The 56,917-nt window shown below is 65.5% G+C and carries 50 protein-coding genes and 3 tRNA genes (1 of these 53 cut by a window edge); 22 read left to right on the top strand and 31 right to left on the bottom strand.

Annotated elements, in window-relative coordinates; genetic code table 11:
- The 10 genes from ahcY to LC062_RS15980 form a co-directional block, all read left to right on the top strand.
- A protein-coding gene (gene ahcY, locus LC062_RS16025; RefSeq protein ID WP_224912040.1) for an adenosylhomocysteinase crosses the window boundary here: on the top strand, positions 1-848 show its 3' portion. 550 nt of this gene lie to the left of the window's left edge; 848 of the gene's 1,398 nt are visible here — the last part of the coding sequence; its start codon lies off the left edge, out of view; the stop codon is at positions 846-848.
- Between the two features lie 324 nt (positions 849-1,172).
- Positions 1,173-3,632, top strand: a complete 2,460-nt coding sequence (locus LC062_RS16020; protein ID WP_224912039.1) for a sensor histidine kinase — start codon at positions 1,173-1,175, stop codon at positions 3,630-3,632.
- Between the two features lie 9 nt (positions 3,633-3,641).
- Entirely contained in the window at positions 3,642-5,234 is a 1,593-nt protein-coding gene (tsaE, locus tag LC062_RS16015; protein WP_224912038.1) for a tRNA (adenosine(37)-N6)-threonylcarbamoyltransferase complex ATPase subunit type 1 TsaE, read from the top strand.
- A 43-nt stretch (positions 5,235-5,277) separates the two neighbouring features.
- Positions 5,278-6,024 carry a nucleotidyltransferase family protein gene (locus tag LC062_RS16010; protein ID WP_224912037.1) on the top strand — a complete coding sequence of 249 codons (747 nt, stop codon included), beginning with the start codon at positions 5,278-5,280 and terminating at the stop codon, positions 6,022-6,024.
- A gap of 83 nt (positions 6,025-6,107) precedes the next feature.
- Positions 6,108-9,275 (top strand): double-strand break repair protein AddB, encoded by a 3,168-nt coding sequence (addB, locus tag LC062_RS16005; RefSeq protein WP_224912036.1) that lies wholly within the window; start codon positions 6,108-6,110, stop codon positions 9,273-9,275.
- Positions 9,272-12,790 carry a double-strand break repair helicase AddA gene (gene addA, locus LC062_RS16000; RefSeq protein WP_224912035.1) on the top strand — a complete coding sequence of 1,173 codons (3,519 nt, stop codon included), beginning with the start codon at positions 9,272-9,274 and terminating at the stop codon, positions 12,788-12,790. Before addB ends, addA begins: the two co-directional genes overlap by 4 nt.
- A 74-nt stretch (positions 12,791-12,864) precedes the next feature.
- On the top strand, positions 12,865-13,185 hold the full coding sequence (gene trxA / locus LC062_RS15995; protein ID WP_181761644.1) for a thioredoxin: 321 nt from the start codon (positions 12,865-12,867) through the stop codon (positions 13,183-13,185).
- Positions 13,186-13,338: 153 nt separating this feature from the next.
- Positions 13,339-13,977 (top strand): nucleotide exchange factor GrpE, encoded by a 639-nt coding sequence (gene grpE / locus LC062_RS15990; RefSeq protein ID WP_224912034.1) that lies wholly within the window; start codon positions 13,339-13,341, stop codon positions 13,975-13,977.
- A gap of 451 nt (positions 13,978-14,428) precedes the next feature.
- On the top strand, positions 14,429-15,061 hold the full coding sequence (locus LC062_RS15985) for a trimeric intracellular cation channel family protein (RefSeq protein WP_224912033.1): 633 nt from the start codon (positions 14,429-14,431) through the stop codon (positions 15,059-15,061).
- Between the two features lie 48 nt (positions 15,062-15,109).
- Positions 15,110-15,499 carry a VOC family protein gene (locus LC062_RS15980; RefSeq protein ID WP_224912032.1) on the top strand — a complete coding sequence of 130 codons (390 nt, stop codon included), beginning with the start codon at positions 15,110-15,112 and terminating at the stop codon, positions 15,497-15,499.
- Positions 15,500-15,573: 74 nt separating this feature from the next.
- Here the strand turns inward: LC062_RS15980 and LC062_RS15975 are convergent, their stop codons facing one another.
- The 3 genes from LC062_RS15975 to sppA form a co-directional block, all read right to left on the bottom strand.
- Positions 15,574-15,921 carry a lipopolysaccharide assembly protein LapA domain-containing protein gene (locus LC062_RS15975; protein WP_224912031.1) on the bottom strand — a complete coding sequence of 116 codons (348 nt, stop codon included), beginning with the start codon at positions 15,919-15,921 and terminating at the stop codon, positions 15,574-15,576.
- 242 nt (positions 15,922-16,163) lie between these two features.
- On the bottom strand, positions 16,164-16,460 hold the full coding sequence (locus LC062_RS15970; RefSeq protein WP_224912030.1) for an integration host factor subunit beta: 297 nt from the start codon (positions 16,458-16,460) through the stop codon (positions 16,164-16,166).
- Positions 16,460-17,461, bottom strand: a complete 1,002-nt coding sequence (gene sppA, locus LC062_RS15965; RefSeq protein WP_224912029.1) for a signal peptide peptidase SppA — start codon at positions 17,459-17,461, stop codon at positions 16,460-16,462. Before sppA ends, LC062_RS15970 begins: the two co-directional genes overlap by 1 nt.
- A 200-nt stretch (positions 17,462-17,661) precedes the next feature.
- Here sppA and panB point away from each other — a divergent pair, with 200 nt between their 5' ends.
- Entirely contained in the window at positions 17,662-18,471 is an 810-nt protein-coding gene (gene panB / locus LC062_RS15960; protein WP_224912028.1) for a 3-methyl-2-oxobutanoate hydroxymethyltransferase, read from the top strand.
- Between the two features lie 155 nt (positions 18,472-18,626).
- On the opposite strand, the gene rpsA is transcribed toward panB, so the two are convergent.
- From rpsA to aroA, 3 genes are all read right to left on the bottom strand, one after another.
- Positions 18,627-20,336, bottom strand: a complete 1,710-nt coding sequence (rpsA, locus tag LC062_RS15955) for a 30S ribosomal protein S1 (protein ID WP_224912117.1) — start codon at positions 20,334-20,336, stop codon at positions 18,627-18,629.
- 270 nt (positions 20,337-20,606) lie between these two features.
- Positions 20,607-21,233: a (d)CMP kinase gene (gene cmk, locus LC062_RS15950; RefSeq protein WP_224912027.1), complete on the bottom strand. Its 627-nt coding sequence runs from the start codon at positions 21,231-21,233 to the stop codon at positions 20,607-20,609.
- Entirely contained in the window at positions 21,230-22,585 is a 1,356-nt protein-coding gene (gene aroA, locus LC062_RS15945; RefSeq protein ID WP_224912026.1) for a 3-phosphoshikimate 1-carboxyvinyltransferase, read from the bottom strand. The genes cmk and aroA overlap by 4 nt, the downstream gene beginning before the upstream one ends.
- A gap of 220 nt (positions 22,586-22,805) precedes the next feature.
- Here aroA and LC062_RS15940 point away from each other — a divergent pair, with 220 nt between their 5' ends.
- Positions 22,806-23,195 (top strand): TIGR02300 family protein, encoded by a 390-nt coding sequence (locus tag LC062_RS15940; RefSeq protein WP_224912025.1) that lies wholly within the window; start codon positions 22,806-22,808, stop codon positions 23,193-23,195.
- Between the two features lie 248 nt (positions 23,196-23,443).
- A tRNA-Ala gene (locus LC062_RS15935) sits at positions 23,444-23,519 on the top strand.
- A 172-nt stretch (positions 23,520-23,691) separates the two neighbouring features.
- On the opposite strand, the gene LC062_RS15930 is transcribed toward LC062_RS15935, so the two are convergent.
- Positions 23,692-24,372, bottom strand: a complete 681-nt coding sequence (locus LC062_RS15930) for a hypothetical protein (RefSeq protein WP_224912024.1) — start codon at positions 24,370-24,372, stop codon at positions 23,692-23,694.
- 346 nt (positions 24,373-24,718) lie between these two features.
- Between LC062_RS15930 and LC062_RS15925 the strand changes: the two genes are divergently transcribed.
- Together LC062_RS15925 and LC062_RS15920 are read left to right on the top strand one after the other, a co-directional pair.
- Positions 24,719-25,147, top strand: a complete 429-nt coding sequence (locus LC062_RS15925; RefSeq protein ID WP_224912023.1) for an Hsp20 family protein — start codon at positions 24,719-24,721, stop codon at positions 25,145-25,147.
- Between the two features lie 167 nt (positions 25,148-25,314).
- Positions 25,315-25,575: a BQ00720 family protein gene (locus tag LC062_RS15920; RefSeq protein ID WP_224912022.1), complete on the top strand. Its 261-nt coding sequence runs from the start codon at positions 25,315-25,317 to the stop codon at positions 25,573-25,575.
- 134 nt (positions 25,576-25,709) lie between these two features.
- Here the strand turns inward: LC062_RS15920 and ptsN are convergent, their stop codons facing one another.
- The 8 genes from ptsN to LC062_RS15880 all read right to left on the bottom strand — a co-directional run bounded on the left by ptsN (position 25,710) and on the right by LC062_RS15880 (position 32,067).
- On the bottom strand, positions 25,710-26,174 hold the full coding sequence (gene ptsN, locus LC062_RS15915; protein ID WP_224912021.1) for a PTS IIA-like nitrogen regulatory protein PtsN: 465 nt from the start codon (positions 26,172-26,174) through the stop codon (positions 25,710-25,712).
- Between the two features lie 72 nt (positions 26,175-26,246).
- On the bottom strand, positions 26,247-26,822 hold the full coding sequence (gene hpf, locus LC062_RS15910; protein ID WP_224912020.1) for a ribosome hibernation-promoting factor, HPF/YfiA family: 576 nt from the start codon (positions 26,820-26,822) through the stop codon (positions 26,247-26,249).
- Positions 26,823-27,171: 349 nt separating this feature from the next.
- Positions 27,172-28,773: an RNA polymerase factor sigma-54 gene (rpoN, locus tag LC062_RS15905; protein WP_224912019.1), complete on the bottom strand. Its 1,602-nt coding sequence runs from the start codon at positions 28,771-28,773 to the stop codon at positions 27,172-27,174.
- Positions 28,774-28,869: 96 nt separating this feature from the next.
- Complete coding sequence (gene lptB, locus LC062_RS15900; protein WP_318246109.1) at positions 28,870-29,685, bottom strand: LPS export ABC transporter ATP-binding protein; 816 nt, start codon at positions 29,683-29,685, stop codon at positions 28,870-28,872.
- Positions 29,686-29,770: 85 nt separating this feature from the next.
- Positions 29,771-30,331 carry a lipopolysaccharide transport periplasmic protein LptA gene (lptA, locus tag LC062_RS15895; RefSeq protein WP_224912018.1) on the bottom strand — a complete coding sequence of 187 codons (561 nt, stop codon included), beginning with the start codon at positions 30,329-30,331 and terminating at the stop codon, positions 29,771-29,773.
- Positions 30,328-31,014, bottom strand: coding sequence for an LPS export ABC transporter periplasmic protein LptC (lptC, locus tag LC062_RS15890; RefSeq protein ID WP_224912115.1), 687 nt, complete (start codon positions 31,012-31,014; stop codon positions 30,328-30,330). The genes lptA and lptC overlap by 4 nt, the downstream gene beginning before the upstream one ends.
- A 132-nt stretch (positions 31,015-31,146) precedes the next feature.
- Complete coding sequence (locus tag LC062_RS15885; protein ID WP_224912017.1) at positions 31,147-31,767, bottom strand: ribonuclease D; 621 nt, start codon at positions 31,765-31,767, stop codon at positions 31,147-31,149.
- Positions 31,768-31,980: 213 nt separating this feature from the next.
- Positions 31,981-32,067, bottom strand: a tRNA-Leu gene (locus tag LC062_RS15880).
- Positions 32,068-32,242: 175 nt separating this feature from the next.
- Here LC062_RS15880 and LC062_RS15875 point away from each other — a divergent pair.
- Entirely contained in the window at positions 32,243-33,214 is a 972-nt protein-coding gene (locus tag LC062_RS15875; RefSeq protein WP_224912016.1) for a complex I NDUFA9 subunit family protein, read from the top strand.
- Between the two features lie 89 nt (positions 33,215-33,303).
- Here LC062_RS15875 and LC062_RS15870 read toward each other — a convergent pair whose 3' ends face one another.
- Complete coding sequence (locus LC062_RS15870) at positions 33,304-33,579, bottom strand: DUF1127 domain-containing protein (RefSeq protein ID WP_224912015.1); 276 nt, start codon at positions 33,577-33,579, stop codon at positions 33,304-33,306.
- 183 nt (positions 33,580-33,762) lie between these two features.
- On the opposite strand from LC062_RS15870, the gene LC062_RS15865 reads away from it, so the two are divergent.
- Positions 33,763-34,764 (top strand): helix-turn-helix transcriptional regulator, encoded by a 1,002-nt coding sequence (locus LC062_RS15865; RefSeq protein WP_224912014.1) that lies wholly within the window; start codon positions 33,763-33,765, stop codon positions 34,762-34,764.
- A 34-nt stretch (positions 34,765-34,798) separates the two neighbouring features.
- On the opposite strand, the gene LC062_RS15860 is transcribed toward LC062_RS15865, so the two are convergent.
- Positions 34,799-35,605, bottom strand: a complete 807-nt coding sequence (locus LC062_RS15860; protein ID WP_224912013.1) for an undecaprenyl-diphosphate phosphatase — start codon at positions 35,603-35,605, stop codon at positions 34,799-34,801.
- A 173-nt stretch (positions 35,606-35,778) separates the two neighbouring features.
- Here LC062_RS15860 and LC062_RS15855 point away from each other — a divergent pair, with 173 nt between their 5' ends.
- Together LC062_RS15855 and queG are read left to right on the top strand one after the other, a co-directional pair.
- Positions 35,779-36,471, top strand: a complete 693-nt coding sequence (locus LC062_RS15855) for a glutathione S-transferase family protein (RefSeq protein ID WP_224912012.1) — start codon at positions 35,779-35,781, stop codon at positions 36,469-36,471.
- Positions 36,472-36,476: 5 nt separating this feature from the next.
- The gene (gene queG, locus LC062_RS15850) at positions 36,477-37,631 is read left to right on the top strand and encodes a tRNA epoxyqueuosine(34) reductase QueG (RefSeq protein WP_224912011.1); all 1,155 of its coding nucleotides are present in this window, start codon (positions 36,477-36,479) and stop codon (positions 37,629-37,631) included.
- On the opposite strand, the gene LC062_RS15845 is transcribed toward queG, so the two are convergent.
- The 13 genes from LC062_RS15845 to LC062_RS15785 all read right to left on the bottom strand — a co-directional run bounded on the left by LC062_RS15845 (position 37,621) and on the right by LC062_RS15785 (position 50,478).
- Entirely contained in the window at positions 37,621-38,130 is a 510-nt protein-coding gene (locus LC062_RS15845; RefSeq protein ID WP_224912010.1) for an RNA pyrophosphohydrolase, read from the bottom strand. The two genes, queG and LC062_RS15845, sit on opposite strands and share 11 nt — an antisense overlap.
- A 61-nt stretch (positions 38,131-38,191) precedes the next feature.
- Positions 38,192-39,370 (bottom strand): divergent polysaccharide deacetylase family protein, encoded by a 1,179-nt coding sequence (locus tag LC062_RS15840; protein ID WP_224912009.1) that lies wholly within the window; start codon positions 39,368-39,370, stop codon positions 38,192-38,194.
- A 121-nt stretch (positions 39,371-39,491) separates the two neighbouring features.
- Complete coding sequence (locus LC062_RS15835; protein WP_224912008.1) at positions 39,492-40,829, bottom strand: S41 family peptidase; 1,338 nt, start codon at positions 40,827-40,829, stop codon at positions 39,492-39,494.
- Positions 40,826-42,172 (bottom strand): murein hydrolase activator EnvC family protein, encoded by a 1,347-nt coding sequence (locus LC062_RS15830; protein WP_224912007.1) that lies wholly within the window; start codon positions 42,170-42,172, stop codon positions 40,826-40,828. The genes LC062_RS15835 and LC062_RS15830 overlap by 4 nt, the downstream gene beginning before the upstream one ends.
- A gap of 601 nt (positions 42,173-42,773) precedes the next feature.
- Positions 42,774-43,256 (bottom strand): 23S rRNA (pseudouridine(1915)-N(3))-methyltransferase RlmH, encoded by a 483-nt coding sequence (rlmH, locus tag LC062_RS15825; protein WP_224912006.1) that lies wholly within the window; start codon positions 43,254-43,256, stop codon positions 42,774-42,776.
- A 203-nt stretch (positions 43,257-43,459) separates the two neighbouring features.
- Positions 43,460-43,834 carry a ribosome silencing factor gene (rsfS, locus tag LC062_RS15820; protein ID WP_224912005.1) on the bottom strand — a complete coding sequence of 125 codons (375 nt, stop codon included), beginning with the start codon at positions 43,832-43,834 and terminating at the stop codon, positions 43,460-43,462.
- 453 nt (positions 43,835-44,287) lie between these two features.
- Positions 44,288-44,950 carry a nicotinate-nucleotide adenylyltransferase gene (locus LC062_RS15815; protein WP_224912004.1) on the bottom strand — a complete coding sequence of 221 codons (663 nt, stop codon included), beginning with the start codon at positions 44,948-44,950 and terminating at the stop codon, positions 44,288-44,290.
- Positions 44,951-44,996: 46 nt separating this feature from the next.
- Positions 44,997-46,283, bottom strand: coding sequence for a glutamate-5-semialdehyde dehydrogenase (locus tag LC062_RS15810; protein ID WP_224912003.1), 1,287 nt, complete (start codon positions 46,281-46,283; stop codon positions 44,997-44,999).
- Positions 46,284-46,322: 39 nt separating this feature from the next.
- On the bottom strand, positions 46,323-47,525 hold the full coding sequence (proB, locus tag LC062_RS15805; protein WP_224912002.1) for a glutamate 5-kinase: 1,203 nt from the start codon (positions 47,523-47,525) through the stop codon (positions 46,323-46,325).
- Positions 47,526-47,535: 10 nt separating this feature from the next.
- A complete protein-coding gene (gene obgE / locus LC062_RS15800) occupies positions 47,536-48,579 on the bottom strand; it encodes a GTPase ObgE (protein ID WP_224912001.1) in 1,044 nt (347 codons plus the stop codon).
- Between the two features lie 221 nt (positions 48,580-48,800).
- Positions 48,801-49,454 (bottom strand): GNAT family N-acetyltransferase, encoded by a 654-nt coding sequence (locus tag LC062_RS15795; protein ID WP_224912000.1) that lies wholly within the window; start codon positions 49,452-49,454, stop codon positions 48,801-48,803.
- 86 nt (positions 49,455-49,540) lie between these two features.
- The gene (rpmA, locus tag LC062_RS15790) at positions 49,541-49,810 is read right to left on the bottom strand and encodes a 50S ribosomal protein L27 (protein WP_224911999.1); all 270 of its coding nucleotides are present in this window, start codon (positions 49,808-49,810) and stop codon (positions 49,541-49,543) included.
- Positions 49,811-49,860: 50 nt separating this feature from the next.
- Positions 49,861-50,478: a 50S ribosomal protein L21 gene (locus tag LC062_RS15785; RefSeq protein ID WP_224911998.1), complete on the bottom strand. Its 618-nt coding sequence runs from the start codon at positions 50,476-50,478 to the stop codon at positions 49,861-49,863.
- Positions 50,479-50,941: 463 nt separating this feature from the next.
- On the opposite strand from LC062_RS15785, the gene LC062_RS15780 reads away from it, so the two are divergent.
- A tRNA-Ser gene (locus LC062_RS15780) sits at positions 50,942-51,031 on the top strand.
- Positions 51,032-51,338: 307 nt separating this feature from the next.
- Here LC062_RS15780 and LC062_RS15775 read toward each other — a convergent pair.
- Positions 51,339-53,114 (bottom strand): GmrSD restriction endonuclease domain-containing protein, encoded by a 1,776-nt coding sequence (locus tag LC062_RS15775; protein ID WP_224911997.1) that lies wholly within the window; start codon positions 53,112-53,114, stop codon positions 51,339-51,341.
- Between the two features lie 574 nt (positions 53,115-53,688).
- Here LC062_RS15775 and LC062_RS15770 point away from each other — a divergent pair.
- Together LC062_RS15770 and LC062_RS15765 are read left to right on the top strand one after the other, a co-directional pair.
- A complete protein-coding gene (locus LC062_RS15770; RefSeq protein ID WP_224911996.1) occupies positions 53,689-54,672 on the top strand; it encodes a hypothetical protein in 984 nt (327 codons plus the stop codon).
- A gap of 27 nt (positions 54,673-54,699) precedes the next feature.
- Complete coding sequence (locus LC062_RS15765) at positions 54,700-56,487, top strand: VWA domain-containing protein (protein WP_224911995.1); 1,788 nt, start codon at positions 54,700-54,702, stop codon at positions 56,485-56,487.
- Positions 56,488-56,917 lie beyond the last annotated feature (430 nt).

Here is a 56,917-nt window from a genome sequence, read left to right as displayed (position 1 = left end):
AGATCCGTGGCGTCTCGGAAGAGACCACCACCGGCGTCAACCGTCTGTATCAGCTCAAGGCCAAGGGCCTGCTGCCGTTCCCGGCGATCAACGTCAACGACAGCGTCACCAAGTCGAAGTTCGACAACAAGTACGGCTGCAAGGAAAGCCTCGTCGACGGCATTCGTCGCGGTACCGATGTGATGATGGCTGGCAAGACCGCCGTCGTCTGCGGCTATGGCGATGTGGGCAAGGGGTCTGCCGCTTCGCTGCGCGGTGCCGGTGCCCGGGTCAAGGTGACGGAAGTCGATCCGATCTGCGCCCTGCAGGCGGCCATGGACGGCTTCGAGGTCGTCACGCTGGAAACCGCCGCGCCGACTGCCGATATCGTCATCACCACCACCGGCAACAAGGATGTGATCACCCTCGATCACATGCGTGCGCTGAAGGATATGGCGATCATCGGCAACATCGGCCACTTCGACAACGAGATTCAGGTCGAGGCGCTGCGCAATTACAAGTGGACCAACATCAAGCCGCAGGTCGACATGATCGAGTTCCCGGATGGGCGCCGCATGATCCTGCTGTCGGAAGGCCGTCTGCTGAACCTTGGCAACGCCACCGGCCATCCGAGCTTTGTCATGTCTGCCAGCTTCACCAACCAGGTGCTGGCGCAGATCGAGCTGTGGACCCGTCCGGATGCCTATGAGAAGGACGTCTACGTTCTGCCGAAGCATCTCGACGAGCGGGTTGCCCGCCTGCATCTGGGCAAGCTCGGGGTCGAGCTGACCGAGCTGACCGACGAGCAGGCCGCCTATATCGGCGTTGAGACCACCGGCCCGTACAAGCCGGAGCATTACCGCTACTGATCGTTAACCGATCGCGGTGAACATGGGCGGGCGCTTCGGCGCCCGTCCGCATTTGATCCCCGATATCGGCGGATCGCAGCTCTCCGCTCAGCGGCCCGGGAGGGCTGTGGATGACGCGCGTTCCGTTTACTTTTCGTCAACAGACTCTTCTGCGCGATTCTCAACTGAGTTATGGTCTTTGCGAATCGGTCAGTTCGTGAGGCAGAACTGAACCGGCGGGCTCCCTCGGGCTCGATGCGGCGGTAGAGGATCGAACGGATGCCGGGGAACGGCTTGGAACATGGACGCGGCGGCGTCACATGGCGGGGCGCGAGTCTCAAGACCATGGCCCGCACCGGCGCAAGCTGTCTGGCACTTTTGTCCGCATCGGGAATGGGGCTGGCCGAGGAGGCCGGCGCGGCGCTGGCGCCCGTCCCCGCCGCTCATGTCGATCCGCTGATGGTTGTCTGGATTGCTGCTGTCGGCGGGACGGTCGCCTTCGCGGTCACCGCGGCCGTTGCCTCCATACGCGGCAATCGCGCCGCCAGCGGGGCCCTGGCCCGGGCGCGGGAAAAGGCCGCCGCCCTTACCGCTCGTCTTGATCGTCTCGAAAGCCTGATCGATTCCGATGATCAGCGGCTTGTCGTCTGGCATGGCGGCGAGGAGCAGCCGATGGTCACCGGCATGCTTGATGAAGCCTCTGGCGTGCCGCGCTCGCCGGTCAGGTTGCTGGCCTTCGGAACATGGCTGGACCCGGAACAGGCGAGTGCGCTGGAGCACGCGGTCGATGCGCTGCGCAGCAAGGGCGAGGCCTTTCATCTGACCTTGCCGACCCTTGGCGGCGGCCGGGTCGAGGCGCGCGGGCGCATTGCCGCCAGTGCCGCCGTTCTGCGGCTGCGCGATCTCACCGGCGAACGCCGCGCGCATGCGCTGCTGTCGGAGCGGCATGAAACACTCACCGCAGAGCTTGACGCCCTGCGCGGATTGCTCAACGCGGTGCCCGCTCCGGCCTGGCTGCGCGATGAGGCCGGAAAGCTGACCTGGACCAATGCGGCCTATGATGCGGCCGTGGAGGCCAATGGTGGCGGGGCGCCGAGCGAGACCGGTGCCGAATTCCTTGATGCCAAGGGGCGGCGGCTGATCGCGCGCGACGCGGAAAACCAGGGCGGGGTGGGGCAGATGCGCCTGCCGGCGGTCTCCGCAGGGGCGCGGCGGATCTTCGATGTCACTCAGGTATCGCTCCCGCAGGGCAGTGCCGGCATTGCCATCGACGTCAACGAGTTGGAAAACATTCGCCAGGAGCTGGGGCGGACCATCGACTTTCACGCCCGTACCCTCGATCAGCTGGCGACGGCTGTGGCGATCTTCGGCGCCGATCAGCGGCTGCAGTTCTACAACGCCGCCTTCCGTGGCTTGTGGGATCTCGACACGACTTTCCTCGAAAGCCAGCCCACCGATGGAGCGCTGCTCGATACACTGCGCGCCGCGCGCAAGCTGCCCGAGCAGGCGGACTATCGCGGCTGGCGCAACAAGCTGCTGGAAACCTACACCTCCCTCGATGCCCGCGAGTTCTGGTGGTATCTGCCGGACGGCCGGACCTTGCGGGTGATCGCCAACCCGCATCCGCAGGGCGGCGTGACCTACATCTACGAGAACGTGACCGAGCGGCTGGATCTGGAAAGCCGCTACAATTCGCTGATCCGGGTGCAGGGCGAAACCCTCGACAATCTGTCCGAGGCGGTCGCGGTGTTCGGCTCCAACGGCCGGTTGCGGCTGTGGAACACGGCGTTCGAGACCATGTGGTCGCTGTCCGGGGATCGGCTCGGCGACAGCCCGCACATCACCGATGTGGTCGACAACGAGGGGCTTGAGCCGGGCGAGCGGGCCACCTGGCGGCAACTGGTGACGGTGGTCACCAGCCTTGCCGACAACCGCGAGCCGGTGTCCGGCAGGCTTGAACGCGCCATCGGCGAGGCGATCGATTTCGCCACCGTGCCGCTGCCCGATGGCGGCACCCTGGTGACCTTCGTCAATGTCACCGATACGGTGAATGTGGAACGGGCGCTTCTGGACAAGAACGAGGCGCTGGAGCAGGCGGATCAGCTCAAGAACGCCTTCATCCAGCACGTCTCCTACGAGCTGCGCTCGCCGCTGACCAACATCATCGGCTTCGCCCAGTTGCTGTCCGATCCGAAATTCGGTCCGTTGACGGCCAAGCAGGGCGAGTATGTGGACTACATCCTGTCCTCTTCCTCCGCCTTGCTGGCGATCATCAACGACATTCTCGATCTGGCGACCATCGATGCCGGCATCATGGAGCTGGATATCTCGGCGGTCGATGTCGCCCGCACCGTGCAGGCGGCGGTCGAGGGGCTGAAGGACCGGCTTGCCGACAGCGGCGTTTCGCTCAAGCTCGACATGTCCGAGGACGTCGGCATGATCGAGGCGGACGAGCGCCGGCTGCGCCAGGTGCTGTTCAACCTGATTTCCAATGCCTTGCGCTTCTCCGATGTGGGCGGGGTGATCGACGTCTCCTGCCAGCGAACCCGCGACTCGATCGAATTCCATGTGCGCGATCACGGCTGCGGTATCCCGCAGGACATGCTCGACCAGGTGTTTGCCCGCTTCGTCGGCCGCGATGCCGGTGTGCGCCGGCGCGGGGCCGGCCTCGGCCTGTCGATCGTCAAGAGCTTCGTCGAGTTGCACGGCGGCACGGTGTCCATCGAATCCGAGGAGGGGGTCGGCACGCATGTCGTCTGCCGATTTCCCTTCTCGCCCGATGCCATCAAGCACGCTGCCGAGTAGTGTCGCCTCATGACCCGCACGCCGACTTCCGGGGCGCCGGCCGGCACCACGCCTGAGCTGCTTCTCGATCTGGCCCTGAAGGACGAGGCCGCGACCCGGCGTCTGGCCGAAGATATCGCCATGATCCTGCATCCGGGCGATTGCGTGCTGTTGTCCGGCGATCTCGGGGCCGGCAAGTCGGCCTTCGCCCGCGCGGTGCTGCGCGCCCTCGCCGACGATCCGGAGTTTGAGGTGCCGAGCCCGACCTTCACCCTTGTTCAGACCTATGAGCTTGCGCGCTTTCCCGTCTCGCACCTCGACCTTTACCGCTTGGAGGACGAGGAGGAACTGGCCGAGCTCGCGCTTGACGATCTGCTGGAGGATGGCGCGGCGCTGATCGAGTGGCCGGAACGGGCCGGCGGTTTGCTGCCGGCCAACTGGCTGGGCCTGACCATCGAGCCAGGTGCCAACCCGGACGCCCGGCGGGTTCGGGTCTCCGCCAAGGGGGGCGATTGGTCCGAACGGCTCGCCCGCACCCGGATGGTTCGGGCGTTTCTGGAGCAGCATGGCAAGGGAACGGCGGCCCGGCGCTACCTGCAGGGCGATGCCTCGCCGCGCGGCTTCGAAACGATCCGCGACGCTGACGGCTGCCTGATCCTGATGAACGTGCCACCGGTGCCCGGCGGGCCGGTGATCCGCGATGGCCTGAGCTATCGCGAAATCGTCCATCTGGCCGATGGGGTCCGGGCGGTGGTGGCCATCGGCGAGGAGCTGCGCCGGCGCGGCTTCCATGCGCCCGCCTTGCACGCGGTCGATCTGGAGGCCGGGCTGGTGCTGCAGGAGGATCTCGGCGCCGATCCGGTGGTGCGTGACGCTGCGCCGATTGCCGAGCGCTACCGGGCCGCCGTCGACTTGCTGGCCGATCTGCACAGCACCCCGCCACCGCGCAGTTTTGCTCTTCCCGATGGCACGACCTACGACCTTCCGCCCTATGATCCGCGAGCGCTGCTGGTGGAGGCGGAGCTGTTTCCCGACTGGTTCCTGCCGCGTGTCGGGGCGCCGGTTGACGATGAAGGCCGAGCCTCGTTCACCCGGGAGTTGACCCGCCTGTTCGAGCTTGCCTGGCAACAGCCGCCGACCTGGGTGCTGCGCGATTTTCATTCGCCCAACCTGATCTGGCGCGAGGGCGCCAGCGGACATGAGCGCATCGGTCTGATCGACTATCAGGATGCCATGTATGGCCCTGCCGGCTATGACCTTGCGTCGCTGGCCATGGATGCCCGGGTGTCCGTTCTGCCCGCGCTGGAAGCGGAGCTGGTGGCGCGCTACATCGCTCGCCGTACCATGCACGATGCTGGCTTCGACGAGGCGGTGTTCCGGCGCGATTATACGATTCTCGCCGCGCAGCGGGCCACCAAGATCCTCGGGATCTTCACCCGGCTGGCGATACGTGATGGCAAGCCGGACTATCTGGCGCATCTGCCGCGCGTCCATGCCTATCTGCACCGTACGTTGGCCCATCCGGTTCTCGCCGGCATGAAACAGTGGTTCGAGACCTATGGCGCGCTCGAAGAAGGAATCGGCGGTGCGCGTGATGTCGCCTGGCCCGATGAAACCGCCTGAACGTCGTGTGATGAGATAAGGCCCGGGAAACGGGTATGAGGACATGAACAAGGCAATGATGAACGGCAACGGCAACACGCCCCGCAACGCGATGATCCTGGCCGCCGGCATGGGCAAGCGGATGCGGCCGGTCACGGCAACGACGCCCAAGCCCTTGATCCATGTGGGCGGCAAGGCGCTGATCGACCGGGCGATGGACAAGCTGGAAGCGGTGGGCGTGGAGAGCTGCGTCGTCAACGTGCACTATCTGGCCGATCTGGTGGAGGTGCATGTCTCGCGCCGTGCCCGGCCGCCGGTGAAGATTTCCGATGAGCGCGATCAGTTGCTCGAAACCGGCGGCGGCATTGCCCGGGCTCTGCCGTTGCTGGGCGAAGAGCCGTTCTTTCTCTTGAATTCCGACAGCACCTGGATTGAGGGCGTCACCCCCAATCTGGAGCTGATGGCGCGCAGCTGGGATCCGGAGCGGATGGATGCGCTGCTGCTGATTTCCGAATATGTCGACAGTGTCGGCTATGACGGGCGCGGCGATTTCCGGATGGATGTCGATGGCCGGCTGGAGCGGCGGGCCGAACGCACCGTCGCCCCCTTCGCCTATGCGGGCGCGGCGATCCTGCATCCACGCTTGTTCGAGGCAGCGCCTGAGGGGGCGTTTTCCCTGAACGTGCTGTTCGACGTGGCGATCGAACGGGGCAGCCTTTACGGCGTGCGGATGGAGGGGCTTTGGCTCCATGTCGGAACGCCTCCCGCGATCGAGGCGGCGGAAAAGGCGATTCGCGACAGCGTCGATTAAGCCCCAGCCGCAAGCGAATCGCTGGCGCCGGGCGACGCATCCATGAAATGCTGCTCCGATCAGGGGGCCAGGAAGGGGCAGGTATGAGCGAACGCCGCCGCAAGGCCGTCTACACGATCCCGCCGGCAACGCCGTTTCTGCCGGCGTTGGTCGATGCGTTGATCAGCGGCGATCTGATTGCCGATCACGACCTGTCCGCCGATCCGCTGGCCCTTGCCGGCGTCACCCTCTACCTGCCGACCCGCCGCGCCGCCCGGGTGCTGCCGGCGCTGTTTCAGGCTCGGCTCGGCACGCGCGCCAGCCTGTTGCCGGTGATCCGTCCGCTCGGCGATGTGGACGAGGATGAGCATCTGCTCAATGCGAGCGCACCGGTGGACGGTTTGCCGCCCGCCTTGCCGGACATGCAGCGGCGCATGGCGATGACCCGGCTGGTGCATTTGTGGGAAGGGGCGCTGCGGCGCGAGGTGCTGGAGCTGGCGCCCGATGCGCCGCTGCACGCGCCGGCCTCCGCCGCCGATGCCGCCTGGCTTGCCGGCGATCTGATCGCCCTGATGGACGAGATCGAAACCGAGGAGGTCGGCTGGGCCGGCCTTGCCGATCTGGTGCCGGAGGATCACGCCCGCTACTGGCAGATCACCCTCGATTTCCTGAAGATCGCCATGGCGCAATGGCCGGCCTATCTGGCCGAGGTTGGCGCGGTCGACCCGAAGGCGCGCCGCTCGGCGCTGATCCGCCGCGAGGCGGCGCGACTGCGCGCGAACCCGCCCAAGGGGCCGGTGATCGTCGCCGGTGCCACCGGCTCCGTGCCCGCCACCGCCGACCTGCTGGCCGCCGTTGCCGATCTGCCGCGCGGCTGCATCGTGCTCCCCGGCTTCGACGGCAGCCTCGATCAGCGCAGCTGGCAGGCCCTGATCGGCGCCGGGGAAGGGCACAGGGAGGGGCACAGGGAGGGGCAGGGCGCTCCCAGCCACCCGCAGTATGGCATGGCCCGGTTGGTCCGGTATCTGGGGCTGGAGCGCGGTGAGGTGCGCCAGCTTGCCCCCGCCGCCGATCCGGCGCGGAGTTTGCGCGACCGGCTGGTCGGCGAGGCTCTGCGACCGGCGGAGACCACAGATGCCTGGCCTCGGACCATGGCCGGCGTTCCGGTGCCCGAGCGGCAGGCGGCGTTTGCCGACGTCGATCTGCTCACCGCCCGCAATGAGGCGGAAGAGGCGCTGGCCGTGGCGCTGGTGCTGCGCCGGGCGGTGGCGGAAGGGCGGAGCGCGGCGCTGATTTCGCCGGATCGGACGCTGGGGCGGCGGGTCGCCGTGGAGCTGACCCGTTGGGGGCTGCAGGTCGATGACAGTGCCGGCCGGCCGCTCGATCAGACCCCGCCGGGGGTGCTGGCGCGGCTCGCCGCCGGGCTTGCCCTTGGCGGGCTGGAGCCGGTCGCGCTGCTGGCGCTTCTCAAGCATCCGCTGGTGCGTCTGGGGCTGCCGGCGCGCGAGATCCGCGCCGCCGCGCGCGCCCTTGAACGCGGCCTGCTGCGCGGTCCGCGCCCCCGTGCCGGCAGCGCCGGGCTGTTGGCGGCGATAACAGTGGCCCGCGCTCTGGCCGAGGAGCCCGGCGCCACCCGGCGCATGCCGCGCTGGAAAAAGCTGCATCCGGCCGACTGGGATGCGATGGAGGATCTGGCGCGGCGGCTCGCCGAGGCGCTGGCCCCGCTGGAACGGCTTGTCACCGCTGAGGGCGAGGGCGAAGAGGCGTGCGATGCCGCCGATCTCGTTGCCGCCCATGAGGCGGTGCTGGTGGCGCTGGTGCGCGACGAGACCGGCGCGAGCGATGAGCTTTACGCCGGTGAGGCGGGCGAGGGGCTGGCGGCAACCTTCGCCGATATGCTGGCGGCGCGCTCGGTCGGGCTGGAGGTGGCTGCACGCGACTGGCCCGACGTCTTCGCCGCGCTGATTTCCGGCATCAACGTCCGCCGGCGCCTGCCGGGCGATCCGCGCATCGCCATCTTCGGCCCGATGGAGGCCCGGCTGCAGCATTTCGACGTGGTGGTGCTCGGCGCTCTCAACGAGGGCACCTGGCCGCAGCGCACCCGCAACGACCCCTGGCTCAACCGGCCGATGAAACAGGGCATCGGCCTCGACCCGCCCGAACGGCGGATCGGCGCGGCCGCCCATGATTTCGTGCAAGGGCTTGGCGCTGCGAAGGTGGTGCTGTCGCGCTCGGAGCGGTCGGGCGGCGCGCCGGCCGTTGCCTCGCGCTGGCTGTTGCGGCTGGTAACCTTGCTCGGCAAGGAGACCTCCGAGGCGATGCGCGCGCGCGGGCAGGAGATCCTGGCGATTGCCGCGCGCATGGACCAGACCGACGGGTCGCCCCGGCCCGCGCCGCGACCGGAGCCGGCTCCGCCGGTCGCCGCCCGGCCCGACCGCCTGTCGGTGACCGCCGTCGAAACCCTGATCCGCGATCCTTACGCCATCTACGCGCAGAAGATCCTCGGCCTCGATCCGGTCGAGCCGATCGGTGGCGACCCGGGGGCGGCGGAAAAGGGCACGCTCATCCACGATTGCCTGGCGGTGTTTCTGGAAAGCTGGGCCGGCGATTTCGGCCCGGCGGCACTGGAGCGCCTGCTGGAAATCGGCCGCGAGCGGTTTGCGCCGCTCGATGCGTTCCCAGCGGTCCGCGCGCTGTGGTGGCTGCGGTTTGAGCGCATCGCCGAGGCTTTCATCGGCTATGAGGCGACCCGGGCGCCGGATGTCGACCGCCGCTTCCTGGAGGTGGATGGCCGGCTGGAGCTCGACCTTGTTCCCGGACGCAAGGTGGCCTTGACCGCCCGCGCCGACCGGCTCGACCTTGGCCGCGACGGAACGCTGGCGATCATCGACTACAAGACCGGCCAGGCTCCGAGCGCCAAGGAAGTGGCCGCGTTGCTGGCGCCGCAATTGCCGCTGGAGGCGGCGTTGGTCGCCGCTGGCGGCTTTGCCGATGTCGATCCGGGCGCCGTGGTGACCGATCTGCTCTACCTGCGTCTGTCCGGCGGCCGCACGGCTCTGGAGGTGCTGCCCCGCGCGCCTAAGGACCGGGAAGTTGCGGATCTTGCCGAGGAGGCCTTGCAGCGCACGAAGGCGCTGTTTGCCGGCTATGAAAATCCTGCGAAAGGCTATCTGTCGCGGGCTCGGGTGATGAAGGAACGGGCGCGCGGCGGGCCTTACGACCATCTGGCCCGGGTGCCGGAATGGTCGCTGGGCGGGGATGAGGACACATGACCGCATTGCAGATACCCGCCGCCACCCGTGAGCGCCAGGCGCTCGCCGCCGATCCGCTGCGCTCCGCCTGGGTCAGTGCCAATGCCGGTTCGGGCAAGACCTTCGTTCTCGCCCGGCGGGTGATCCGCCTGTTGCTGGCCGGAACGCCGCCCTCGCGCATCCTTTGCCTGACCTTTACCAAGGCGGCGGCCTCGGAGATGGCGACCCGGGTGTTCGAGACGCTGGGCACCTGGACCGCGCTCGATGACGCGGCGCTGGCGGCGGAATTGCAGGAGGTCGAGGGGCGTCCTTCTACGGCGGAGGGCCTGTCCCGCGCCCGGCACCTCTTCGCCACCGCGCTGGAAACCCCCGGCGGGCTGAAGATCCAGACGATCCACGCCTTCTGCGAGGCGCTGCTGCACCAGTTCCCGCTGGAAGCGAATGTAGCCGGGCATTTCTCCGTGCTCGATGACCGCCAGACCGCCGATCTTCTCGCTTCCGCGCGCGCCCTTGTGCTGCGCCGGGCGGAACGGGATCCGGACAGTCCCATGGGACGGGCGCTGGCCTTCCTGATCCGCGAGATGCCGGACAAGAGCGTCGAGGATGCGCTGGCCGAACTGGTGTCGAAGCGGGAGGCCTTGCGGGCCTGGATCGTCGATGCCGGCTCGCTCGATGCGGCGCTGGCGGAGCTGCGGGCGAGCTTCGATCTGACCGGGGAGGATCGGCCGGACCGGCTCGATGCACGGCTTTCCGACGAAACCCTGATCGATGCGGCGCGGGCGCTGGCCATCGCCGAGGCGCTCGACACCGGATCGAAGACCGACAAGGACAGGGCCGCGCTGCTGCGGGCCGCCGCCGCCGAGCAAAATCCGGCCGCCTGGCGCGAACTGTGGTTCCGGGTGTTCCTGACCAAACAACTGGAACCGGCGAAGCGGCTCGCCACCAAGGGCGTCGCCGAGGCCTATCCGCAGGTGGTGGAGCGGCTGTTCGATGAACAGGCACGTCTCATGGAGCTGCTGGAGCGCCGGCGCGCGGCGCATACGCTGGAGGGGACGGAAGCCGCGCTCCGCCTCGCAGACGCGATGCTGGGCGCCTATGAGCGGGACAAGACACGGCGCGGGTTCCTCGATTTCGAGGATTTGATCGTGCGCGCCTCCAACCTCCTGGCCCGTTCCGATGCGGCGCTGTGGGTACAGTACAAGCTCGACCAGGGGCTCGATCACATTCTCGTCGATGAGGCGCAGGACACCAGCCCGCATCAATGGCGGGTGGTCAAGGCGCTGGCGGAGGAGTTCTTTACCGGCGCCTCCGCCAACCCGCGCACCCGCACCCTGTTCGCCGTTGGTGATGAGAAACAGTCGATTTATTCGTTTCAGGGTGCCGTTCCGGCCTATTTCGCCGAGATGCGTCGGCATTTCGAAGAGCGTGCCCATGATGCCGGCAACGCCTTCTCCCGGGTCGATCTCACCCTGTCGTTCCGCTCCACCCCGGATGTGCTGTCAGCGGTCGACACGGTGTTTGCCGATCCGGCCGCCTATCGCGGGCTGTCGCAGGCGCAGGAGCCGCCGGTGCATGAGGCGGTGCGGCGCAACGATCCGGGCCGGGTGGAAATCTGGCCGCTGGAAGAGGTGGCCGAGGTCGAGGCGCCGGAGGACTGGACCGCGCCGATCGACCGCATGTCCGCCGACAGCCCGATGCTGCGGCTGGCCCGCAAGATCGCGGCGGAGGTCCGTGCCTGGTGGCGTTCCGGCACTGCCGATCCGGAGGATGTCCTCGTTCTGGTGCGCAAGCGCGGCGCCTTTGTCGAGGCGCTGACCCGGGCGCTGAAACAGGCCGGGGTGCCGGTTGCCGGCAGCGACCGGCTGGTGCTCAACGATCACATCGCCATTGCCGATCTGATCGCCCTCGGGCGGTTTCTCTTGCTGCCGGAGGATGATCTGTCCCTGGCCTGTGTGCTGAAAAGCCCGCTGTTTGCGCTCACCGATGCGGACCTTTACCAGCTTGCGCGCGAGGACGACGACCGGCTGCGGGCGGGCACCCTGTGGCAGGCGCTCACCAGGGCGGCGGACCGGGATGAGGCCTGGGACGCGGTGCGCCGGCGCATCGAGACCTGGCGCGCCCGGGCCGACTTCATGCCGCCATTCGAGTTCTTTTCGCGGCTGCTCTCCGCCGATGGCGGACGTCAGCAGTTCCGCGCCCGGCTCGGCAGCGAGGTGGATGACATCCTCGATGAGTTCCTGGCGCTCACCCTGACCTTCGAGCAGACCGGAACACCGGGGATGGAAGGGTTCCTGGCCTGGTTTGCGGCGGCGCCGACCGAGATCAAGCGCGAGCTCAATGCCGCGCGCGGGGTGGTCCGGATCATGACGGTGCATGGGGCCAAGGGGCTGGAGGCGCCGTTGGTGATTCTGGTCGACACCGGCGCCGCGCCGGTGTCCGCGCATCATGATCCCGGCTTCGTCAAACGGCCGCGCGGTCAGGATGAGGGCACGCCGCCGGCGCTGGTCTGGCTGCCGGTGAAGGCCTCCCGCACCGGCTGGCATGGTGAGGCGCTGGAGGAGCTGCGCGCAGGCGCGGCCGAGGAATACCGCCGCCTGCTTTATGTGGCGATGACCCGCGCCAAGGACCGGCTGGTGGTCTGCGGCTGGGCGCCGTCGCGCGGCGCCGATCCGGAGTGCTGGTATTCTCTCGTTTCCCGGGCGCTCGATCCGGATGCCCGGGATGAGGAGGCAGCCGGCGGGGATGTCCACCGGGTGTGGCAACGCCCCGGCATCGTCTCGCCGCCGCCGGCGCTTGGTGGGCGCGCCGTCGTCGCCGCCGGTCCGCAGGAAGAGGCGGAGCCACGCCCCGACTGGCTCGACAAGCCGGCGCCGGGGGTGAGGCGTACCCCGCGCTTGCAGCCCTCGGCCGCCTTTGAGGAAATGGAAGGCAAGGAGGGCATCGCCGATGTGCCGGCGCGCGACCGGTTGGCCGATGCCAGGGCCGCGCCGAGCTATCCCCGTGAGCGGGGGCGGCACCTGCACCGGCTGTTGCAGGTCCTGCCGGATCTGCCACCGGCCGGACGGCGCGCGGCGGCGGGCCGCTATCTGGCGGCGAACCTGCCGCAAGGCTTTGCCGATAGGGCCGATCAACTGGCGCAGGAAGCCTGCGCGGTGCTGGAGGATGCCCGCTTCGCGGCGGTGTTTTCCGAGCGGGCGCGGGCGGAGGTGCCGGTGGTCGGCCGGATTTCGCTGGCCGATGGCACCGAGGCGGAGGTGAACGGTCAGATCGACCGCCTGTGCGTCACCGATGACGATGTGTTGATTGTCGACTTCAAGACCAACCGCGAGGTGCCGGATGATTCGAGCGCCGCACCGCTGGCCTATCTGACGCAGCTCGCGGTCTACCGGGCGCTGTTGCGGGAGATCTATCCGGACAAGACGGTGCGGGCGGCGCTGTTGTGGACCGCCGGGCCTTGTCTGATGGAGGTGCCATCGCCGCAGCTCGACGGAATTCTCGCCAATCTTCGCAAGGGCGGAGATCATGCGATTGCTTGACGTGGGGCGGCCGGGTTCCTACCTTCCGTGCGACGTGAGAACGCAAGGCGTTCCTGAACCGGAAAGGACATGAGATGGCGACCGCTGTCGTGACTGACGAAACATTCGAAGCCGAGGTTCTGAAGGCTTCGGGCCCTGTCGTCGTTGATTTCTGGGCGGAATGGTGCGGTCCGTGCAAGATGATCGCGCCGGCGCTGGAGGAAATCTCCGAAGAGATGGATGGCGCCGTGACCATCGCCAAGCTCAACATCGATCAGAATCAGAACGTCGCCATCAAGTACGGCGTGCGCTCGATCCCGACCCTGATCATGTTCAAGGATGGCGAGCCGGTGGCGACCCAGGTCGGCGCCGCGCCGAAGAACAAGCTGGCGGACTGGATCAAGACCGCGTCTTGAGCCTGGTCTTCCAGGATCGCTGGTGATTGCCCCGTAGCCCCTCCCACCAATTCCGGGACGGGCGGCGGGGCAGTCGCCGCTTCACCGCTTTTTCGTTCACCTGCCGGGCGAGACCGGCGTGATGACGCAACCCAAGAAGTTCCCAGACAGACTATGAGCGATAGCAACGACACTCCGCGTAACACTCCCGAGACCGCGGCGCCCGAGGCGGCGAACGAGAATCCGGAGATCGAGGGCGCCGAGGAGGCAGCGGCGATTGATCCGGTCGAGGCGCTCAAGGCCGAGAATACGGAACTGAAGGACCGTGTCCTGCGGGTCATGGCGGACATGGAAAACCTGCGCCGCCGGACCGAAAAGGAAGTCCGCGACAGCCGTCAGTACTCGGTGGCGAATTTCGCCCGCGACATGCTGGCGGTCAGCGACAACCTGCGCCGGGCGCTTGAGGCGATCTCCGAGGAGGCCCGCGCCGAGGCCGGCGAGGCCATGCGCGGCCTGATCGAGGGCGTCGAGATGACCGAGCGGGAGATGCTGAACCAGCTCGAAAAGCATGGCGTCAAGAAGCTCGACCCCGCCGGAGAGAAGTTCGACCCGAACTTCCATCAGGCGATGTTCGAAGTGCCCAATCCGGACGTGCCGAACAACACCGTCGTGCAGGTGGTTCAGGCCGGCTATGTGATCGGCGAACGGGTGCTGCGCCCGGCCATGGTCGGCGTGTCGAAGGGCGGACCGAAGGACGCAAAGCCCGCTGGCACGGCTGCCGAGCCCGGGGCGAGCGTCGACAAGACCGCCTAGGAGCTTTCCGCTCTCTTTGGGAAACGGGAAGCCTTTCAGCCTCTTGGTATTGCCTGCCAGCGAAGGTGGATGACAGACGGCGCGCCTGATGGCGCGCCGCGTGCGGTAACAAAGCCCCGTAAGGGGCGTCCTCCCGGACGACGCGCAAGCGGAGATCCGGGATCGGCGAGGCACGGCCTGCCGATTTCGGCCTTTTGAAAACGCGCGTCTTCTGGCTCCCCGATCCCGGGTCGCGCCAAGGCTTGCCCGGGATGACGCAGGAGGCGTTGTTGCCCTTTGTCAGCCGTTTGGCGGCGCGCCCGATGGCGCGCCGTATTTGCGTTTGTCGCGCCGAAAACGGCGCCGCCGGATGACAGCCCGACGGTCGCGATTCTCGCCCGAACGCGCAAAAAGCTGATGGCCCGCCCAGTCTCCGCGCCCCTTTGGCGCAAGAATGCACTAGCATGGGATCATGCAGTCGATGCTCCAGATCCTCGATTTCCTCGGCGTGGCGGTGTTTTGCGTCTCCGGTGCGCTGGTCGCCTCGCGTCTGCGGCTGGATATCGTCGCCTTCCTGTTCTTCGGCGTCTTCACCGGCATCGGCGGCGGCACCTTGCGTGACCTGCTGCTCGATGCGCCGGTCTTCTGGGTGGTCGATCAGGCCTATCTGGTGGTGTGTATCGTCATCTCGTTGCTGATGTGGTTCCTGGCCGGACAGGTCGAGCGGCTCGGAAGCCCGTTGCGCTGGGCCGATGCCGTGGGCGTTGCCGCCTATTCGGTGATGGGCGCGGCCAAGACCCTGTCACTTGCCGATGCGCCGGTCGTGGCGGTGATGATGGGGGTGGCGACGGCAACCTTTGGCGGTATTATTCGCGATACGGTTGCCGGGCAACCGAACGCACTGGTCAAGCCGGAGATCTATCTGACCTCTGCCTTTGCCGGCGCCGGTGTTTATGTGACGCTGGCGGTATTCGGGGTTCCGGCCTGGCCGGCGGCGATTGCCGGGGGCTGCGCCGCGCTGCTCTTGCGCGGCGGGGCGATCCAGTGGGGCTGGTCCTTGCCAGCCTATCGCCCGCCGTCGGAACGCACCGACCGCAAGCCGTGAGGTGGTGCGCTAAAGGCGGGCGCGATGCTGCGACAGGGAGGAATGGCGATGAGCGAGCACGGGCATTTCTACTGGAATGAACTGATGACCCGGGATGTGGAGGCGGCGAAGGCCTTCTACGGATCGGCGCTCGACTGGACCTTTTCCGGAATGGACATGCCGGGGGGCACATATTGGCTGGCGATGCAGGGAGAAAAGCCCGTCGGCGGTATCTTCCAGATGGCGGGACCGGAGTTCGACGGCGTGCAGGACCACTGGATGTCCTATCTGGCGGTCGATGACATCGATGCGCGACTGGACAAGGCGGTCGTCGCCGGGGCGACCCTGATGCGTCCGGCCTTCGATGTGGAAGGGGTCGGCCGGATCGGTATTCTCAAGGACCCGGGCGGGGCGGTGATGGGCTGGATGACGCCCGCACCGATGGACCCGCCCGTCTAGCGGCGATATCCTATGCAAGGCCCTGCCGGGGCCTTGCTGCGGCGCCTTGGCATCGGAAGGGGCAGAGGCCGCGCTCAGGCCGCGTTTCTGGATGAGGGGGCGGTCAGCGCCGTTGTCTGCGGCTCCTGGACGGCCTTCAGACGGTCAGCCTCCTGATGCCAGCGATCGGCCTCCCGTCGCTTGACCCGGGCTTCGCGGCGCCATTTGCCCTGCGCCGCCCAGGACGCGACGCCGCCGATGAACACGCCGAAGGCGACGGCCGCAAACAGGATCCAGAACAGCGGCGCCGTCACCGTCAGGGCCGGGTCGGAACGGGAGAACGGATCCAGCGACAGGGTGACATCGTGGCGATTGGCCACGGCGAGCGCGATCAGCACGATGGCGATCGGCAGCAGGACGAGGTTTTTCAAAAGCCGTGTCACGCGGGGTACTCCATCTTGTCCCGGATGTCTTGTTCGCGAAACGCTGAAGGTTCCACGAACCGGTGCGCCGGATCATCATAGCCGCCCGGAGGGCATCACGCCACGCCGGCCGCCGATTGGCTGTGTACGGCCGGAAGGCGCTGCGAACGCCAGGGGCACGCCTGTCCGCGCCCGAAAGGCGGCTCCCGGCTGGTCTGCCGGGTCCGGGGAAAATGGCGCAGGGCGATGCGCCCTGGCACGGATCAGTCTTCCGACCCGTCGCCGTCGTTCAGCCGTTCGCGCATTTCCTTGCCGGTCTTGAAGAAGGGTACGAATTTCTCGTCCACCTCGACCTTCTGCCCGGTGCGGGGATTGCGGCCGGTGCGTGCCGGACGGTTCTTGACGGAAAAGGCGCCGAAACCACGCAGCTCGACCCGGTTGCCGTGCCTCAGGGCGTCCGTGACCTCATCGAGGATGGCATTGACGATGTTCTCGACATCACGCTGGTAGAGGTGCGGATTCTGCTCCGCGATCCGTTGTACCAATTCAGATTTTATCATTATTGCCCCCCAGGACCGTCGGTTGGCTCCGCCGCTTGGCGAGCGTGCCAAACAGATACGAGACCGTCAAGCGTCACGCCATCGGGAAGAAGTGTCGCCGCGTCATTGAGCGAGGTGCCGAGCCCCTTGGCAAGCCCGCTGCCGAAGGCCGAGGCGATGCGGGCGGAGAAGGGAAGGCCGTCGATCTCGCTGCGGGCCGCCCAGGTGATGACCGGCAGTTTCTCCGGCAGTCCGCGTTCCTTTTCCAGCCAGCTGACCGCCTGCTTCTCGCCGCCGAGCGCATCCACCAGCCCGAGCGACCTTGCACTCTCGCCGGAGTAGATGCCGCCGGTCGCGACCTTGCGCACCTCCGCGTCCGTCATGTTCCGCCGTTCGGCAACCCGCGCGACGAACCAGTCGTAGCTGTCATTGATGACCGCCTGCAGATTGTCGCGCACCGCCTGCGGCGTTTCGGAGAAGAAGTTGGGCTCGGCCTTCAGCGGACCGGAGCGCACCACGTCGAACTGGACGCCGAGGGTATCGAGCAGCCCCTTGAAATTGCCGTACTGGATATAGACGCCGATCGAGCCGGTCAGCGAGGTGTGGCGGGCAATCACGTGATCGGCGGCAATCGCCGCCATGTAGCCCGCCGAGGCGCCGAGGGTGCCGATATGGGCGACCACCGGCTTCTTCTCGGCGATCTCGCGTAGCGCCTGGTACAGGCTTTCGCCGCCCACCGTCGAGCCTCCGGGGGAGTTGATGTCGAGGATCACCGCCTTGACCGCGTCGCTTTCAGCGAGCCTGTGCAGCATTTCCAGCCGCTTGCGGTCGTTGAGGATCACACCGTTGATTTCCACCCGGGCGATATGCGCCGCCCCCTTGCCGAGCGGGGGGACGCCGGCAAGCCAGGCCAGCAGGAGGAGCAGCGCCGCGCCGGTGACGAGAAACGCCGCCACGCGCCAGAAGGTAACCTTCCGCCGCAATCGCCGACGGTCGACAATCGCATCCGCATCAAGGGACATGAACAACGGGCCTTTCGCAAATGTCGTTGAGTATCCTATCGCTACATGCCAGCGGCCCGATTGAAAAGCCCCGAGATGGACTTGGACGCATTTCACGCGCATCGCGGCGCTACAAATCCGGCGCGGAACGCGGTATCCATCTGTGCCTGTGATATCGGGCCGTGCAACAACCTTTTCGAGCAACGGGACAAGAGACAGCCATGCCGCAGATCAGCCTTGCCACCCTTGATGGCCTGAAGGCCAAGGGAAAGCGCTTTGCCATGCTGACCGCCTATGATGCGGGCTTCGCCGGGCTGATGGGGGAGGTCGGGATCGCCTCGGTGCTGGTTGGCGACAGCCTCGGCATGGTGGTCCAGGGCGCCGGATCGACGGCCGGGGTGACCATGGAGGACATGGTCTATCACACCGGCTGTGTCGCCCGGGGCGTGGCTGCGGGCGAGGGCAATGTGCCGTTGATCGTCGCCGACATGCCGCTCGGCAGCTACTACACGCCCGAGGACGCGGCCCGCAATGCCGCGCGATTGCTCGGTGCCGGAGCGAATGTGGTCAAGCTGGAGGGGGGCGCCTGGCTGGCGGACACCGTCCGTTTCCTCACCGAGCGCGGCCTGCCGGTCTGCGCGCATCTCGGCCTGACGCCGCAGACCGCCGATATGCTCGGCGGCTACAAGGTGCAGGGGCGGGACGCGGCGGCGGCCAAGCGGATCCTTGATGACAGCCTTGCGCTCGATGCGGCCGGGGCCCGGCTGTTGCTGCTGGAATGCGTTCCGGATGCGCTGGGGGCAGCGGTGCGCGATGGCGCCCGCGCGCCGGTGATCGGCATTGGCGCCGGCCCGGGGACCGATGGCCAGGTGCTGGTGCTGCATGACATGCTGAATGTCACGCGCGGGCGCAAGGCCCGGTTCGTCAAGAACTACATGGCCGGGCGCGACAGCGTTGCGGCGGCCTTCCGCGCCTATGCCGAGGAGGTCGAAAGCGGCGCCTATCCGGCACCGGAGCACTGTTACGGCTGAGACCTGGTGGGCGGGGGCGGCGCGCGCCCTCTGCCTTGCCCACGGCTTCCGGTGAGGCCCTGGGGCGATGCCGGCATGATCCGAAATGCAAAGAGCCCCGCCGTTGCCGGCGGGGCTCTTCTTCGTCATGGGATCGAAGGATCCGGAGATCCAGATCAATCGTCGGTTTCGCGAGCCTTCAGAGCCGCACCGAGAATGTCGCCGAGCGAAGCGCCGGAGTCCGACGAACCGTACTGAGCCACGGCTTCCTTCTCTTCGGCGATTTCCAGCGCCTTGATGGAGGCCGAAACCCGACGGGTCTTCTTGTCGAACTGGGTGATGCGGGCGTCGAACTTCTCGCCAACCGAGAAACGCTCCGGACGCTGGTCCGCACGGTCACGGGCGAGATCGGCACGACGCACGAAGGTCGTCAGGTCGGAATCGGTGATCTTGGCTTCAAGACCGCCGTCCTTCACTTCCAGCACTTCGCAGGTCACGATGGCGCCCTTGCGCAGCTCGCCAGCGGCAGCCGTGTCGAACGGATCACCGCCGAGCTGCTTGATGCCGAGCGAGATCCGCTCCTTGTCCATGTCGACGTCGAGCACGACGGCGCGAACCATGTCGCCCTTCTTGTACTCTTCGATGACCTGCTCGCCCGGACGGTTCCAGTCGAGATCGGACAGGTGAACCATGCCGTCCACGTCGCCGTCGAGACCGATGAACAGACCGAACTCGGTCTTGTTCTTGACCTCGCCCTCGACCTCGGTGCCGGTCGGGAACTTGTCGGCGAAGGCTTCCCACGGGTTCTGAAGCGTCTGCTTCAGGCCGAGCGAGATGCGGCGCTTCACCGGGTCGACCTCGAGGATCATCACTTCCACTTCCTGCGAGGTGGAAACGATCTTGCCCGGATGGACGTTCTTCTTGGTCCAGGACATCTCCGACACGTGGATCAGGCCTTCGATGCCCGGCTCCAGTTCGACGAATGCGCCGTAGTCGGTGATGTTGGTCACGCGGCCGGTGAACTTGGCGTCGACCGGGTACTTGGCCTCGATGCCATCCCACGGATCGGCCTCGAGCTGCTTCATGCCCAGGGAGATGCGGTGCGTCTCCTGGTTGACGCGGATGATCTGCACCTTCACGGTCTGGCCGATGGCCAGCACTTCGCTCGGGTGGTTGATCCGGCGCCATGCAATGTCGGTGACATGCAGCAGGCCGTCGATGCCGCCGAGGTCGACGAACGCACCGTAATCGGTGATGTTCTTGACCACGCCTTCCATGACCTGGCCTTCCTCGAGGCTCTGCACCAGCTCCGAACGCTGTTCGGCGCGGGTTTCCTCAAGAACGACACGGCGCGAGACGACGATGTTGCCGCGGCGCTTGTCCATCTTCAGGATCTGGAACGGCTGCGGGGTGTGCATCAGCGGCGCGACGTCGCGCACCGGACGGATGTCCACCTGGCTGCGCGGCAGGAAGGCCACGGCGCCGTCGAGGTCGACGGTGAAGCCACCCTTGACCTGGTTGAAGATCTGGCCGGTGACCTTCTCGTTCGCCTCGAAGGCGACTTCGAGACGGATCCAGCTCTCTTCGCGGCGGGCCTTGTCGCGCGACAGGACGGCCTCGCCGAGGGCGTTTTCCACGCGCTCCAGATAGACCTCGACCTTGTCGCCGATGGACACGCCGGCATCTTCGCCGTCACGTCCCTTGACGCCGAATTCCTTCAGCGCGATGCGGCCTTCGACCTTCAGGCCGACGTCGATCACCGCGAGATCTTTCTCGATAGCAATGACCGTGCCGGTGACCACGGAGCCTTCGGACTGCTCCTGCTCTTCGAAGCTCTGCTCCAGAAGGGCGGCAAATTCATCGCGTGTCGGGTTCAAACTGCTCATTGAAACTCCTGGCAGCCAGTACTCTGGCTTGTCGCCGGCGGGTTCGTGTTGTGGTCGGTTTCCTGGCGCGTCCGGCGGTTCGCTCCATTGGCGAACTGCTTCCAGGTCATCGGTGACGATGACGGGGCCGGCGAGGCGAACGGCGAAAAAACCAGCTATTTCAGTTCCGTGCCGCTGGCTTGAAACCGCTGGCGGCACATATTCAAGGCACCGGCCCGAAGGACGGCGCGTTCATCGCGGTACGCGAAACACGCCGGCACCGTGCCCGCTTCACGCAGCGCGCACGCTGTCGACGATATCCACAGCCGCTTTGAACGCCGTTTCTATATCCATTTCTGACGTGTCGAGCAAGTGCGCATCTTCCGCCGGCTTCAACGGGGCGACGCTGCGTGAGCTGTCGCGCGCATCGCGCCGCTGCAGATCGGCGAGCACCGTCTCCAGATCGGCCTCCTTGCCCTTGGACAGCAATTCGGCGGTCCGGCGCTTGGCGCGCTCGGTCGGCGAGGCGGTCGCGTAAAGTTTCACCGCCGCATCGGGGCAGACCACCGTGCCGATGTCGCGCCCATCGAGCACCGCGCCCGGCGGCTCGCTGGCGAAGGCCCGTTGCAGCCGTACCAGTTCCTCGCGCAGCCCCGGCAGAACGGCGATGCGCGACGCGGCTTCGCCGATCTCGTGGGAGGACAACAGCTCGCGGTCGAGATGGCCAAGGTCGAGATTGCGGGCAGCGGCGATCGCCACCGCTTCGTCGCCAAGGGGCATGCCGCGGGCCAGGAGCGCTGCCGCGACGGCGCGGTAGGTCAGCCCGGTGTCGAGGTGGCGCAGGCCGTAATGGGCGGCGATGCGCCGGGCGAGGGTGCCCTTGCCCGAGGCGGCCGGTCCGTCAATTGCAATGATCATGCGGCTTGTTCTCCGCTTGCGTCGATCACGCCGCCAAGATCGCGGATGATGTGCTGAAAGGTGGGAAAGCTGGTGGCGATCACCGAGCCGTCGTCCACGGTCACCGGCCGGTCGCTGGCAAGGCCGAGGACGAGGAAGGCCATGGCGATCCGGTGATCGAGATGGGTGGTGACCGTTCCGCCGCCGATCGGCCCGCTTCGGCCTTCCACGACAAGCGTGTCCTCACCGGCTTCATGGGTGATGCCATTGGCGGCAAGGCCGGCGGCCACCGCCGCGAGCCGGTCGGATTCCTTGACCCGCAATTCCTCCAGCCCCTGCATCACCGTGCGCCCGCTGGCGAAGGCGGCGGCGATCGCCAAAACGGGATACTCGTCGATCATCGACGGGGCCCGGTCCGCCGGCACGGTCACGCCCTTCAGCGCCGAATGACGCACGTGGATGTCGCCGAGCCGCTCGCCGCCGGTCTCGCGGATGTTGTCGATGGTCAGATCCGCGCCCATTTCCTGCAAGGTCAGGAACAGCCCGGTGCGGTGCTCGTTGAGCAGCACATCCGCCACGGTGATCTCGGAGCCGGGGACGATCAGGGCGGCGACGATCGGGAAGGCGGCGGAAGAGGGATCGCCGGGCACCTGCACCGTTTGGGCGCTGAGCTCCCGTTGTCCGGTCAGCCGGATGATGCGGGCGCCGGCGTCATCGACCTCGACGGAAAGTTCGGCGCCGAAGCCCGACAGCATGCGTTCGGTGTGGTCGCGGGTGGCGATGGGCTCGATCACCGTGGTCACGCCCGGGGTGTTCAGCCCGGCAAGCAGCACCGCCGACTTGACCTGGGCGGAGGGCACCGGAACCCGGTAGGTGATCGGCGCGGGCGTTGCCGCGCCGCGGATCGTCAGCGGCAGCCGGTCTCCTGCGCGGGCGACCACCTCGGCGCCCATCAGGCGGAGCGGCTCCAGCACCCGGCCCATCGGTCGGCGGGACAGGGAGGCGTCGCCCGTGAAGGTCGTGGCGATCGGGTGGGTGCCGGCCAGGCCCAGGGCAAGGCGCACGCCGGTGCCGGCATTGCCGTAGTCGATGGCCTCTTCCGGCTCCAGCAGGCTGCCGAGGCCGGCGCCATCTACGGTCCAGCCGCCGTCTTCGGTGCGGGCGATGCGGGCGCCATAAGCGCGCATGGCCTTGGCGGTGTTGAGCACGTCTTCGGATTCCAGCAGGCCGGTCACATGACTGCGGCCGATGGCGAGGCTGCCAAGCATCAGGGCCCGGTGCGAGATCGACTTGTCGCCCGGGACCGCAACCCGGCCCTTGAGGGCCGCGCCCGCCCGGGAAGTGAGGGGGACCGGGTGAGACGTGTGTGACATCGCGGGATCCAGTGTTTCCTTTAGAGACGAAGACCGCATCTCCTATCATGCCGAAAGCCATTCGTCACCGGCTCAGCGGCAATGGTTTCCGGCGCGATTCGCGGCGCCTTGGCCCTTCGCGCAAAAAGGGTTTGACGACGCAGGGGGCATTAGGCTTTGACAGGAGGCCGGGTACCATTTATGCGAACGCCCGATTGTCAGAAAAACAAGGGTTATCACCGTGGCAAAACCCGAATTAGGCACCAAACGGCTGTGCGGCGGTTGCGGCGCAAAATACTATGATCTGAACCGCAACCCGATTACCTGTCCGAAGTGCGGCGCGGTGTTCCAGCTCGCGCAGTCCGTGCGTCCGGCGAAGGCTTCCAAGGCCGCGGCGGCGGAGGAGGACGAGGATCTGGAGACCGAGGAGGATGGCGCCGAGCTGGTCAGCCTCGAGGAAGCGGATGCCGAGGCGGAAGGCGATTCGGCCGTCACCCTCGATGGCGACGATGACGACGAGATTGCCGATGATGCGGCCGATGACGACGTCTTCATCGACGATGAGGACGACGACGACGAGGACGTCCCGGGAATCGTGGTCGAGCGCGACGACGAGGATACGGACCGCTAGGAAACAACACGCTCGCCGGCGTTCCGGGATCGGGATGCCGGCGGGTGGTCTCGCCCGGTTGTCCACAGGGCTTGTGGGGTAAATCCGGCGAAGCGAAACAAGATGGATTATTCCTCTTGACTTGCCCGGCGGAAGACGTATTTTCCGCCTCCATCGACAGGGCGAACCCAAACGCCGCTGCCGAATGACAAGCCCCCCGGCATCCCAATAGGGACATCTGGCGGCTTGCATGAACGACTGGTTTTTAAGGGGCTATAGCTCAGTTGGGAGAGCGCTTGAATGGCATTCAAGAGGTCAGCGGTTCGATTCCGCTTAGCTCCACCAGTCCTCCCTCACCTTTCGGGTGAGGTCTCCTCCCGAGTTTGAAAATTGACACGCCCGCATCGCGGGATGGGATGGGCGAACCGGCGCCGTTGGTATGGCTTGCGACGCGCGGGGCCATGATCGCGCGCCGCCTTCTGTCGGGGCTCGGCGCCCTCGCTGAGTGCTCTGGCACTCAGCTCTTCTCGTCGGTGAGCAGGATGCGCGCCATCGTGCTGACGTGGAACGTCGTCCAGCAGAAGATGCCGATGAACTTGGCGCCGTCTTCCAGATAGACCAGATGCGCATCCAGGCTGTGAAAAATGGTGTCGACGGCCATGCTGGTGGCAAGGGCCGCGCCCGCAGTAAGAAACAGCAGCGGATCGGAGGCCAGAACCCGGCGCCGGGCGACCAGCGCATAGCCAGCAGCCAGGAGGGCGATGGTGGCCAGCACCGCATTTTGCGGCACGCCGAACTCCGGCAAGATCACCTCATGCAGCAGGAAGGCGTCATCGAGGGCCAGCCAGCCAGTGAACAGGCCGGCAAACAGCGCGAACAGGAAGGTTCCCCGGCGGGCGCCGGTGCACACCAGGATCAGCGCAGTGAACAGGCAGACGGCGGCGGTGGTCACCCACAGCATGATCCCCAGCATCGACACGAAGCCGAAATAGGGGCGGCAGCAGGCAGGGGCGAATTCGGCCGCCGCCAGCGCATCGAGGAACATCAGCTTCGGGTCGGCATAGGGTTGCAGCAGCACCGCGGCGATGAGCGCGCTGGGCAGCAGCAGGCTGGCGATGCGGACGCTCCAGACCGGCCAGGCATCCGCTGTGATGGCGGCGTGACGGGGCGGGGAGACGGAGGAGGGCGCTTGGGACATGATTTGCCTATGTGGTGGTCGGCCCGCGGACGCTCGGGCTGTGCCGCCGGATGAATTGGCTGCGGGTGAGGGCGGCATCGGATGCAATACGGGGCTGTTTTATCCGCTGTTCCTGAAGAATGGATTGAACCGGGGGCGGGCAGAGCCTGCCGTTGCGGCGGCCTTTTCTTGAATCCGAGCCGGCAAGTCGCCATATAAGAATGCAACAGGGCATGATGCCCTCTCCCGGATGCCATGATGGGTCCGGGTCGTTGGGAAGCGTGCGATCGCGGTTTGGCCAGGCTGGCGAAAGCGTGAGAGGGGCGCCTCCCGGTTGAAAGGCCGCTTTTGAAAAGGGCTTTGACATATGACGCGAATGTCGGCGTTCTCCAGTCCGCTTCTCCTTGGCTTTGAGGATATCGAGCGGGTTCTGGACCGGGTCAGCAAGGCAGCCAATGACGGCTATCCGCCGTACAACATCGAGCGCATGCCGAAGACCGAGACCCATGGCGATATCATCCGGATCACCCTGGCGGTGGCCGGGTTCACCCGCGATCAGCTCGACGTCAGCGTCGAGGAAAGCCAGTTGGTGATTCGTGGGCGTCAGGAAGACGACAAGACGCGCCAGTTCCTGCATCGTGGGATCGCCGCCCGCCAGTTCCAGCGGGCCTTCGTTCTGGCCGAGGGGATCGAGATCCTCGGGGCGGAATTGAAGGACGGCCTCCTGTCGATCGACCTGGTCCGCCCCGAACCGGAGCGCGTGGTGCGCCGGATCGAAATCGAGGCAAGGGACTAGATAGTCCGCGCAGGGCACGGAATGGACGCATCGCGCAGGGCGCGAGGGACCGTTCCGCCTTTTCAAACGCTGTTCAACACATCTGCCAGCCGTTCGCCGGAAAGGGGGCGGCGATCCCTGTCGGCTGCGTATCGGCCGGAAGGGGGCGCGTGGTAAGGAGTACTGCGATGACGATGCGCGACGCACAGCCCATGGTGATGGAAAACGAGGCCTTGCAGGCGCTCGGCTCCGGACAGATCGCCTATGTCCGGTCCATGACTTCCGATGATCTCCTGACGCTGTTTCCCGAGGTGCCGAAGCTGGAAAGCGGTTTGCATCTGTGGGTCCTGCTCAATGCCGATGGCACGCCGATCATGCTCGCCGACAGCCGCGAGGCGGTGCTGGCCAATGCGGCGGAGCAGCATTTGCAGACCGTCTGGCTGCATTGAGTGCTGACAAGGGTAGGCTTAGAGCGAAAAAGGGCCATAGACAGCCTGACGGCCGTCCATGGCCCTTTTGCATGGGCATCGCGCCGCCGGGAGCCTGTCCGGCGTTTACCTGTCTGATCGGCGTTGTTGCGGAATCAGGCGGCGTTGGTCGCGGCGGTCTGGGTGAGAATGGTGTAGAGCGCGTCGGAATCCGCCGTGGCGCGCAGCTTGGCGGCGGTTCCGGGGTCGCGCATGCGCCGGGCGATCCGCGCCAGCGCCTTCAAGTGGTCCGCTCCGGCACCTTCCGGCGCCAGCAGGACGAACATCAGGTCGACCGGCTGATCGTCGAGCGCGTCGAAATCGATCGGCTTTTCGAGCCGGGCGAAGAGGCCGACGAGCTTGCCCAGGGTGTTGAGCTTGCCGTGGGGAATGGCAATGCCATTGCCCACGCCCGTGGAGCCCAGGCGTTCGCGCTGCAACAGCGTATCGAAGATATCGCGCTCCGGCAGGCCGGTCACCGCCGCCGCCTTGAGCGCCAGTTCCTGCAAGGCCTGCTTCTTGCTGTTCGCTTTCAGGCTCGGAACGATCGCCTTCGACGTGATGAGATCGTTGAGATCCATGATGCGGCCTGTGTCTGGAGTTTGAAGAGCAATATAGGGCTTCCCGCCCGAAAAGGGCGGGAAGCTCAAGGATTATTGAGCGGCGTGCTCGGGGTCGATCCAGCCGAAGTTCCCGTCGGCGCGCCGGTACACCACATTCACCGAACCGCTGCCGGCATTGCGGAACACGACCAGCGGGGCCTCGGCCAGGTCGAGCTGCATCACCGCCATGCCGACGGTCATGGTCTTCACCTTGGCGGCGGTTTCGGCAACGATGATCGGGGTGAAGTCGGCGGGGACCTCTTCCTCTTCCTCGACGGCGGCCAGCACGTAGGACGCCGCATCAAGCGCCTCGCGGCCATTGATGCCGTGATTGTGATGGTCCTTGAGCTTGCGCTTGTAGCGCCGCAGGCGCTTGTCGATGCGCTCGGCTGCGGCATCGAAGCACTGGCGCGGATCGGCGTTGTCGGCCGAAACCTGCAGGTCGATTCCCGTGTCGAGATGCAGCAGGCATTCCGACCGGAAACCGGAGCCTTCGCGGCCGATGGTGACATGCCCGGTGTAGCCGCCATCGAAGTACTTCGAAACGATTTCCTCGATCCGGTCTTCGATATGCGTCCTCAGGGCATCGCCCACATCGACGTTCTTCCCGGATACCCGCAGAGTCATGGGAACCTCTTCTTTTTCTGGATGGCCGATCGGCACAGCCGCGGTACATCGGCGGCTTGCGGACCGGAGGGGCGCTTTCGCCTCACGCCCGGTCTTTGCCAATGCCGAGCGTCCGCGATCACGCGGCCGCGCCCGACATGCTTCGAGGGCGGTGCTATAAGCGCCCGCCATCGTGAAGTCAAATGAACTCGCCCTTCCGTCTCCGGCGGCATTTGGCCACGGAGCGCAAGCGTCTGGGTAATCGCAAGAAACGTCATTGATCACCTGTAGCCCTTGCCCCCGGGGGCGTTCCCGGTCCGGATCCTTGCTGCCTCGGGCTGAGGCCTTTGGGGAGTGCATCATCGCCAGCTTAGCCCATTCGTGCCCGCTTTTCCCGTCGTCTTTGTACGGATGACGCAATCCGCAAGGATTCCCTATATTTAGCGACTGTCCGCCGGGCAATGTCGATGCCCTCATCGTTCAGAAGCTTGACAATTGTATCATCGGAAAGGATCGCCTCGGGTTTTTCCGCATCGATCAACTGACGGATCCGGTGACGCACCGCCTCGGCGGAATGGGCATCACCGCCGCCGGACGCTGGGATGGCCGCCGAAAAGAAGAATTTCAGCTCGAAGATGCCGCGCGGTGTCGCCATGTATTTGTTGGACGTCACCCGGCTGACCGTGGATTCGTGCATGGAAATCGCATCGGCGATGGTGCGCAGGTTGAGCGGCCGCAGGTACTGAACGCCCTGGCTGAGGAAGGCGTCCTGCTGGCGCACGATTTCCGTCGCCACCTTGAGAATGGTGCGCGCCCGCTGGTCGAGGCTCTTGGCCAGCCAGTTGGCGGTTTGCAGGCAATCGGTGAGAAACGCCTTCTCGGTGTCGTTGCGTGCCGATTTGGCGACCGTCGCGTAATAGGTCTGGTTGACCAGCACCTTGGGGAGGGTGTCGCTGTTCAGCTCCACCTGCCAGCCACCGTCGCGCGCCGGCCGGACGATCACATCCGGCACCACCGGCTGGATCAGCGTGTCGCCGAAGGAACTGCCGGGTTTCGGATCGAGCGCCTTCAACTCGCCGATCATCTCGGCCAGATCCTCGTCATCGACGCCGCAGGCGGCCTTCAGCGCCGGGAAGTCATGGCGCGCCAGCAGTTCGATGTTGTCGATCAGCCGTGCCATGGCCGGATCGTAGCGGTTCTTCTCCGCAAGTTGCAGCGCCAGGCATTCGCCAAGGGATGTGGCGAACACGCCGGTCGGCTCCAGGGTCTTGAGCACGCCATGCACCCGGTCGAGCCGGATCCGGTCGATGCCCATCCGCTCCGCCGCCTCATCGAGGTCGATGCGCAGATACCCCGCTTCATCCAGGCTGTCGATCAGCTGCTGGGCGATCATCCGATCCACCGGATCGGCCAGCGCCAGCACCATCTGGTCGCCGAGATGGCTGGCAAGTGTGGTGTCGGAGGCAACGAACGCCTCCAGATTGTAGTCTTCGCCGCTGCCGGACCCTGTGCCTGCGCCGCGCCCGGAAAGGCCTGTCTGCCAGGGGTCGGGCTGGCGCGGATCGGACGCGGTGGCGGCGGATCTCGTCCCCGGATCGTCCGGGAAGACATTGCCGAGATCGGTGTCGAGCCGCGCGGCGATCTCCTCCGCGCCGGTGTTCAGCTCGGTGTGCAGCCATTCGCCGTCGCCATCCGCAGCGCCCGCGCCGCCGTCCGCGCCACCATCTCCCGGGTCGGCGTCGCGATGATCGGCGCTGCCCGAGGCGGTGAATGCCTCCTCCGAGGGGCGCTCGTCGATGGTGGGGCCGTCCGTCTCGACCGCTTCCAGCAGCGGGTTGCGCTCCAGTTCCGCGTCCACATAGCTGGTGAGGTCAAGGCTCGACATCTGCAGCAGCTTGATGGCTTGCATCAGCTGCGGCGTCATAACCAGGGATTGTCCCTGGCGGATCTCAAGCTTTGGCGATAGGGCCATGAGGCTCCCGGAAAGGCTCGGCTGAAGAATGCGGCGGATCGTCGGTCGGTTCCGTTTGGTCCGCTTCTTGCATTCTACCTCAACGCCAAGCCTGCTTCAAAGCGTAAACTGTTCGCCAAGGTAAAGACGGCGCACGTCAGGGTTGGCGACGATATCGTAAGGGGAGCCTTCGGTGAGCACCTCGCCCGCGGCGATGATATAGGCCCGGTCGATCAGTCCCAGCGTCTCGCGCACGTTGTGATCGGTAATCAGGACACCGATGCCGCGCTTGGTGAGGTGGCGCACCAGATGCTGGATGTCGCCGACGGCGATCGGGTCGATGCCGGCAAACGGTTCGTCAAGCAGCATGAAGGCCGGCCGGCTGGCCAGCGCACGGGCGATTTCCACCCGTCGGCGTTCACCGCCGGACAGGGCGATGGCCGGCGATTTGCGCAGATGGCTGACGCCGAACTCTTCCAGCAGGGATTCCAGATCCTGCGTCCGTTGCCGCTTGTCCGGCTCCACCACCTCAAGAACGGCGCGGATGTTGTCTTCCACCGACAGGCCACGGAAGATCGAGGCCTCCTGCGGCAGATAGCCGATGCCAAGCCGCGCGCGCCGGTACATGGGCAGGCGCGTGATGTCGAAGCCATCGAGGCGAATGGTGCCATGATCCGGCTGGATCAGCCCGGTGATCATGTAAAAACAGGTGGTCTTGCCCGCGCCGTTCGGCCCGAGCAGGCCGACCGCCTCGCCCCGGCGCACATGCAGGCCCACGTGGCGCACCACCTGACGGCGCTTGTAGCTCTTGCCGATGCCATCGACGACCAGAAGGCCGGCTTCCGCTTCCGGGGCCGCCGCTGCCCCGTTCGGTGCGGGTGAGCCGGCCTCGCCATTGGTCCTTGATCCATGCAGAAAGGAAAACAGTTTCACGGGTCGGTCCAGCGGTCTCGGGGCCAAAGGGGTCAGTCGGGCTTGCCGGCCAGATTTAGGTGCCGCCGGCCGCCCTGTCGAGGGGTCAGTTCCGTGGCGCGCCCTCGTTGAGGCTTTTCGGCTGGATCAGCACCTTGACCCGGCCGCTCTTCGGCGCCTCCAGATCGGCCTGCCCGGTCTTGAGATTGACCGTCAGCCGATTGCCGACCACCACGTTGGGGCCCTGGGACAGCACCACTTCCTTGCCGGTCATCACCATCAGCTGGCGGTTCATGTCGAAGGTGGCGTTCTCGCCGGTCGCCGTCTGGTCCTTGGAGGCGATGTAGACCCGTCCGCTGGCTTCCAGCCGGGAAATGCGCTGATTGACCCCGCCCGCAGCCGATCCGTCGTAATGAACGATCAGCTTCTGCGTCTTCAGCGTGGCCTCGCCCTGGGTTACCACCACATCGCCGGAGAACACCGCGCTCTGGCTCTTGTCCTGCACCTTCAGTTCCTTGGCCTCGATCTGGATCGGTTCCCGGTCGTTGGAGCCGAAGCCGGCGAAGGCGTCGGAAAAGGTCTGGGCACTCGCGGCCGGGGCGACGGCAATAAGGCCGATCACGCCAAGGGCACGGAGGGCGGCCCGCATGCGCTGGATGGGGATCATCGTTTGCTCTCCTGATTGGGCGGAATGACGGTCATGGAGATGCCATCCGAAAAGGTCAGTGTACCCGTCTCCTGATTGAAGCGCATCCGCGCCGCACGCAGCGAGCCGAAAGAGGAGGTGAAGGTCGCGGCGTCATCGGTGTCGATGCGGCCGCTGTCCAGAAAGATACGCAACGAACCGAACCGGGCCTTCTCTCCGGTGTTGGTCTCCACATCGATACCGTCGGCAAGATCGAGCGTTTCCGCGCCGCTGTTGTAGGTGCCACGCGCCGCGCGCAAGGCGACCTGTTGTTCGGCGGACAGGCGCAGGTCGGCGACGATCCGTTCAAGGTCGATCATTCGCGGGTCGCTGATGCGCTGGATCGCCCGATCGGCGGACACCCGATAGGAGCGGTCGCCATCGTGACCGGACAATTCCGGATTGTCCATGACGAGACCGTCGGCTGTCAGGCTGATGGGGCCGAAGCCCAGGCTGGAAAGGTAGCTGTTGACGGCAACCGCGCCGACGATGGCGAGAAGCAACAGGAAACCGAGCCCTGGAATGACGAGCCGCAACAGCCGCACCCGCCGGCTGTGGCGCCGCGCCGCCCGCTGGGCGCTGGCCATCTCGCCGGCCCGGCGGGGATCCGCATCGGGAGCCGGATCGCAGTTCGGCGCGTGGAGCGGTGAGGCGTGCTGGTCCATGGTCGTCAAGGCTGGTGTGGGCGCGCCCCCATGGCGCGGCCCCATGTCTGTATACCCCGGACGGCAGGTCTTGTCTGCGTGGCGCGGGGGGCGGAGCGGTCGACCCGCGCCGGACGTGCCGATCAGGCCCGATCAGGAATGCGCGAAGATGTCCGTGTCGTCCCAGGCGGCGAGATCGAGCCGGGCGCGGGTCGGCAGGAAGTCATAGCAGGCGGCGGCCAGCTCCGTGCGTTCTTCGCGCGCCAGCCGTTCTTCCAGCCGCGCCTTCAAGCGGTGCAGGTAAAGCACGTCCGAGGCGGCATAGGCGAGCTGCGCCTCGGTCAGGGTCTCCGCGGCCCAGTCCGAGCTTTGCTGCTGCTTGGACAGGTCGACGCCGAGCAGCTCGCGGGTCAGGTCCTTCAGCCCATGCCGGTCGGTGTAGGTGCGCACCAGCTTGGAGGCGATCTTGGTGCACCAGACCGGGGTGCACATCACGCCAAGGTACTGCTGCAGCACGGCCAGGTCGAATCGGGCGAAGTGGAAGATCTTGGTTTTCGACGTATCGGACAGCAGCCGGACGAGGTTCGGCGCCTCGGTCTGGCCGCGCTCGATCTGCACCACATCCGCCGTGCCGTCGCCGGGGGAAAGCTGCACCACGCACAGCCGGTCGCGATGCGGCCTCAGGCCCAGCGTTTCCGTATCGATGGCAACGGCATCGACACCCTCATAGGCGCTGAGATCGGCAAGGTCCTTGCGGTGCAGGCGAATGGTCATGGGGCATCCTTTCTTCGGCCGGCCCCTAGATAGTGCCCTTTGCCGGATGCGTCCATCACTTGCGGAAGGAGGTGGTGCTTGCAGATCGGCGCCAGGCCGGGCGGAGCGGGGCGGCGGAAAACCGCCCCGGACCCCGGAAACGAAAAAAGGCCCGGCAGAGCCGGACCTTTTTGTCGAATTTCAGGCCGAATTGGAAAACCTGAAATCGGAATTTGGTGCCCAGGAGAGGACTCGAACCTCCACGCCCTTTCGAGCACTAGCACCTGAAGCTAGCGCGTCTACCAATTCCGCCACCTGGGCCGTTGAAAGCGCTTCTAAGGGTCGTTCGCGGGCTTGTCAACGGCCCTTTTGCGATCAAATGCAGTTCATACACAACTGCCCTTCACAGACGCCGGCGCAAGGGCTATGAGACCTGCAGAAACCCGGGCGATAATGCGTGCGGAAAAAAATTCACTGCGGCAGGGGAGCGACAGGCATGACCGCGCTCAATGGCAAACTGGTTACCGTTTTTGGCGGGTCGGGCTTTCTTGGACGCCATGTGGTGCGCGCGCTCGCGCGCCGGGGCTATCGGGTGCGCGTCGCCGTACGCCGGCCCGATCTGGCCGAGCATGTGCAGCCGCTTGGCGCCGTCGGGCAGATCATGCCCGTCCAGGCCAACCTGCGCCACCGCTGGTCCATCGACCGGGCCGTCGCCGGCGCGGATGCGGTGGTCAATCTGGTGGGCATCCTGCATGAGGCTGGGTCCCAGTCCTTCGATGCGGTGCAGGCCTTCGGTCCGCGCGCCATCGCCGAGGCGGCCCGTGCCGAAGGTATCGACCGGGTGGTGCATATCTCGGCGATCGGCGCCGACCCGGAAAGCCCCTCTGCCTATGGCCGCTCCAAGGCGGCCGGCGAAGTCGGGATGTTCGAGGTTCAGCCGCAGGCGGTGATCCTGCGCCCCTCCATTCTTTTTGGCCCCGAGGATGGTTTCTTCAACCGATTCGCGGCAATGGCGCGGCTCTCGCCGGTGCTGCCGCTGATCGGTGCTGAGACAAAGTTCCAGCCGGTGTTTGTCGGTGATGTGGCCGAGGCCGTGGCCCGCGCGGTCGAGGGCGAGGCAAAGCCCGGCGCGATCTATGAGCTCGGCGGACCGGAAGTGAAGAGCTTCCGCGCCTGCATGGAGCTGATGCTGCAGGTGATTCGCCGCAAGCGGCTGCTCTTGCCGATTCCCTTCGGTGTGGCGCGGCTGCAGGCCTATTTGCTCCAGCTTCTGCCGGGGGCGCCGCTCACCGTCGATCAGGTCGAGCTTCTGAAGATCGACAACGTGGTCGATGAGGTGGCGGCGGAGGACGGCCGGACGCTGCAGGGGCTCGGTATCGAACCGCGCACGCTGGCGGCGATCCTGCCGACCTATCTGGAGCGCTTCCGCGAACACGGCCAATACGACGCCCATCGCGCGGAACCCTGACCCCGTCCTTCCTTCTCTGAAGGCAAAAACATTCTCGGCCGGCCGCGCTTGATTGCGCGGCCGGCCGATTTTTATTGGAAGGGGGCGAATCAGCGCCCGTCCCGGGGCCAGAGGCCGTAGGCATGCCCCAGCGCCCGCAGCAGCGCGGGGTCGTGATCCGGTCGGCTGCGCAGCGTGTCATAGCCTGCCGGATGGCGACAAAGGCCGATGTCCTGCAAGGCGCGCTCATCGAGCCCGTCGAGAAGGCGCGTTGTCTTGCGTAGCCTGCGTTGCAGGCGCAGCCATGCGACAAGGGCTTGGATCAGCCGTGTGGGTGTGGATCGGCGGCGGCGCTGTGAAGCGGTGGCGGTTTGTGCGCAGGACATGTTCCCGGTCTCCGGATGTGGACAAGTGGCGTCATTCACATGCTCGCGGATCAAACCTGACAGCAGGGAGTCAGGTTTGATCATGGTATGTTCGCTTTTCCGACAAGGGGGCCGGACCGGTGCCTGACTTGACTGGCGCGGTGACAGCGCCATGGGCCGCCGGTGGGCGAGGAGGAGCGGACGATGAATCCGATCGAGCGGGCGCTTGGCATCCTGATGCTTTTGACCGGCGGGCGCCTGCGGACAGCGAGCGAGCTGGCCGAGCGATTCGGTGTGTCGCTAAGGACGATCTATCGCGATGTCGACCGGCTGCTGGCGTTGGGCATTCCGGTGGAGGCGGCGCGCGGCGCCGAGGGCGGCTACCGCTTGGCGCAGGACTATATTCAGCCGCCGATCGCTCTCAGTCGGGGGGAAACCGCTGCGCTGCTGGTGGCGCTGGCACTGGTGCGCGGCCTGAAGGCGACGCCGCTGCTTCGGGAGCTGGATGCGGCGGAGGGCAAACTGTTGGCCTCGTTACCGCGCGCCGCGCGGGAGCTTTTCGCGCAAGGCGAGCGCATTGTCGGCATCGAATGCCCGCCGCCGGATATCTTTCATCCCGAACCGGACATGTTCGGGTCCGGCGATATGCAAGGCGCGGTCGACGGCTTCATGCAAGGGCTGTTGGCCGGGCGCAGGGTGCGGCTTGTTCACGAGAACCCCTATCGTGACCGGCGGCGGGCCTATGATCTGGAGCCGCGCGGCATCCTGTTCGACCGCGACCGCTGGTACCTGATCGGCTGGGACGTGGATCTGGTCGCCGAACGGTTCCTGCGGGCCGACCGGGTGCGGGAGATCGAGGTCAGCGGCATGGCCGCCCGCATCGATCCGGAGTTTTCCGTCACCCATCACACCGGCCGCAAATGGCTGTCGCGGGCCATGCGCCGCTGGGAGCAGGAGGGCGAGATATCGACGATCAGCATCACCGGTGCGCAGGCAAACCTGTTGATGCGGGACTGGTATCATCGCCACGCCGCCTTCACGCCGGAAAGGGGCGGACGGGTGACCGTCCGCCTGCCGAGCATCGACCCTGAGATGGTGCTGCCGCTGGTGCGTTGGCTCGGGCCGGGCGCCGAACTGCAGGCCCCGGAAGCGTTGCGCCGGCAGCTTGCTCGTGATCTGGCGGCGATGGCCCAGGGGGCGGGGTGAGCGCTGGGCTGAGCGCCGGACACCGCGAGGGCCGCTATCCGACGAGATAAAGGCCTGCGAAGCCGGCAAGGCCGACCAGAATGCGCCACCAGGCGAAGGGCGCGAACCCATGCTTGCTGACGAAATCGAGCAGCCCGCGCACCACGAACACCGCCGTCACGAAGGCGGCGATGAAGCCGACCGTGATCACCGTCGCATCGTCCATCGACAGCACGTCGCGATTCTTGAACAGGTCATAGGCGAAGGCGCCGGCCATGGTCGGCATGGCCAGGAAGAAGGAAAATTCCGCCGCCGAGCGCTTGTCGGTTCCCAAAAGCAGCGCGCCGGCAATGGTTGCGCCCGAGCGGGAGACGCCGGGAACCATCGCCAGCGTCTGGCAGAAGCCGATGGCAAGGCACAGCCACAGCGGATAGTCCATGGCATCGTGATAGCGCGGTTTCAGCGGCATCCGGTCGATCGCCAGAAGGACGATGCCGCCGACCAGCAGCGTGGTGCAGATCAGGGCGGGTGAATAGAACAGCACCGTCTTGATGTAACCGTGGGCGAGCACGCCGATCACGGCGGCCGGCAGGAAGGCGAGCAGGATACCGATAACGAAGCGCCGCGCCGCCGGGCTGGTCGGCAGGTCGGCGGCGATGGTCAAAAGGCGGCTGGCATAGACCGTCAGGATCGCCAGGATCGCACCGAGCTGGATCAGAACCTCGAAGGTCTTGCCGGTGCTGTTGAAACCGATGAAATGACCGAGCAGCAGGATATGCCCTGTCGAGGAAACCGGAATGAACTCCGTCAGCCCTTCGACCAGACCGAGGATCAGGGCTCCGACGAGCGTCTCCGTTTGCATGGGCATTTCTCTCTGGTTTCAGGATCCGGCCGGGGAAGGACACGGACGGGATGCGACATACGTTGTGCATTGCCGCGCGCCGGCCTATATGGGCGCGTGCCGGCTGTTCATACAGGCCGCAAACCGGCGCGTCATGCATCGTTTGATTAACCGCAACCGGTTACGATCCTCTTATGCTCACCCTGTATCATCACCCCTTCTCCCCTGCATCCCGCTTCATCCGCCTTGTGCTGGCTGAATACGGCGCCAAGGTGGAGCTGGTCGCGGAGCGACCCTGGGAGCGGCGACGCGGCTTCCTGATGCTGAACGCCGCCGGCACCGTACCGGTTCTTCAGGAATACGAGGGGCCGCCGATCTGCGGGGCCTATGCGATCATGGAGTATCTGGACGAGACCCGCGGTTATGCGGTCGGCGACCGCCGGTTGATGCCGGACCATCCGGAAGCGCGGGCGGAAACCCGGCGGCTGGTCGACTGGGCCCTGAACAAGCTGGATGGCGAGGTGGTCGGTCCGTTCGTGCGCGAGCGGATCTACAAGCAGGAAATGCCCGCCTCCATGGGCGGTGGCTCGCCTGATTCGGCAAGCCTCCGGGCGGCGCGGGCGAATATCGGCCATCACCTGCGCTATTTCGGCTATCTTGCAGCGGCGCGGAACTGGCTTGCCGGCGAGAAGCTGACCTTTGCCGACCTTGCGGTGGCGGCCGAATTGTCCTGCGCCGACTATCTGGGTGAGGTGACATGGGCGGAGGAGGAAAACGTGAAGGCCTGGTACGCGCGGGTCAAATCGCGTCCGTCCTTCCGTCCTCTTCTGTCGGAAAAGATGCTGGGCATGCCGCCGGCGCCGAGCTACGCGGATCTGGATTTCTAGGCACGGTGCGCGGCGAGAAACTGAAACGGGCGCTGGTGGAAAAGGCCCACGCCCTCGGGTTCGACGACTGCCGGGTGACCACGGCCGATGCCCTTGAGGGGATCGGTACCGGTGATCGGCTTGCCCGCTTCCTGAGCGATGGCCATCACGGCTCCATGGCGTGGATGGACGAGACGGCCGAACGCCGGGCCGATCCGCGCGGCCTCTGGCCCGAGGTGCGCAGCGTCATTTCGCTCGGGCTGTCCTATGGACCCGAGGTCGATCCGCGGGTGACCCTCGACCAGCCCGACCGGGCGACGATCTCGGTCTATGCCCGCAACCGCGACTATCACGACATCATGAAAGGGCGGCTGAAGGAGCTGGCGCAGCATCTGCTCGCCCGGGCGCGGCGGATGGAGGTGGAAGGCGAGGTCAAGGTGTTCGTCGACACCGCGCCGGTGATGGAAAAGCCGCTGGCAGAGGCCGCCGGCATCGGCTGGCAGGGCAAGCATACCAATCTGGTCTCGCGCCGGCTGGGCTCCTGGCTGTTCCTGGCTGAGATCTTCACCACGCTGGACCTGCCGCCGGATGCGCGCGAGAGCGATCATTGCGGCTCCTGCCGCGCCTGTCTCGATGCCTGTCCGACGAAGGCGTTTCCCGCGCCCTACCGGCTCGATGCGCGCCGCTGCATTTCCTATCTGACCATCGAGAACAAGGGGCCGATCCCGCACGATTTCCGCGCTGCCATCGGCAACCGCATCTATGGCTGCGACGATTGTCTCGCCGCTTGCCCCTGGAACAAGTTCGCCAGCGTCGCGCGGGAGGCGAAGCTGCGGGCGCGGGAGGACCTTCTGGCGCCGCGCCTGGCGGAGCTCCTGACGCTGGACGACGGCGCGTTCCGGCAGATGTTTTCCGGCTCGCCGGTCAAGCGCATCGGCCGCGACCGGTTCCTGCGCAACTGTCTGGTGGCTGCTGGCAATTCCGGCGATCCGGCGCTGGTGGCGGCGGTGGTGCGGCTGCTCGACGATCCGGCGCCAGTGGTGCGCGGCATGGCGATCTGGGCCGCGGCGCGCTTGCTGTCGGACGCGGAGTTCAGGCGCCTGATGCAAGATCGGGCCGCCGGCGAGGACGATGCCTCCGTGCGCGAGGAGTGGAACGCGGCCCGCCGTTTCAGACGGTGAAAGGCGCGAAAGCCTGGACGATCTGTTCGTAGACCTTGCGCTTGAACGGTATCACCAGCTCCGGCAACTCCGCCGCCCGGCTCCAGCGCCAGTTGCAGAACTCTGCCTTGTGGTCGTCCGGCGGCGCCAGGATGTTGATCTCGTCTTCCGCGCCATCGAAGCGAAAGGCGAACCATTTCTGCGTCTGGCCGCGATACCGGCCGCGACGGCTCGCCTGGATGATCTCAGGCGAATAATCATAGGCATACCAGCCGGGGGCCTCGGCGATCAGGCTGACAGACCGGATGGAGGTTTCCTCGTAGAGCTCCCGCCTGGCGGCAGCCAGCGGGGTTTCGCCGGTGTCGATCCCCCCTTGCGGCATCTGCCAGGCATGGGCCTTGTCGGCCCCGCCGGACGGATCGCGCTTGCCGATCCAGACAAGGCCGGCCGGATTGATCAGCATGACGCCGACGCAGGGACGGTAGGGCAGGGCGGTGTCTGGCATTGCGGTATCAGGCATTCCGGGGGGCTCCGGCGTGGATGGGCAGACGGTCGAAGGCAAGGGTGCGGGGGAGACGCGCCTACCGGGAAGTTCGGTCGATGGAGGCGCTGATCGGAACCAGTTGCAGGCCACGCTCCTCCAGGTCCTTCGACCAGGCCGACAGCTGTTCGATGGTAACCGGCAGGGCGCTGGCGACGCCGACCGCGACCCCTTGTGCGCGGGCGGTGCCTTCTAGCTGCAACAGCCGGGCGGTGATCTCCGCCGGCCGCGGCACATCGTCGATCACCAGATCGGCCTGGGAAAAGGGGGTGCGCAGGCCCTTGGCGATGGCCTCCGCCTTGCTGCGCGAGGAGGAGCCGTCGTCTGTGTACATCAGGCCTCGCTCGGTGATGCCTTCAAGCAGCATCGCCAGCGAGGTGTCTGTGGCGCTGAATCTTGCGCCCATGTAGTTCATCACGCCGACGTAATTGGTCATGCGGCTGAGCAGCCAGGACAGCCGCTCGTTGAGCTGTTTGGTGTTATGGCTGACCAGCAGGGTGTGTGGGCCGGGATCGTTGTCGGGATAGTCGAATGGCTCCATCGGCAATTGCAGCAGGATCTCGTGGCCGTCGCGGCGGGCATGCTGCATCCAACGGTCGAGACTGGCGCCATAGGGAGCGAAACCAAGGGTCACGTCGGCCGGGAGCCGCTCGATGGCCGCCTGGGTGCTGGTCTGCGATAGGCCGAGGCCACCGACGATGATCGCGATCTTGGGAACGGCGGTGTAGGTCTGGCTTGCCGGGCGGGCGTAGATGTCGAGTGGCCGGAGCCCGCCATCGGAGACCTTGGGCATCGGGCCATGCGGGCCGGGCTCGATCAGCCGGGCGTCGGGGCGGAACGACAACCCGCCGACGCCGGAGACCGCGACCTTGGCCGGATGCGGACCGTTCTCGGTCTCGGTGGGTGGTTTGGGCTCGAAGCGGGGGCCGAGCGGTTCGTTCGTCTCGCCTGGGCTTCCGGTGCCGTTCTGGCCCTTGTTTTCGAGCGATGGCCGAATCTCGACAACGCCGAAATCGCGGGAAGACAGGCCGTCCACCGACCGTTCCAGCGGAACGGTGGCCATCGGCTCACCGCCAAGCGGGTCTTCCACCACGCCGATCCACACAAGCGCGGTGGTCACGAGAACCGTGGCCAGCCCCGCGCCGATCAGGCCAAGAGGGAGATTGAGGTATCTACGTTTGCCGAGCCCCAGCGGTGCCGACAGGTCATTGCCCGCCATGATCCCTCTTTGTCGCGTTTCACGGGAGGCTGGTCCGGCCGCTCCCTATCGGCCGGTTTCCCGGATGTCCTGGGCTGTCATGTCCAAGGCCGCGCCCCGGCGGGTGCGGCCTTGGAGGATATCAGTTGGGAACGCCGGCTTTCTTGTCGCCGACCGGCGGGAAGGCGCTGTTCGCCTGAACCCCGTTCAGAAGGTCGAGCGCCAGCTTGAGCTGCGAATCGTCCTTGGGGTCCGGCGGCACGTAGGCCTGGCTGCCCGAGCCCTGTTCGTCCTCTTCCTCACCCTTGAGATGGCCGCGCAGGCCCGCTTCGCCTTTGGTGTCCACCTTGCCGCGCAGCTCTTCGGGAAGAACCTGCAGAGCCTCGATGTCCGGGTTGATGCCCTTGGCCTGGATCGAGACACCCGAGGGGGTGAAATAGCGCGCCGTGGTCAGCCGGATGGCACCATTGGCCCCGAGCGGCACGATGGTCTGCACCGATCCCTTGCCGAAGGAGCGGGTGCCGAGGATGGTCGCCCGGCGGTGATCCTGCAGCGCGCCGGCGACGATCTCGGAGGCCGAGGCCGAGCCGCCGTTGATCAGCACGATCACCGGGTAATCGCCGATGAGGTCGCCGGAGCGGGCGTTGTAGCGCTGGGTCTCGTCGCTGTTGCGGCCCCGGGTGGAAACGATCTCGCCGCGGTCGAGGAAGGCATCGGACACGGCGATGGCCTGGTCCAGAAGCCCGCCCGGGTTGTTGCGCAGGTCGAGGATGAAGCCCTTCAGCTTGTCCTTGCCGATCTCCGTCGTCAGCGTGTCGATGCTGTCCTTCAGCCCGTCGAAGGTCTGTTCGTTGAACTGGGTGATGCGGATATAGCCCACATCGCCCTCGACCCGGTTACGCACCGAGCGGATGCGGATGATGTCGCGGGTGATCTTGATGGTGATCGGCTCGGCTGCGCCTTCGCGGCGCACGACGATCTCGATATCGGTGTTGACCGGGCCGCGCATCTTTTCCACCGCCTCGGACAGCGTCAGGCCCTGCACCTGCTCGCCATCGAGATGGGTGATCAGGTCGCCGGCCATCACGCCCGCCTTGAAGGCCGGGGTGTCGTCGATCGGCGTCACCACCTTGACCAGCCCGTCCTCCATGGTCACCTCGATGCCGAGGCCGCCGAATTCGCCGCGCGTCTGCACTTGCATGTCGCGGAAATGCTTCGGCGACATGTAGCTGGAATGCGGGTCGAGCGAGCTGAGCATGCCGTTGATGGCCGATTCGACCAGCGCCGCATCGTCGGGAACCTCGACATAGTCCGAGCGGATCCGCTCGAAGACGTCGCCGAAGAGATTCAGCTGGCGATAGGTGTCAGAGGCGGCCGCGTTGGCGACGCCGCTGACACGGACCGGCATCTGCGACAGGGCTATGACGGATGCGCCGCCAATCAGCGCGCCGCACAGCAACAGGGAAGCTTTCCGAATCATCCGCGAACCTTTTCGTCTTCGGGTCGGCTCCACCAGGGGGAAGAGTCGATCGAAATGCCGTCTTTCCTAAATTCTACATAGAGCACCGGCTGCGGTGCAGAAAGGTCGATCGTCGCGGCACTGGCGATCCGTGTATCGCCCATCGCCGCCACTGGCTCGCCGGCCAGCACGAATTGCCCCTGCTGCACCCGGATCCGGTCCATCCCGGCAAGGAGGATATGATATCCATCCCCGGCGTTGAGGATCAAGACCTCGCCATAGGAGCGGAAGGGGCCGGCATAGACCACCCAACCATCCGCCGGTGACACCACCTGGGCCCGGGCCCGGGTGGCGATCGAACGGCCCTGGCTGCGTCCGCCGAAGCCGTCATCGGCACCGAAATCGCGCAGCAGCGTGCCCGATACCGGTGCGGTGAGCCGTCCCTTGGCCGAAGCAAAGGCCATGGCCGGGGCAAGCCGCCCCGGATCCTTGAACGGATCCTGATCGCGGGTCTTGCCGCTCGCCCGGGCGAGAGCCGCCTTGCGGGCCGCCTCTGCCGCCTCGCGCGCGCTGACGATCTCGTTTTCCAGGCTGGAGATCAGGTCTTCCAGGGATTTCGCCTTTTGGGCCAGTTCTTCCGAGCGCGCCTGCTCCTGCTCGAGTTCGGCCTGGCTGCGTTCCTGCTCGCGCCGCTTCGAGGCGACCAGAAGCTCGACCCGGTGCCGCTCTTCGTTGAGCCGGCCCGTATCGGCCACCAGCCGGTCCCGCTCGGCGGCGCTCGACAGTTTCAGTTTACGCAGCTCGGCCAGGTCGCTGGCAAGCGCCTGCGCCTCGATATGCAGATCCGGCATCACCGCATTGAGCAACAGCGCACTGCGCACCGCGCCAAGCGCATCCTTGGGGCGTACCGCGAGCGCCGGCGGCGGCCGCTGCCCGATCCGCTGCAGGGCGGAGAGCACTTCGGCGAGCACATCCTGTCGGTCAGCCAAAGAAGCGCGCACGGCGTCCTCGTTTTCCCCCAGTCGGCGCAACCGGCTTTCGGTCGCCGCCAACTGCTCTTCCAGCTGCGTCACCCGTTGGGCGGTTCGCAGCAGATCCGTATTCAAAGCCTGTCTGTCCCGGTCGATCGCGCGGATCTCCCGGGCGATCGCTGCCTGCCGGTCGGCCGACAACGACAGGTCGCGCGTCAGCGCGGACAGCTCTTCTTCCCGTTGGGCTTTTCGATCCGCGAGTGGATCCTTGCCCCCCTTCATCTCTTGCGCGGCGCTTGCCTTCCCGCTTGTTGCGGCGTCTTTCGCCGCTCTGGCGGAAGTGCCATCCGCATCGGTCCGGGCCGGTTCCTGCTCCACCGCCTGGGCGGGCATGGGCCCGTTTGCGGGCCCGAACACGGACGTAAGACAAACGGCTGCCAGCGCGAACCATGTTCGCTTCACTCTTGGCAATCCCCTGCGACTTGCCGCTCGGTCTCTCCGGCAGGACATCTTTAGGAAAGGTCCGGCGGAGGCGGGCTTGTTTCATGGACAAAAGTCTGCCCGATGGACGTTAACGAAACGTCAACCCTAACGAGTGGTTAAGCCTCCCCCCTGCTGCCTCAGCGTCAAGCGCTACCTGAGAAATTGGGCGGAAAACGGGCAATCCGCCTTGCCTCATCGTTTTCCCCAGACGCGAGCGCCGTGCGGAGGAGCTTGCGCGGTTCCCTAGGGTCTGGACTCATAAATGAGGCTGATATGGCATGGGAAATGGCAAGAGACTGCGAGGAAGGGCGTGCGGAGCGGGCTTGTTGTCCGGTCAAACGCGCTGACGACGCAAGGTGAAGCCATTTCCATGTCCTGAAGGATTTGACCGGATTGCGCCTGCTCATGCGTCGCGAAAGGCTTGAAAATGAACCACATTTCCTGCGCTTCCGCTCCTCGATCAGGAGCAATCCGTCTCAAACCATTTCGACCTCATTTATGAGTCCAGACCCTAGGTGCGGTGGTACGGGTGGCCGCTGAGAATGGTGATGGCCCGGTAGACCTGTTCGCAGATCAGCACCCGGGCGATCTGATGTGGCCAGGTCATCGGGCCAAGCGCAAGGGACATGCGTGAGGCCTGCAATAGCGCCTCGCCATGGCCGTCCGGTCCGCCGATGACAAGGGCGAGATCGGAGGAGCCGGTGTCCTTGTGCTGTTCCAGCATCTGCGCGAACCGCTCGCTGGTCATGGTCTTGCCGCCCTCGTCGAGGGCGACGATCACGGCGCCGGCGGGCAGGGCGGCGAGCAGTGCCTCGGCCTCGGCGGCCTTGCGGTCCTCGGCGCGCGGGGCCCGCGCCTCCGGCAATTCGATCACCGGCGACAGGGTAAGCCCGAGCGCCCGGCCGGCCTTGCGCGCGCGATCGGCGTAGCGGTCGAACAGGTCGCGTTCAGGGCCGGATTTCAGGCGGCCGATGCAGGCAAGATGAACGCGCATGTCTTGGGCAACCGGTTGGTGTCTGGAAGGAAATGGGCCATCCGCAACGCCGCGCATGGACGCGGGCCATGGGCGGAGGCATCAAGGCGGGCGCCTGTCGGCGACCCTTGCCCGAAAGGGGGAAGGGAGCGCGCCCATCCCCTTCGCCGGCCCGGATTGGCCGGCGCTATGCGCCGCGTGGCAGGTTCAGGCCTCGGCCTGCGTCAGTGCCCCGGTGCGGAGACGTCGACCGACCACATCTTCTCGATGTTGTAGAAGTCGCGCACCTCTGGCCGGAAGATGTGGATGATCACATCGCCCGCGTCGATCAGCACCCAGTCACACTGCGGTACCCCCTCGACCCGCGCAGTCCCGTGGCCAGCCTCCTTGATGTCGCGCAGCAGGTGGTCGGCAATGGCACCCACGTGCCGGTGCGACCGCCCGGAGGCAACGACAACCTGGTCGGCCATCGAGGATTTTCCGGTGATGTCGATGGAAACGATGTCCTCGGCCTTCGAATCGGCGAGCGAGGCGAGAACGGTGTCGTGCAACCCCACACGCTTCTGCGTGCCGGCTGCGACGGGATGAGGAGCGGTCATGGCCGTCCCCTCGGTCTCAAAGGTCATGCTCAGACGGATTGCCTTTCGTCCAGTTTGCATTGATGGGCTGTGACGCCATCCGGAATTCTGTCCAGATAGCCATGCCCGACCCGGCACATCCGGGAAGGCGACTGCGGTTATCCTCCCAGAGCGCTGCCGTAGGGTGTAGACCCATAAATGAGGTGATATGGCATGGGAAATGGCGAACCTTCCGCGAGAAAGTGTGCGCAGAGCGGGCTTTTTGCCCGGTCAAGCGCGCTGACGACGCGGGGTGAAGCCATTTCCATGTCCTTCGGATTTGACCGGATTGCACCTGCTCTCACGTCGCGAAAGACTTGAAAATGAACCACATTTCCTGTGCTTTCGCTCCTTGATCAGAAGCAGTCCGCCTCAAACCATTTCGACCTCATTTATGGGTCTACACCCTAGGATACGCTGGGGATAGGGGCCTTTTCAAGGCATGGTCGCGGATCGGCGCGGGTTCTCCCGGCCCGGACGGTCACGCAAGGCCGTGGAAGAGGTGGAATCGAGCGGCGTGTGCAGGAATGTCCAGGCGGGCGGCGGGCGCGAGGCAAGCGACGCGGCGCAGGCCTCATCCACCCGTGCGGCGGCGAAGGCATGCGCCGCTGGCGCCGACAGCGGCGACAAGGTGGCGCCGGGCCGGTCGACGATTGCCACCGGCAGGCGTTGCATGATGTCGCGCCAATCCTGCCAGCGGTGGAAGCCCGCCAGGTTGTCCGCGCCCATGATCCAGACGAAGCTGAGACGCGGACGCAGGCGGATCAGCCGATCGATGGTGCGGGCGCTGTAGCTGGTGGGGAACCGCGCCTCCAGCGCCGTGACGCGCATGGCCGGATGATCGGCAAAACGGGCAACGTGATCGAGCCGTTCGGAAAGCGGCGCCAGGTTCGCGTGATCCTTCAAGGGGTTGCCTGGCGTCACCATCCACCAGACCTGGTTCAGCCCGAGCCGTTTCAGGGCCACCTCCGCCACCAGCCGATGGCCGGAATGCGGCGGGTTGAACGAGCCGCCGAACAGACCGATCCGATTGCCGGGCTCCGCATGGGGAATGCGCAGCCTCGGATCGGACCAGGGAAGGTCGAGCGAACCCGTCATGCGGTCCGCAAGGCGGGCGGGCAGGGGCGGGGCAGAGCGGCCATCGTCAGGGACGGACCTGTCCCGTGCCGCGCACCCGGTACTTGAAGCTGGTGAGCTGTTCCACGCCAACCGGCCCGCGCGCATGCATCCGCCCGGTGGCGATGCCGATTTCCGCGCCCATGCCGAATTCCCCGCCATCGGCGAACTGAGTCGAGGCATTGTGGGTCAGAATCGCCGAATCGACCGCGTTGAAGAACGCCTCCGCCGCCGCCGGATCATCGGTGATGATGCCGTCGGTGTGATGGGAGCTATAGGTTTCGATGTGCTCGATGGCGGCATTAAGGTCGTCGACGATGCGGATCGACAGCACCGCGTCGAGATACTCGGTCCGCCAGTCCTGCTCCACGGCGGGCTTTGCTTCGGGGATGGCGGCGCAAACCTCGGCATCGCCCCGAAGCTCGCAGCCCTTGGCGATGAGCGCTTCACAGATCGGCGCCAGATGGGTCGCGGCGACCGCCCGGTCCACCAGCAGGGTTTCCAGCGCGCCGCAGATGCCGGTGCGCCGCATCTTGGCATTGGTGACGACGCTGACGGCCATGTCCAGATCGGCGCTGCGGTCGACGATCAGATGACACAGGCCCTCCAGATGAGCAAAGACCGGCACCCGGGCTTCGCTCTGCACCCGGGCGACCAGGCTCTTGCCGCCGCGCGGCACGATCACATCGATCTTTCCGTCGAGCCCCTTGAGCATCTCGCCGACAGCGGCACGGTCGGTCACCGGCACCACCTGAATGGCGTCGGCGGGCAGACCCGCTGCCTCCAGCCCCCGGGTCAGCGCCCGGTGCAGGGCGAGGTTGGAGCGGATCGTATCCGAGCCGCCGCGCAGGATCACCGCATTGCCGGCTTTCAGGCACAGGGCGCCGGCATCGACCGTGACATTCGGACGGCTTTCGTAGATCACGCCGATCACGCCGAGCGGCGTGCGCACCCGTTCGATCCTGAGGCCATTGGGCCGGTCCCAGGCACTGATGACGGCGCCGACAGGATCCTCCAGCGCGGCGATGGCCTCAAGCCCGGCGGCAATGGCCTCGATCCGCTCGCCCGTCAGCGTGCCCCGATCGAGATAGGCGGCGGTCTGGCCGCCCTCGGTCATCGCCTTGATGTCCTCGGCATTGGCCGCAAGGATTTCGGCCTGTCCGGCGCGGACTTCCGCTGCCATGGCATGCAGGGCTGCGTTCTTGCGTTCCGCCGGCGCCATGGCGATCTGCCGTGCTGCCGCGCGTGCCCGCGCGCCCATGTCCCGCATCAGATCGGCGATGTCAGTCTTGCCCGTGGTTGCCAGCTCAAGCATGGTCCGTCTTCCTCTTGGCAGGGAAAGCCTGCGTCTCGCTCAAAGTTGGTTGGCGCTGCCCGTCTGGCCAGTGGCCTCCGGCAGCGCCTGGGCCGTCGGTTCGCCCGTATGCCCGCTCAGGACGAGATCGTCCCTGTGTACCATTTCCGCGCGTCCCGCATAACCGAGAATCGCGGAGATCTCGCGGCTGTTCCGCCCGATGATCCGCTGCGCGTCCGGGTGGTCATAGGCCACGAGGCCACGGCCGATGTCGCGGCCATCGGGGCCAAGCAGACGCACCGCGTCGCCCCGGCTGAATGCGCCGGTCACCGCCCGCACGCCCGCCGGCAGCAGGCTCTTGCCGGCGATCACCGCCCGGATCGCCCCGGCATCGAGCTGCAACGTGCCGCGCGGTTCCAGATGCCCGCCGATCCAGGCCTTGCGGGCGCTGGCGGGGGTGGAGCGGGCCTCGAACCAGGTGGCCCGTCCGCCCGCCTCGATGGCCGCCAGCGGGTTGAGCCGCGTGCCGCTGGCGATCGCCATGACGGTGCCGGCCGCAGTGGCGATCTTCGCCGCGTCGATCTTGGTGCGCATGCCGCCGCGTGACAGCTCCGAGCCGGCGGCGCCGGCCATGGCCTCGATTTCCGCCGTGATGCGCGGTACGCGCGGCAGGAACTCGGCCGTCGGGTCGGAGGCCGGCGGCGCGGTGTAGAGCCCGTCCACATCGGACAGGAGCACCAGACAATCGGCGCTGGCCATGGTCGCGACCCGGGCGGCAAGCCGGTCATTGTCGCCGTAGCGGATTTCCGAGGTGGCCACCGTGTCGTTTTCGTTGACGATCGGCACCGCCCCCAGCCGCAACAGGGTTTCCAGCGTGGCGCGGGCGTTGAGATAGCGCCGGCGCTCTTCCGTGTCGCCGAGCGTCAGCAGGATCTGGCCGGCGGTCAGGCCGCGTCCGCCAAGGGCTTCGGCATAGGCGTGGCCGAGGGCCACCTGACCGACCGAAGCGGCGGCCTGCGCCTGCTCCAGCTTCAGGGCGCCGCGCGGCAGGCCGAGCACGCCGCGCCCGAGCGCGATCGCCCCGGAGGAGACGACGATCACCTCCGCGCCCCGTTCGGAGAGCGCCGCAAGGTCGGCGCACAGGGCGTCCAGCCAGGCACGTTTCAACGCGCCGCGCTCCACCAGCAGGGCGGAGCCGATCTTGACGACAATGCGTTTGTAGCGGGAAAGCGGCCCGCCATCCTGTTCGCGCGTTTCGCTCATGTCACCGGTCTCACGGATGCCAGGGCTCGTCCGGCACCTGGGGCACCTGGCTTGCCTCGACTTCGCGGTCCTTGTCGATGGCGCGGATCAGCATGCGCAGCGTCCGGTCGACATTCTCGCCGCTGGTCGAGGACAGCTGCAACGGCGGCTGGCCGCAGGCCGCTTCCAGCTCGGCTGCCTTCTCGGCGCGGATCTCGTCGCTGAGCGCGTCGACCTTGGTCAGCGCCACCACCTCCGGCTTTTCGGCAAGGCCATGGCCATAGGCTTCCAGCTCGCCGCGCACCACCCGATAGGCCTCCCCGGGGTCCTCCTGGGTGCCATCGACCAGATGCAGCAGGGTGCGGGTGCGCTCCACATGTCCCAGGAACCGGTCGCCGAGGCCGATCCCGTCATGGGCGCCTTCGATCAGGCCGGGGATGTCCGCAAGCACGAAGCCGCGCCCGTCGATCTCCACCACGCCGAGGTTGGGGTGTAGCGTGGTGAAGGGATAGTCGGCGATCTTCGGCCGCGCGGCGGAGACCGCCGCGAGCAGGGTCGACTTGCCCGCGTTCGGCATGCCGACGAGCCCCACATCGGCAATCAGCTTCAGCCGCAGCCAGATCCACTTTTCCTCGCCCTGAAGGCCCGGATTGGCATGGCGCGGCGCCTGGTTGGTGGAGGATTTGAAATGGGCGTTGCCGAACCCGCCATTGCCGCCTTTGAGGAGCAGCAGGCGCTGGCCGGGCTCGGTGAGATCGGCGATGACCGTCTCATTGTCCTCTTCCAGGATCTCGGTGCCGACCGGGACCTTGAGCACCACATCGTCGCCCTTGCCGCCGGAGCGGTTGCGTCCCATGCCGTGCATTCCGGTCTTGGCCTTGAAATGCTGGTGGAAACGGTAGTCGATCAGCGTGTTCAGCCCCTCGACGCATTCCACGAAGACATCGCCGCCGCGTCCGCCGTCGCCGCCGTCCGGACCGCCATACTCGATGTATTTTTCGCGCCGGAAGGAGACCGAGCCGGCGCCGCCGTCGCCCGAGCGCACGTAGATCTTCGCCTGATCGAGAAATTTCATGAACTGGTCTGCTTTCTGTCTGCGCGTTCAGGCCGATGTAACAGGTGGAAACATCATGTGGTCAAGGCAAGGGCCGGAGGCGGCGCCGCGCCGGTGATCGGGAGCGCGGGCCGCGAAGCCTCAGCCAATACCCGATCCCCGGCGTTCCCGGCAAGGTTTGAAACCGGACGCCGCCTGATTTGACGGCGCGAACGGTCATGCCGCCCGGCTCGTTTCCCGCCTCAGGACACCTTGCCCCACCGCTTCAGGGCAAGCCAGGTGCTCCGGTCGAGGCCGAACCTGTCGACAGCGACCGGGCCGCCGGCGCCGCGCGAATGGATCATGCCCTGGTCGAGCAGGTGGAAGCCGCATTTCATCAGCACCCGGCGCGAGGCCGGATTGGTCACCCGTGCCGCGCCGGTCAGGCGGGTTGCGCCGGTGCTGCAGAAGATGAAATCGACCACCGACTGGGCCGCCTCGGTCGCCAGCCCCTGGCCCCAGAACGGTTCGCCGAGCCAGTAGCCCAGATGGATCGACCCGTCCTCTTCCGACCGCTGGAAGCTGGCGGCGCCGATGAACCGGCCGGTCGACTTCATGCGGATCGCGAACTTGGCGCGATCGCGGGTGGCTGCCGCTGCCCGGGCAACCAGCGCCCGGCCGTCGTCGAGGGTGAAGGGTGAGGGCATGGTCGCCACCATGGTGGCAACCTTGCGGTTGTTGGCAAGGGTAACAATGTCGGCAAGGTCATCGCTGCGCGGCAGGTCGAGCCGGAGCCTTGCGGTCTCCTGCGGCGCGCCGGCAGCGCAGAAACTTTCCTCGTCGAGACTTTCTTCCAGATCGGCAACCATGATGTCCTCCGGCAATTCGGCAAAGAAAAAGGGGAGATGGTGCCCCATCTCCCCTGATCCTTCGCGATCGTGCCGGTTTTCCTCAAACCGCCGGGTCGATGAGACGCCGGCGAGTCAGTAGGGACACGTCGGCTTTACTCTGCTGCGTCTACGAGTGGCGTTACGGTGATAAACGTGCGCTTGTTGGCCTTGTTCTCGAAGGTCACGGTGCCCTCGATGGTGGCGAAGATCGTGTGATCCTTGCCCATGCCAACACCCGTGCCCGGATGCCACTTGGTGCCGCGCTGACGCGCGATGATATTGCCCGGCACGACGATCTCGCCGCCGTACTTCTTGATACCGAGACGGCGACCCGCGGAATCGCGACCGTTACGGGACGAACCACCTGCTTTTTTATGTGCCATGACGAAACTCCTCGTCCGTAATCTTCAATCGGCGTCGACGGGGTGGCGAATTACTTCGCCGCCAGCTCCGTCGCCTGCTCAACCCAGTTGTCGCGCTCGATGCGGCCCTTGAAGGACAGGGCGTCGTCGACGCGGGCGATGTCGTCAGCGCTGAAGGCAGCGACCTGCGCATAGGTGGTGATACCCAGCGCGTTCAGCTTCTTCTCCAGCACGGGGCCGACGCCGGAGATCTTCTTCAGATCGTCGGCCGGGCCTTCCGGCGCGGTGAACAGCACCGGCAGCGCGTCGGAGGCTTCCGCCGCCTTTGCGGTGTCTTCGCTCTTCGCGGCCTTCTTCTTGGCGGCCGGCTTGGCGCCACCGGTCAGGATATCGGTGATCTTGACCAGGGTGAAGCTCTGACGGTGGCCGTTGCGGCGGCGCGAATTCTGGCGGCGACGCTTCTTGAAGATGATGATCTTGCGGGTACGGGCCTGCTCGACCACCTCACCGACGACGCTGGCGCCGTCGACCGTCGGCGCGCCGATCATGGTCTCGGTCTCGCCGCCGACCATCAGCACGTCTGCGAAGGTCACGGTCTCGCCGGCATCCGCGGGGAGCTTCTCGATCTTCACCAAATCGTCCTGGGCGACGCGGTACTGCTTGCCGCCCGTCTTGATCACTGCGAACATGTCTCGCACGTCCTTCTTTTCATTTTTGCAATCGGCGCGCCCCGTCTTGGGTCGGCCGGCTTGTCACGCACCCTTTGGCGTTCCTGCGAGGCGCTGTCCGTAAAAGGAAAAGCACCGGCCGGAAACTTTGCGAAAGACGCAGCCGATGCCGGGAGATCCGGTGTCGGAAACGCGCCCTGCCGTCGCCGGAGGCCATGGCGAAGTGCCATTGAGCTGACTGGCATGTGACGGCGAAAAGCCTGGGGCAACGAAAAAGGGGACACGAAGGTCCCACTCGAAGCACGCGGACTATACGTATCGGCAGGGCAAAGTCAATGCTTGTGCACGGAAGATCCATGGGCGGAAAAGTCCGTCCGTGCGCGCTCATGTGCAAAGGCGGTGAATTTCCAAAATCGGCCCTTGTGCCCCGCGTCGCACTTCGCTATGTAGCGATCCACCGCGAGGCCACGAGCCGCGCGGTCGCGGAGAGGTGCCGGAGTGGTTGAACGGGGCGGTCTCGAAAACCGTTGAGCGCGCAAGCGTTCCGAGGGTTCGAATCCCTCTCTCTCCGCCATAATCCCCCGATTGCTCCTCCCACTATTGCCATAGTGCGATATTGCCGCCGATCCCCACACGCCACCAGTTGGCGTGACGAGCTGCCAATCCCGCGCTTTAGCCTGATACTCCTGAAAACTGGAGATGGCCACGTTCGGCCCATAGCAGCCTTTCACACCTCTAGTGGATGCTGCTGCACAGTCTCCCGAGCCCGGTCATTCGCGGAGTGGGCAACATGCGTATACTTTTGCGCCGGCAGCCCCTATATGCGTCTCTGACCGCAGATATGTCGAGGGCGGGGCCGGTACCCCGCCCAATACAAAGCCCTATTGAAATCGCGAGTTCAACGCGACTACATCCTTTGGGGTGGATACGCGAGTATTATTGGAACCATCACGACGATAGAGTTCATCGCCAAGGTAAGTAAGATCTTTCTGAGGAGGGATTGAGATTACCAACACCCCCAAATCAAAATAGCTATTGAAATCAATATGAGCCAGCGCCGCGCCTTTCGTGTGCTCGGAAATGTTTGAACTCTTAATGTGGTTGACTACAATTTGAACGTAGTCCTCCATCGACTTGCCGAGCCTCTTGGCCTCCCTGCAGACTCCTACAACAGTTCTCTTCCCAATAACCTTTCCTGCAACCCCGTCTATTTCTGAGGCTCTCTTGATGTCGGCTTCTTTGTCTGCCACGCCAATCAAAATCTTTCCCGCCGAATTCGGGCCATTGTTAGCGATTGCGCAGATGGTCCGCAGAATCTTGTCGAGCATCGCGGCAGGGTCCTTCGCCCCTGCCTCAAGTGGAAGAAGTCCCTGCTTTAATTCGTAGTGAGCAAGCTCTATTTCCGAACGCCGGATGTCTCCATCAATATCAACGATCTTATGGTTGCTAAAAATCAGTTTCGCGAGATCGGGGTCATCAACGAAAAATTTAGAAATTACGCCCTTTACCACGTCAATATTCGTCCGACGCTCTGCTCGGTTAGAGCCCTTTTGGCCAACTGGGATTCGCTTGTTAATGCCTTTTAGGGAAGCCTTCAGCCCAGAATAGTCGGAAATCTTCTTTCCTTGGCTGACGCCGCACTCGAAGATCGCTAAGAAGATCGCGGTGAAGACAGACGGGAAGGCGTTAGTCGTCTTCGGTTCAAACAATAGGTCGCGTAGCTTGGTTGCGCCACCTTCCGCGCAAATCTTCGTGATCTCCCCCAAGACGAATTTGAACTCTTCCGAAATCTTTTCGGAACCGTAAAGGTCCAGCGCTGTTTCAATTCTGGTGTATTCAGCGCTTGAAGCATCGTACACGGCATCGAGTGCTGCTTTAGAGCGATCAATCAAGTCCTGCCCGATTATGCAGGCAACAGTGTCAGCGATACACTGTTCATCCTCGCTGTCTCGAAGGTCTGTTGATCTAAGAACACCCTGTGCAACCCAAAACACCTCGTCGGCTCGGACTTCATATCCATGCCTTGTCTTTGGGAGATCAATGCTGATGGAGGGCATTTCATAAAGAAAAAGGCGATCGGACGAAGCATCCCCCCTCACGCTGCAAGCTAAACTCCGAACAAGCTCGGCAAACTTGCTCTGAACTCCTGCTTGGCGGCGCTCTTGGTCGCTCAAGCGATGGCCATAAGTGTTAATTCTGTCAAAAACCTCATTGACCTCTGTGTTGGAAGCCTTCCGCAGAATTGATAACGATACTTGGTAGTTTAGAAGGGTTGAACAAGCGCCTGTGTCGAGAACATTTCCCTCGCTCTTATCCGAAAACACTCCATGTTCCGAAATGTCTTTGGCGGTCGGGAAGTAATTCAAGTCAAAATAGCGTCCATCTGAGATTGGGTATGAGGTTTCAATGAATGACAGGATTGCATGCATTCTTTGAAGGCCGTCGATAATCTCGAAGTTTTCTTTTGGACCTTCGATCTCGGAGAGCAAGATGGCGGGTATCGGGTATTTTGATAGTATGGAGTCAAGGAGTTTTTGTTTTTCTTCGAGAGTCCACACCAGCTTTCGCTGATACCGTCGATTCACGATCAACTTATTGTCACGGAACCATGTGTAGAGTGTTTGAACAGGCACCGCCTGAGAATGGAGTTCCGCCATTGGTATCCTCTTGTCAAATTACGCGGCACTAATCTTGAAAATATTTGCGCTAAGAGCAAGCTATAATCGGCTGAAGAACAGCAATCTCTTCCTTCGGAGAGGCCGCAATCCGGCCCTGGTCACCTCAAGCAGTAGGTTTGCGATCAGCCGCAGAGCTGCCGCTTGTTTTGGCGAGTCGGGGGGCTACCTTGTACGCACACCGGACCTCGGTGCAGATTGCAACGAACGTCTGCTCCCCGCCCATAGCTACTCGCTCTCGCCTCAAGTTCAGAGGCCTATAGCGTATGTCGGGCCCCGTTTCGCCGTCTTCGGTCCGCCATGATCGCTATAGCGAAAACGAGACAAGGCTCCCGTTGGGGGCCTTTTTCTTTTTGCGTCATAGGCGCCGGGCCGGATTCCCGTCCCTGAATGAGCCTCCCTTTGCACGATCCTCCCTGTGGCATCCCTTGGCCTGCGCGGGCAGCGGGTGACGGCAGCGGAACGCGGGCCATCATGCCGGTACCTGTTCAAACGAATGGGGCGGCGTCATGCACGCCCCGGTAGCTTGCGGCTCTCGACTGACGGAGACGCGGGTATGTGGGATTTCAGCATTGGCGGCGCACTGGGGATGATGGTGCGGACCACGCCGTTCATCATCTTCCGAATGGCGGTCTATTTCGGTATCGCCCTTGGGTACATTCTGGTCACCGGGACCGGAGTGGGCATCGGCTACGGCATCGGCGGGTTTGGCGACGAGGAGTTTCGCGCAACCTCGACCTTCTGGGGTGGTGCCGTCGGCTTTGGCCTGTTCGGCGCGGTCATGTACTGGGTCCGCGAGTATATCCTTTATGTCGTCAAGGCCGGGCACGTGGCGGTGCTGGTCCAGCTTATCGACGGCAAGCCGATGCCCGGGGGACGAGGGCAGATCACCCACGCGGCGGCGGTTGTGAAGGAGCGCTTTGCCCAGACCAACGTGCTCTTCGCTCTCGACCAGTTGGTCAAGGGGGTGATCGGTGCGATCACCGGCCTTGTTCGGGGCATCCTGACGATCCTGCCCATCCCCGGCGCCCAGCAGCTGGCGGGGATCCTCCATGCCTTCCTGCGCATCGCGGTCGGCTTCATCGATGAAGTGATCCTCGCCCATGCCATCCGCACCCAGTCCACCAATGCGTGGGGGTCGGCGAAGGACGCGCTCGTCCTTTACGGGCAGAACTACAAGGTGATGCTGAAGAATGCGGCCTGGCTGGCGATCATCGTCTATGGCCTCGGCTTCATCGTTTTCCTTGTCATGTTGGCTCCCGCCGCGCTGGTCGTCTACCTCATGCCGGGCGCCTGGGCGGCAGGCGGGATCGTGTTCGCGCTGCTCTTCGCCTGGGCGGTCAAGGCGGCGCTGCTGGAGCCCTTCGCCATCGCCTGCCTGATGCAGGTCTATTTCAAGACGATCGAGGGTCAGGAGCCCGATCCCGAATGGGATGCGCGCCTTGAGCAGATGTCGGCCAAATTTCGAAAACTGAAGGCGCGTGCCTTGGGCGGTGACCGCCAGCAGGGCGCGGACACGGGTGATCTGCGCCCGGCCTGAGCGCGGCGTGACCGGAAGGAAGAGACGATGCAGCTTTTCAAACCCGCCGTGCTGGCGATTGCCACCCTCGGCGCCACCGCCGCTCTCACGGCCGCTGACACCACCGCCGCGCGCGCGACGGAGGACGTGATGGTCGTCTACGACGCCTCCGGCTCGATGTGGGGGCAGATCGATGGTGTCTCCAAGATCGAGATTGCCCGGGAGGTGTTGGGCGACCTCATCGCGACCTGGCCTGAAAAGGCCAATGTGGGGCTGATGGCCTACGGGCACCGCCGCGAAGCGGATTGCACCGATATCGAGACGCTGATCGCGCCCGTCCCGCTGGACCGGTCCGCTTTTGTCGCGGCAATCGGCGGGATCAAGCCGCGCGGGCGCACGCCGCTCACGGACGCCATCCGGCAGGCGGCCGAGCAGCTCTCCTATCGCGACACGCGGGCCACCGTGATCCTCATTTCCGATGGGTTGGAGACCTGCCAGGCCGACCCTTGCGCTTTGTCGGCGGAACTGGCGCGGCAGGGGGTGAAATTTACCGCCCATGTGGTCGGCTTCGACCTGACCGAGGAAGAACATGCCGGTCTTGCCTGCATCGCGGAAAACACCGGCGGGGTGTTCGTGCCCGCGAAGGATGCCGCCGGGCTCAAGAAGGCCCTGTCGCATGTGCAGGATGTCATGGACCTGAAGCCGGTGGCGCAGGAAGAGGCAAAGGCCGAGCCTGAGCTGCCCCATCTTGACGATCCCGATATCGCGCTTGAGGCGCCGGCGCAGGTGACGGCCGGTGCCCGCTTCGACGTTGCCTGGTCTTCTTCCATTTCCCCGCAGGACTATCTGGCCATCGTTGTCCCCGACGCGAAAGAGGGCGCCTACATCAACTATCTGATTGTGGAAGATCAGAAGAAGGGCGGGCTGATGGCCCCGGCGAAGCCTGGGCTTTACGAAGTGCGCTATGTGCTGAACGACGGCAATCGCACGCTGAACGCGGTCCCGGTGGAGGTCGTGGCGGCCGAAATCGGCATCACCGCGCCGGCGCAGGTGACAGCAGGCGCCCGCTTCAACGTGTCGTGGTCTTCGGTCGTGCATCCGCGGGACTATCTGGCCATCGCCCCCGCCGGGGCGAAAGAGGGCACCTACATCAACTACCTGACCGTGGACGGCGCCACCGAAGGCGGTCTGGTCGCGCCCGCCGAGCCGGGGCTTTACGAGGTGCGTTATGTGCTGCAGGAGGACAATCACACGGTGACCTCGGTTCCGGTGGAGGTCGTGGAGGCCGAAATGGGCATCTCGGCACCGGCGCAGGTGACCGCCGGTGCCCGCTTCAACGTCTCGTGGTCTTCCGTCGTGCACCCGCAGGACTACGTGGCCATCGCCTCCGCCGGGGCGGAAGAGGGGGCGTACGTCAACTACCTGACCGTGGACGGCGCCACCGAAGGCGGTCTGGTGGCGCCTGCCGAGCCGGGGCTGTACGAGGTGCGCTATGTGCTGCAGGAGGACAATCACACGCTGACGTCGACCCCGCTGGAGGTCGTAGACGCGAAGGTCAGTCTGACCGGACCGGATGTCGCCTCAGCGAAGGCCCCGGTGCGGATCAGCTGGTCCGTGTCCATCCACCCGCAGGACTATATCACCATCGTGCCGGCCGGGGCGGATGAGGGAGCGTATCAGGATTACTTCCGGGTCGAGGACAACCGTCAGGACGAACTGGCGGCTCCGGCCGAGCCCGGTCTCTATGAGATCAGGTATGTCCTGCAGCAGGGCAACCGCACGGTTGCCAGACAGGCGTTGAAGGTTGTGGACGCGGCTGCGCCGGTGATGGAGTGACATTCGAACTGACCATGCCGGACGAGCCCGGCCGCCGCGAGGTCCGGTATCTCGATGTCGGCGGACGGGCTGTTCTTGGCCGCGCCATCGTGGAGGTTCGCTGACCATGCCCGGGACCTGATGGCCTCTTCGGCTCGCGGCTGCGATGCAGACCGGAGCGGGGACGTTTGTGGCATTGCGGTCATGGCGAGTGGCGACATCCTTTCGGATCATCGTCACTCGTCGGGAGCTGTGTCCTTCAGGCGCTCTTTTGCGGGGTGTTTAACCCTGGAGTTTTCTGGTGATGCTTGGGCGTACACATCCCCAAGCGCTCAAGCGGGACGGCGCCCTGCCCGGCTGTCCCTCCTGCCGGAAGGTGCTCCACGGGCCGCCATCGTCTCAAAAGGGCGATGGCACCACCTTCCCGGGCCATGGGTTGACGCCGTCGCGC

The sequence above is a fragment of the Stappia indica genome (assembly GCF_020177335.1).
Taxonomy (GTDB): Bacteria; Pseudomonadota; Alphaproteobacteria; order Rhizobiales; family Stappiaceae; genus Stappia; species Stappia indica_B.
Note: the sequence above shows the minus strand (reverse complement) of the source record. Positions and strands in the feature narration are given on the sequence as shown.

Coding starts and splice junctions, on each gene's coding strand:
- LC062_RS16020 (WP_224912039.1), top strand. CDS start 1,173: ATGGCCCGCACCGGCGCAAGCTGTCTGGCACTTTTGTCCGCATCGGGA.
- tsaE (WP_224912038.1), top strand. CDS start 3,642: ATGACCCGCACGCCGACTTCCGGGGCGCCGGCCGGCACCACGCCTGAG.
- LC062_RS16010 (WP_224912037.1), top strand. CDS start 5,278: ATGAACAAGGCAATGATGAACGGCAACGGCAACACGCCCCGCAACGCG.
- addB (WP_224912036.1), top strand. CDS start 6,108: ATGAGCGAACGCCGCCGCAAGGCCGTCTACACGATCCCGCCGGCAACG.
- addA (WP_224912035.1), top strand. CDS start 9,272: ATGACCGCATTGCAGATACCCGCCGCCACCCGTGAGCGCCAGGCGCTC.
- trxA (WP_181761644.1), top strand. CDS start 12,865: ATGGCGACCGCTGTCGTGACTGACGAAACATTCGAAGCCGAGGTTCTG.
- grpE (WP_224912034.1), top strand. CDS start 13,339: ATGAGCGATAGCAACGACACTCCGCGTAACACTCCCGAGACCGCGGCG.
- LC062_RS15985 (WP_224912033.1), top strand. CDS start 14,429: ATGCAGTCGATGCTCCAGATCCTCGATTTCCTCGGCGTGGCGGTGTTT.
- LC062_RS15980 (WP_224912032.1), top strand. CDS start 15,110: ATGAGCGAGCACGGGCATTTCTACTGGAATGAACTGATGACCCGGGAT.
- LC062_RS15970 (WP_224912030.1), bottom strand. CDS start 16,460: ATGATAAAATCTGAATTGGTACAACGGATCGCGGAGCAGAATCCGCAC.
- sppA (WP_224912029.1), bottom strand. CDS start 17,461: ATGTCCCTTGATGCGGATGCGATTGTCGACCGTCGGCGATTGCGGCGG.
- panB (WP_224912028.1), top strand. CDS start 17,662: ATGCCGCAGATCAGCCTTGCCACCCTTGATGGCCTGAAGGCCAAGGGA.
- rpsA (WP_224912117.1), bottom strand. CDS start 20,336: ATGAGCAGTTTGAACCCGACACGCGATGAATTTGCCGCCCTTCTGGAG.
- cmk (WP_224912027.1), bottom strand. CDS start 21,233: ATGATCATTGCAATTGACGGACCGGCCGCCTCGGGCAAGGGCACCCTC.
- aroA (WP_224912026.1), bottom strand. CDS start 22,585: ATGTCACACACGTCTCACCCGGTCCCCCTCACTTCCCGGGCGGGCGCG.
- LC062_RS15930 (WP_224912024.1), bottom strand. CDS start 24,372: ATGTCCCAAGCGCCCTCCTCCGTCTCCCCGCCCCGTCACGCCGCCATC.
- LC062_RS15925 (WP_224912023.1), top strand. CDS start 24,719: ATGACGCGAATGTCGGCGTTCTCCAGTCCGCTTCTCCTTGGCTTTGAG.
- LC062_RS15920 (WP_224912022.1), top strand. CDS start 25,315: ATGACGATGCGCGACGCACAGCCCATGGTGATGGAAAACGAGGCCTTG.
- ptsN (WP_224912021.1), bottom strand. CDS start 26,174: ATGGATCTCAACGATCTCATCACGTCGAAGGCGATCGTTCCGAGCCTG.
- hpf (WP_224912020.1), bottom strand. CDS start 26,822: ATGACTCTGCGGGTATCCGGGAAGAACGTCGATGTGGGCGATGCCCTG.
- rpoN (WP_224912019.1), bottom strand. CDS start 28,773: ATGGCCCTATCGCCAAAGCTTGAGATCCGCCAGGGACAATCCCTGGTT.
- lptA (WP_224912018.1), bottom strand. CDS start 30,331: ATGATCCCCATCCAGCGCATGCGGGCCGCCCTCCGTGCCCTTGGCGTG.
- lptC (WP_224912115.1), bottom strand. CDS start 31,014: ATGGACCAGCACGCCTCACCGCTCCACGCGCCGAACTGCGATCCGGCT.
- LC062_RS15885 (WP_224912017.1), bottom strand. CDS start 31,767: ATGACCATTCGCCTGCACCGCAAGGACCTTGCCGATCTCAGCGCCTAT.
- LC062_RS15875 (WP_224912016.1), top strand. CDS start 32,243: ATGACCGCGCTCAATGGCAAACTGGTTACCGTTTTTGGCGGGTCGGGC.
- LC062_RS15870 (WP_224912015.1), bottom strand. CDS start 33,579: ATGTCCTGCGCACAAACCGCCACCGCTTCACAGCGCCGCCGCCGATCC.
- LC062_RS15865 (WP_224912014.1), top strand. CDS start 33,763: ATGAATCCGATCGAGCGGGCGCTTGGCATCCTGATGCTTTTGACCGGC.
- LC062_RS15860 (WP_224912013.1), bottom strand. CDS start 35,605: ATGCAAACGGAGACGCTCGTCGGAGCCCTGATCCTCGGTCTGGTCGAA.
- LC062_RS15855 (WP_224912012.1), top strand. CDS start 35,779: ATGCTCACCCTGTATCATCACCCCTTCTCCCCTGCATCCCGCTTCATC.
- LC062_RS15845 (WP_224912010.1), bottom strand. CDS start 38,130: ATGCCTGATACCGCAATGCCAGACACCGCCCTGCCCTACCGTCCCTGC.
- LC062_RS15840 (WP_224912009.1), bottom strand. CDS start 39,370: ATGGCGGGCAATGACCTGTCGGCACCGCTGGGGCTCGGCAAACGTAGA.
- LC062_RS15835 (WP_224912008.1), bottom strand. CDS start 40,829: ATGATTCGGAAAGCTTCCCTGTTGCTGTGCGGCGCGCTGATTGGCGGC.
- LC062_RS15830 (WP_224912007.1), bottom strand. CDS start 42,172: ATGCCCGCCCAGGCGGTGGAGCAGGAACCGGCCCGGACCGATGCGGAT.
- rlmH (WP_224912006.1), bottom strand. CDS start 43,256: ATGCGCGTTCATCTTGCCTGCATCGGCCGCCTGAAATCCGGCCCTGAA.
- rsfS (WP_224912005.1), bottom strand. CDS start 43,834: ATGACCGCTCCTCATCCCGTCGCAGCCGGCACGCAGAAGCGTGTGGGG.
- LC062_RS15815 (WP_224912004.1), bottom strand. CDS start 44,950: ATGACGGGTTCGCTCGACCTTCCCTGGTCCGATCCGAGGCTGCGCATT.
- LC062_RS15810 (WP_224912003.1), bottom strand. CDS start 46,283: ATGCTTGAGCTGGCAACCACGGGCAAGACTGACATCGCCGATCTGATG.
- proB (WP_224912002.1), bottom strand. CDS start 47,525: ATGAGCGAAACGCGCGAACAGGATGGCGGGCCGCTTTCCCGCTACAAA.
- obgE (WP_224912001.1), bottom strand. CDS start 48,579: ATGAAATTTCTCGATCAGGCGAAGATCTACGTGCGCTCGGGCGACGGC.
- LC062_RS15795 (WP_224912000.1), bottom strand. CDS start 49,454: ATGGGGCACCATCTCCCCTTTTTCTTTGCCGAATTGCCGGAGGACATC.
- rpmA (WP_224911999.1), bottom strand. CDS start 49,810: ATGGCACATAAAAAAGCAGGTGGTTCGTCCCGTAACGGTCGCGATTCC.
- LC062_RS15785 (WP_224911998.1), bottom strand. CDS start 50,478: ATGTTCGCAGTGATCAAGACGGGCGGCAAGCAGTACCGCGTCGCCCAG.
- LC062_RS15775 (WP_224911997.1), bottom strand. CDS start 53,114: ATGGCGGAACTCCATTCTCAGGCGGTGCCTGTTCAAACACTCTACACA.
- LC062_RS15770 (WP_224911996.1), top strand. CDS start 53,689: ATGTGGGATTTCAGCATTGGCGGCGCACTGGGGATGATGGTGCGGACC.
- LC062_RS15765 (WP_224911995.1), top strand. CDS start 54,700: ATGCAGCTTTTCAAACCCGCCGTGCTGGCGATTGCCACCCTCGGCGCC.